Raw genomic sequence first — 57,671 nt, forward strand, 5'->3', positions numbered from 1 at the left:
GCATTCGTCCTCGGCCGCGACATCGACGTGCCCGGCGCCACCGTGGCAGAGGTGCTGCGGGCCACGGACTTCGTGCTACCGGCGGTCGAGATCGTGGATTCCCGGATCGCGAACTGGGATCTCACGATCACCGACACGGTCGCGGACAATGCGTCCAGTGGCGCGGTGGTGCTCGGCGCCACACCGGTGGCGCCGACCGGACTCGATCTAGCCCGGACCGGGATGGTGCTCGAGCGCGACGGCGAGCCGGTCTCCTTCGGAGCCGGGCACGCTTGCCTGGGGTCGCCGGTGGTGGCGGTGACCTGGCTGGCGCGCGAATTCGCCCGACGCGGACAACCACTGCGAGCCGGTGACGTGATCTTGTCGGGCGCTTTGGGGCCCATGGTCCCGATCACCGCCCCGGGCACGTTCCGGCTCCGACTCGACGGAATCGGTGAGGTCGACGCCGTCATCGAGGAAGGACAGCCATGAGCAGGGAACAGGCGGGAACAGTCGCGGTCGCCGTGATCGGATCCGGCAACATCGGCACGGACCTGATGATCAAGGTGATGCGTCTGTCACGGTCACTGCGCATGGGCGCGATGGTCGGGATCGACCCGGCGTCGGACGGACTGGCCAGGGCTGCGCGTATGAAGGTGCCGACCACCCACGAGGGCATCGACGGACTCGTGTCGATGCCCGAGTTCGACAAGATCAGGGTGATCTTCGACGCCACCTCGGCGAAGGCGCATCTCCGAAACGCGGAGATCGCACGTGAGCACGGCAAACTGATCATCGACCTGACCCCGGCGGCGATCGGCCCTTTCATCGTGCCGTCTGTCAACCTCGACGAGCACCTCTGCGCGGACAACGTCAACATGGTCACCTGTGGCGGCCAGGCCACAATCCCTATGGTCGCCGCCGTTTCCAGGGTGGCGCCGGTGGCCTACGCGGAGATCGTCGCGTCGATCTCGTCGCGATCGGCCGGTCCGGGAACCCGGGCGAACATCGACGAGTTCACCGAGACGACCAGCGAGGCGATCCGCGTCGTGGGCGGCGCCGAGGTCGGCAAGGCGATCATCGTCCTCAACCCGGCGGAGCCGCCGATTGTCATGCGCGACACCGTGTACTGCCTCGTCGAAAGAACCGACGGTGCAATCGATCTTGACAAGATCGCCGCTTCGGTGGCGCAGATGGCCGAGGCGGTGCAGGAATACGTCCCCGGCTACACGCTCAAGCAGGAAGTGCAGTTCGACGAGTTCACCGACGTCGTGGTACCGGCGCTCGGGCGGGCGATCTCCGGGGTGAAGGTGTCGGTCTTCCTGGAGGTCCTCGGTGCGGGTCACTACCTGCCCGACTACGCGGGCAATCTCGACATCATGACCTCCGCGGCGCTACGTGCCGCCGAGCGGATCGGCGAGCTGAGGGGATGGTTCAGCGCATGAGAATCTACGTTCAAGACGTCACGCTGCGCGACGGCATGCATGCGATGGGGCACATGTACACCCTCGACCAGGTCCGGGCGATCGTCTCCGCACTCGACGCCGCCGGGGTCGCCGCGATCGAGGTCGCACACGGCGACGGGCTCGGCGGATCGAGCGCCACCTACGGTTTCGGCGCGCACTCCGACGAGGCGTGGATTTCCGCTGCCGCAGAGGTGATCACGAACGCCAAGCTCACCACGTTGCTGCTTCCCGGCATCGGCACCATCGAGCACCTTCGCCGTGCCCGCGATCTCGGTGTGCAGAGCGTGCGCATCGCAACCCACTGCACCGAGGCCGACATTAGCGCCCAGCACATCGAATGGGCGCGCGAACACGGCATGGACGTGTCCGGGTTTCTCATGATGAGCCACATGGCCACCCCGACCGAGCTTGCCGAACAGGCGGCGCTCATGGAGTCGTATGGCGCGCACTGTGTGTACGTCACCGACTCCGGCGGGCGGCTGACGGTGAAGGACGTCGCCGAACGGGTGGACGCGTACCGGCAGGTACTTTTCGGCCGGACGGAGATCGGCATCCATGCGCACGAGAACCTGTCGCTGTCGGTGGCCAACAGCGTCACCGCCGTGCAGAACGGCGCCTACCGCGTGGACGTCGCACTCGCCGGTCAGGGGGCCGGCGCGGGCAACTGTCCGGCCGAACCCTTCGTCGCTGTGGCGGACCTACTCGGCTGGGAGCACGGCTGTGACCTGTTCGCGCTGCAGGACGCGGCGGACGACATCGTCCGACTTCTGCGCGCCAGCCCGGTCCAGGTCGACCGCGAAACCCTCACACTTGGCTACGCCGGCGTGTACTCCAGCTTCCTGCTGCACGCCGAACGCGCCGCGCTGCGGTACGGGCTCGACGCCCGCGCGATCCTGCTGGAAGTCGGCCGCCGCAAACTCGTCGGCGGCCAGGAAGACATGATCGTCGACATCGCCCTGGACCTGGTCCGGCAGCGCGATGCTGAACTCGTGGGGAGTGAAACACGATGAACACCAAAACAATCGACGTCACGGCGCTCTCCGCGCGGCTGGACGAGGCGCAGCGTACTGTGACCGACACGACGAGCCTGGCCGCCAGCCACGACATCGGCATCGGCGTCGACGACGCGTACCGGATCCAGAACGCGCTGATCGACCGCCGGCTGGCCCGCGGCGAGTCCCTCGTCGGGGTAAAGCTCGGCTTCACCAGCAGAGCGAAGATGGCCCAGATGGGGGTCTCCGAGGTGATCGTCGGCCGACTCACCGATACCATGCGGATCCCCGACGGCGGCAACGTGGACCTGTCACGGTTTATCCACCCCAAGATCGAGCCGGAGATCGCCTACCGTCTTGCCCGCGACGTTGACTTGGACGATCCGATGGGGGACATCGAGTCCTGTGTGGATGCGGTCGCCCCGGCCATGGAAATCATCGACTCGCGGTACCGGGATTTCCGTTTCACGTACACCGATGTCGTCGCCGACAACACCTCGGCCGCGGGCTACGTGATCGGCCCGTGGCTGGAGCCGCAGGACGTGGCGAACCGCGCGGTGCGCTTGGACGTCGGAGCCGAGACCGTAACCGGCTCGACGGCCGCGATCCTCGGCAATCCGGTACGTGCCCTGCATGCTTTGCTCGACATCAGCTGTCGCCGGAGGATCCCCCTGCGCGCCGGTGAGGTGATCCTCGCCGGCGCGGCAACGGCGGCGATCCCGTTCACTGCAGGCACCGCGCAGTGCGACATTGCCGGACTCGGACGCGTCACGGTGAAGGGAATCGCATGAGCGAGAATGGAAACAGCGCAAAGGTCATCGATCGTCTCGCGATGCCCCGCGGTCGATTCCCCCATGTGAAGGTGGCCGGCGACTTCGCGTACGTCTCCGGGACGAGCTCCCGGCGCCCCGACAACACCTTCGTCGGGGTCGAGGTCGACGAGATGGGCACCACTGACCTCGACATCCGGGTGCAGACCCGAGCCGTGATCGAGAACATGCGCGCCATCCTCGCCGGGGTCGGGGCCGAGCTGTCCGATCTCGTCCAGGTCACCGCGTACCTGGTGTCGATGAACGACTTCGGCGGCTACAACGAGGTCTACGCCGAACTGTTCGACGAGTCCGGGCCCACCCGCACCACCGTCGCCGTGCACCAGCTCCCGCACCCGTATCTACTCATCGAGATGCAGGGCATCGCATATCTGCCCCACCGCCAGACCCACACGACTCCGGAGGCCACGTCATGACCACCATTCCGCCGACCATCGACTTCCAGAAGTGGATCGTCGAAAACGAGCACCTGCTCAAGCCCCCGGTCAACAACCAGACCATGGCCATGGGTACCGACTTCATCGTCCAGGTCGTCGGGGGGCCGAACCAGCGCACCGACTTCCACCTCGATCCGTACGAGGAGTGGTTCTACCAACTCAAAGGCGACATGCACGTCAACGTGATGACCGACAGCGGTCCACACACGGTGCACATCCGGGAGGGCGAGACCTGGCTGCTGCCCGGCAATCTTCCGCACTCGCCGCAACGCCCCGAGGCCGGGTCGATCGGCCTGGTCATCGAGCGCGTCCGCCAGGAGGGAACGCTGGAGAAGTTCCAGTGGTACTGCATGAACTGTGACGCCCCGATCCACGAGGTAGAGCTCCAGGTCCGCGACATCGTGGCCGACCTACCGCCCGTCTTCACCCGGTTCTACGAGAGTGTGGAGGCCCGCACCTGCGGGAACTGCGGAACACTCCACCCCGGCAAGGGGTGAGACGTGTCCGGAATGATCGATATCCACACCCACTACGTGCCGAACGGCTGGCCGGATCTGACCGCGGACGCCGGACCCGATGCGCCCTGGCTTCGGGTCGAGACCGAGTCGGACGCGATGATCATGATGGGCACCCGGGAGTTCCGCCGCATCCAGGCGGACTGCTGGGACGCCGAGACCCGCCTGCGGGACATGGACGCGGACGGGGTGCACACCCAGGTCGTCTCACCCACGCCCGCATTCTTCAACTACGACAGGTCGGGCGACCAAGGTTCGCGGATCGCACGGATCCTCAACGACCTGGCACTGGAGATAGTCGAGCCGGCCACCGACCGACTGATCCCATTCTGTCAGGTTCCGCTGCAGGACACCGACGCCGCCTGCCGGGAACTCGAGCGGTGCCTGGCCAACGGCCACCGCGGTGTCGAGATCGGCAACCACGTCGGCGACCGCGACCTCGACAGCGAAGGCGTCGTCACGTTCCTCCAGCACTGCGCCTCCCTGGACGTTCCGGTGTTCGTGCACCCGTGGGACATGTCGAGTTCGCCGCGGCTGGACCGGTGGATGGCGCAGTGGCTGACCGCGATGCCAGCCGAGACGCACCTGTCGATCCTCTCGTTGATCCTCGGGGGCGTCTTCGACCGGATCGACGAGGGGCTGAAAATCGGATTCGCCCACGGCGGTGGGTCGTTCGCATTCTGGCTGGGGAGGATGGAGAACGCCTGGCATAGCCGCAACGACGTGATCGGGACGTCGGACTTCCCGCCGTCGCACTATCTCGGCCGGTTCTACGTCGACTCCGTGGTATTCGACGAGCGGGCCCTGCGCCTGCTGGTCGACACCATCGGCGCCGAGAGGGTCATGGTGGGCAGCGACTACCCATACCCTCTCGGCGAGCGCCCCGTCGGCGAGGTGGTTCGCAAGAGCGAGTTCCTCGACGAGACTGCGCGACAGCTGATCACGCGATCGAACGCGGAGAGGTTCCTCGGATGCACCACCGAAGGAGTACAGGGATAGCGACAATGCACACCCTGCTGACGAAGGCCACTGGTCGCATATCGGGATGGGCGCATGTGCCCGATGAGGACCATCGTGTCGTCCCTGTGACAAGTCAGATGTAGGGAGGGCGGGAGTTATGCCAAACGTACACATCCCCGCGTCACCGGGACCACGCGTCGCAGAACGCGATGTGATTCTCCGCGTTCGTGGGATTCGATCGGTCGTCCATACCCCCGACGGTGATTTACCGGTGCTCGACGACGTCAACTTCGACCTGCGTATTGGTGAGCGCCTCGGGGTGGTCGGCGGACCGCACTCCGGAAAATCCGCTCTCGCCCGTGCGCTGCTCTGGGCAGCAGAGCCACCCCAGGAGTTGACTTCCGGGACTCTGGAACTCTCTGGCAGACCGCTTCATTCGCTCGGCGAACAGCGGTGGCAGGACGTGCAGTGTCGGCGGGTGGCGCTACTCGACGACTATGTTCGTGGAGTTGACCCAGGTTGGTCGATTGGGCGCCAGATTACCTCGGCTGTCAGTCGCCGCGGTGGCACCACCGAAGCATCTGCTCGACACAGTGCTGTAGAGCTGCTCGACGAAGTGGGGATGCCTAACCCGGCGCGCGTGTACGGGTATCTCGTGAACGAGCTCACCGCCGAGTTACAAATCCGCGCAATGCTCGCGCTGGCGCTCGCACGCGAACCGGCAGTACTTGTTGTGGACGAGCCGCTGGCACACCGAGACCCACTGATGCGCCGACAGATCCTCGGTGCACTACAGCAGGTCTCGGACTCGCGCGGCATGGCGGTAGTGGTGACCGGACGTGATCTTGACGTCTTAGCCTGCCACTGCGACACGCTGCAAGTCCTGCTCGCTGGCAGGACCGTCGAACGGGGTCCAGCCAAGCAGGTGGCCACCAGACCGCGCCACCGATACACGGAGGCACTGCGCCTCGGACACGGGTTCACCGAGAACAACGACAGATCGCACGCAGCCTTCGGGTGCGCATTCGAACCAGAATGTGCGGTAGGACGAGGTCACGCGGAATGCCGACAAGTCACGCCTGGACCCACTGCCTTCTCGTCCCAGTATGGGTCGGTCACGGCAAAATGCCACCACCCGACAGGCAAAGCACCTGCAAGGAACGTGTCGGGCCGCCGCAGGGCGCAGCGCCCGCCGGGCTGATCGAGCTGCGCAGCCGAGCACTCCGCGAACCACACGACCGACCTGCTGGGTCCTATCCCAAATGCCCAAACACTAACAACCAATCGATCGGAAGTGATGACATGACAACACAGTGCGATGCGACTCAGGCTGCGGTATCGCGTATTGGCACGATCCTCCAGGAACGCGGGCTCGACGTAGTGCTGCTACTCGGGCTCGAGAACGTACAGTTCGCCGCAGGGGCACCGCTGCGCTCAGCGAGTGCCCTCGATCGCCCCAACGTGATCCTCGTTGACCGTGACGGAAAGGGCGTAGTCTTCACGAGTCAAGAAACGGTGTCGACAGTGGGGCTAATGGCACCGAGTCTTGAAGTCCTGGGCTACGACGAACGCGGCGCACGGTTCCCCAACGGTATCGTCGACCGCGTCGCGGACTACCTGTCCAGCATGTATGCCAGTACCGCACGACTCGGCTTCGAGGCCGACCGCATGCCCGTGGTCGCGCACGCGATGCTCCACCGGCTACTCCCCGCGGCGGACCTAGTCGAGTTCGATGATGCCCTCCGATTGCTGAGAATGGTCAAGAGCCCTCCCGAGATCGCCACAATTGCGGAGGCGGCAGCCCTCACCGAGCAGGCACTTGCTCGTACCATCGCGGATCTGTCGGCGGGCATGACTGAGCGTGAGGTGGCTGACCGACTCGTTTCCCACATGCAGTCCGCCGGATTCTCGACGGTCGACCCACTAGTCGGCGGCGGACCAAACGCGGCGCGTATCGGCCCGCCCACCGCGCGGCGATTCGAAGACGGGGACTGGGTTCGGTTGGACGTCAAGTCCCGCTACCAGGGATACTTCTACACGGACGCTGGTCGAATGGCCGTAGTCGGCAAACCCGACCAGGCGCAGCAGGATGCCTATGCCCGGCAGTACGAGCTGAACCGGCGTGTCATCGAGTACATGGGCCCGGGCCGCCGATGTGGCGACGTCTATCTCCACGCCCGCCGTGAGTGTGAAAATCTCGGTATCGAGCTGTTCAACTACGGGCACATCGGCATCGGTCACGGGATCGGTGTCGGTGGAACCGAGCGGCCGGTGCTGCACGAACGCGACGACGTGATCCTCGAGCCCGGCATGATCGTCAACATCGAACCCAACACCTACGGGCCAGACCGGGAAATCCTTCATATCGAGGACATGTTGCTGATCACCGACGAGGGCGCGGACCCGATCTCGCACCGCGAAGACTGGACCACACTGCGATCGACCGGGGGCCTACCGTGAGCGGATCCCACGCCCCGAACACGGTCGACCTGGTGGTACGAAACGCCGACTGGGTAGTCACGATGGCGGGGATCGACATCGAGGGCGGCTGGGTGGCCTGCGACGCCGGTGTCATCACGGCGGTCGGGCCGAGTGGACACGAGCCTGTTGCCCGGCGCACCCTCGACGCCCGCGGGGCAATCGTGACGCCCGGTCTGGTGAACGCGCATCACCACCTGTTTCAGAATCTGACCCGCGCCTATGTGCCGGCCTGCGCGAGCGGGCTCGAAGAATGGCTGGGCCACCTACGTCCGATCTGGGCACGCCTGGACGAGGACACGGCCTACTTGTCGGCCTGGATCGGACTGGCCGAGCTGGCGCTCGCCGGATGCACTACCACGGCCGACAACATATACCTGCATCCCAAACCCGGGCTGGTCGAGGCGTCGATCACAGCGGCCACGGAGCTCGGGATGCGGCTCGACCCGTGCCGGGGGTTTGTCGACATTGCCAGGATCCCGGTCGACGGAGCGCAGGACGAGGAAACGATCCTCCGCCGGAGCGAGGAGCTGTTCGTCGCATTCCATGACCCGAGCCCCGCCTCCCGCACACGGATATCGCTCGGTCCGACGGCCCTGGCCGCCACCAGTTCCCGCCTGCTCGAACGCTCGGCCGAGCTGGCCTCTCGGTTCGATGCCCGGCTGCACCTGCATCTGTTCGAGCAACAGGGTGAGGCCGCGGCCTCGCTGCGCGACTTCGGCCGCCGCCCCGTCGACGTGCTCGTCGACGCCGGCTGGTCGGGGCGCGCGTGGATCGCCCACGGCATCTACACCACCGAGGCCGATGTCGCCGCGCTGTCCGCGGCAGGTATTGGCGTGGCGCACTGCCCGAGCTCCAACCTGATGCTCGGTGGCGCCGCTGCCCCGGTGACCGCGCTGCGGCAGGCGGGCTGCGGTGTCGGTCTCGGCACGGACGGTGCCGCGTCCTCCGGCCTAGCGCAGCCGTGGCTCGAGGCCAGGACCGCGTTACTCCTCGCGCGCGAGCACAGCGGGCCCGCTGCGATGACGGCGCGCGAGGCCCTCGCCATGGCGACACTTGGTGGGGCGCACTGTCTCGGCCGCGATGGCGAGGTGGGCGCGCTCGCGCCCGGGCTGCAGGCGGACCTTGCCGTGTGGGATACCGGCGGGATCGGATATGCCGGCGCGGGCACCGACCCGGTCGAGGCCTGGCTGCGGTGCGGACCGCCGACTGTGCGCCACACCGTCGTCGCCGGTCGGCCGATCGTCACTGACGGCGCACTGGCGGTCGACGGACTCGAAGAAAGGCTCGAGTCGCACGCGAAGTATGCACAGTCTTGGCAACAGCACTTGGCCACGACGCCCTAGCGTCGTGGCCAACCAGATGAAGGGAACGGAAAATGAAGGTCGGAGTGGACGGTCGCAAGCTGCCTGGCGCAGCACGCCGCACGGCGGTGGAGAATCTCGACTACGCGGCGGAGCTAGGTATGGACGGTGTCTTCTTCCGGACGGTCCTGGACATCACACCCACACTCGACCGTCAGGTGCTCAAGGAACTTCGGCAGCGCGCCGACGAGCGGGAACTCTACCTCGAGATGGGCCTGGCGAAGGTCAACCCCTACGCGAACGCCGAGGCACCGGAGGTGCGCGAGCTCGGCGACGGTGACTATCGCCTCGGCATGATCCGGATGATGGAGGCGTGCACCGAGATCGGCTGCAACGAACTGTGGGTCGGCACCGCCAACTACAAGCCACGGCTGCCCGGGTACTTCGTCTTCGACCGGTTCCGCACCGACGTTTCGTGGACCGAACAGCTCACGGCCACCGAACGCTTTCTCGGGTCGCTCGCTCCGGTGGCGCGAGACCTCGGTTGCCACCTCAATGTCGAAACACATGAGGAGATAACCTCGTTCGAAGTCGTGAACATTGTCGAGGCCATCGGTCCGGATGCCATCGGCGTGACCTTCGATCCTGCAAATGTGGTGGCCCGCGCCGAGGATCCGCTCGCCGCCGCCCGCCGAGTGGCCCCCTATGTGCGCATGAGCCACGTCCGCGACGTCGCGATGTTCACCACCGACTACGGTATCGGTCGCATGCTGGCACCGTGCGGCGAGGGTGTCATGGACTGGCCGGCGATCCTTGCGGCCCTGGCCGAGTACCGACCCGAACTGCAGCTGTCCATCGAGAACTCGCGGGACCGCACGATCATGCCGATCCACGTGTACGACCCCACGTGGCTCGCGGCGCACCCCGACCTCACCACCGCCGAGCTCGCCGAGATCTTCCGGCTCACAAGGGAATACGAACGGCGTGCCGCCGAGGGAGAACGCCCCTCCGTGACGCACCTGACCGGGACGCCCTGCGACGAGGCCGAGCAGAGCCGGTTCATCACCGAGACCGCAGCCTATCTGCGTGACGTCGCCGAATCCCTCGGTGCGGGTGGAGTGAGGCGGTGAGAACCCGGATCACGGCCCGCTTCGTCGTCGGATACGACGGGACCGACCACCTCGTGTACGAGAACGGCGAAGTTGTCTATGAGGACGACCAGGTCATCCACGTCGGTCACGGATACGACGGCCCTCTCGACGCCGACCGCGACGAGGGCCTGGCGCTCGTCGGCCCCGGCTTCGTCGACCTCAACGCGCTCGGCGACATCGATCACGCGATCTTCGACACCTATCAGGATGCGGAGCTGGCCAAGGGGCTGCGCTGGTCCGCCGATTACCTCGCCCGGCGACACGACGTGTTCACCTCCGATGAGGAGGCCTTCAAGCGGCGCTACGCCTTCGGCCAGCTGCTGCTCAACGGAATCACGACCGCCCTCCCCATCGCCTCGGAGATCTACAAGGGGTGGGCCGAGACCTACGACGAGATGGCCTCCGCGGCCGAGAGCGCCGCCGAAGTGGGGCTACGCGTGTACCTGGGGCCGAGCTTCCGCTCGGCGGTGCCGATCATCGACACGGATGGACGCGGGCGACTGCACCACGACCCCGCACTCGGCGAGCGGGGACTGGACGAAGCGATCCGCTTCGCCCGCGATGTCGACGGCCACCGTGCTGGACTGGTCCGCGGCATGCTCGCACCGTCGCGGATCGAGACCATGGACCTCGCGGCGCTTCGACGCGCACGCGAGGCCAGCGACGACCTCGGCTGCCCGATCAGGCTGCACGCCGGGCAGACCCTGGACGAGGTCGACGTTCTTCAGCACGAACACGGCCTGCGGCCGATCGAACTGCTGGAGAGCATTGGCTTTCTCGGACCGCGAACCCTCATCCCGCACGCGTGGGCGGTGTCGGGGCACAGCCAGATGCCGGCTGCTGCGCATCTAAGCAGCGACCTCGATGTGCTCCGTGACAGCGGCACCACGGTCATCTTCTGTCCGATGGCGGTCGCCCGGTACGCGGTCGTGCTCGAGTCCTTCGACCGGTATCTCAGCCACGGGATCCGGCTGGGGATGGGCACCGACACCGCGCCACCGGACATGATCCGGGCCATGGACACCGGAATGGTGCTCACGAAGGCCATCGAGCGGTCCAAGTCCGCCGGATCGTGCCGGGACCTATATCGGGCGGCCACCGTCGGCGGCGCCGACGCATTGGGTCGGCCGGACCTCGGGCGCCTCGCTCCCGGGACGCAGGCCGACATCACCGTCGTCGACCTGACCGGCACCCGAGTCGGTCCCGTCGACGACCCAATCCGAACCCTCGTCCTCAACTGCAACGGCCGTGACGTGAAAACCGTTGTGGTCGCGGGACGGACGGTCGTCGAGGACGGCGCGCTGCCCGGCGTCGACCCCGAACGCGACCGCGCACGAGCCCAGCACTACCTGGATCGGTACCGGGCGAGCTACACCGATCGCGACTACCTGTCGCGAAGGGAGCACGACCTTTTCCCCCCCACCTTCCGGACCGTCGCGGTGCCGAGATGACCGCCGCGTCGGGGCATCCATCCTCGATCCGCGCCGACCTGCTCCTCGAGCACGGCGTCGTGGTCACCATGGATCCGCAGCGGCGGATTATCGAGGACGGTGCGGTCGCCGTTGTCGGAGACCGCATCGCCGCGATCGGTACCACGACCGACCTGCGGCGCGACTACACGACCGCAGAGACGATCGACTGTGCCGGCCAGATCGTGCTGCCCGGGCTTGTCGACGCCCACGGTCACGGCGGCCACGCACTGCTCAAGACGATCGGCGTGGACACCCTCTCCTGGTGGATGCGCATCGCCACGCGAACCTACTTCGAGCACACCTCGAGCGAGTTCTGGCACGCGGACGGGCAACTCGCCGCCCTCGAACGGCTGAAATTCGGGGTCACCTGCGGAGTCAGCGTCCTCGGATCGCAGCCGCGGTCGGACGTCCCGGAGTTCGGGGCCGCACACGCCCGGGCATACGCGGAGGTCGGCCTCCGCGCGGTGCTTGGCGTAGGGCCGTGCGGCCTGCCCTGGCCCCGCGAAGTCGGCTACTGGGTGGGCGACGAACACCGTCGCACAACCGTGTGCTTGAACGAGATGATGGCGGGTGCCGAGGCAACAGTCCGCGAGTGGCACGGCGGCGCCGACGGCAGGATCCGCGTCTACGTCACCCCCTACACGATGGTGCCGTCCCTGAACCCTGGGGGCCCGACCGCTCCCGACCTGGCCACCGAGCTGACGGCGGAGGATCTCGAGCAGACCGAACGGGTCCGCGACCTCGCAGCTCGGTATTCAACCAGGATTCACACCGACGCGTTCGGCGGGATGATCGAGCTGGCACACCGCCGTGACCCGAACGCGCTGCTCGGGCCGGACGTGCACTTCCAGCACGGGTTCGGACTCTCCCGTCGGGAGGTCGCAATTCTCGCCGAGACGGGGACCGGGGTCACCCACGGTCCCGGCGTCGTGGTCGGTGCGCTCCGCGGGCGGTGCCCGGTCCCCGAGCTCCTCGACGCCGGCGTCACCGTCGCGGTCACCACCGACGGATGCGCACCGATGTCCTCCTTCGACCTGTTCACCGCGATGCGGCAGGCCCAGACGCTCTCCCAGCTCCAGCTGCGCGATGTGTCAGTGCTGCCACCCGGAAAGCTGTTGGAGATGGTGACTATCGATGCCGCACGTGCGCTCGGCTGGGACGACGAGATCGGCTCTTTGGAGCCGGGTAAGGCCGCCGACATGATCGTCGTGGACACCCGGCAGCCGCATCTACAGCCGGTGCACATGCCGGTGCACACGCTGGTGTACAAGGCGAGCGGGCAGGATGTCGGCACGGTGGTGGTGGCCGGTCGTGTCCTGATGCGTGATCGAGTGCTCCAGCAGCTCGACGAGGCGCAACTGGTCGAGCACGCCGTCGACGAGTCTCGCCGGGTGGTCGCGCGCGGCGGCCTCGAACGGTTTATCACGTTGCCGGCCTGGGGAACCTCCAGGCAGGTCTTCGATCACCCGGTTCCCTTCGGACAGTGATGATGATCGCGACGTGAGCCTGAATATTCAGGCACTGATCACCCTCGACCGCCCGGCGAAGATACTCCCTCCGACCGAGAGACACACTGTCTCGCCGGTCGGGCACTGCGTGCCCCAACAACGACGAGAACGAAGTATGAATGCTACCGCCCGACGTCTATCCCGACGGCGGTCACGAGCGGCTAAGAATCCACAGGGCAGACAACCGAACGCGCTCGACGGGGCGCTGACTCACTGGCGCAACTCGCTCCCACAGGAGCACGGTCTCCTCTTCGCGACCGGTACGTGATCGCGCTGGAGGCTGCGGTCGGATTGGTGGCCTCGTGCCCGTTCCGCATGAGGAGGTTCCAGAATGAGGCCCACGCTTGATAGGGGCGCCTCATTGGTGCCACCTGTCGCCGACCCGGTATGCCCACAGGGTATGGCAAAGCCAAGATTCAGCATTGGTGCGCCATGTCACAATTGGCAAGACTTAGGGGAGCAACACACCGCCGCCCCACGAGACGGACCACCATCGTTGTGGCGGCGGTGCCAACGAAATATTCGATCTTACGACCCACCGATAGGTCACACATGAACGAGAGCTCTCCCCAGAAAACCGGCGCCCCAATCGACAAGGGCGCCCGCCGAGTCGCACTCGCAACACTGTCCGGCACCGTCCTCGAGGGATACGACTTCTTCATCTACGGGACGACAGCGGCACTGATCTTCAACTCGCAGTTCTTCCCCTCACTCAGCCCCACAGTGGGCACCCTCGCCGCATTCAGCACTTTCGCCGTCGGGTTCGCCGCCCGCCCGATCGGCGGACTCGTCTTCGGACACTTCGGCGACCGGATCGGACGCAAGTCGACCCTCGTGGTCTCCCTGCTCATGATGGGCATCGCGTCCACCCTGATCGGTGTAGTTCCCAACTACGCGGCAATCGGAATCTGGGCACCGACCCTGTTGGTCATACTTCGATTCATTCAGGGCGTGGCCCTTGGCGGCGAGACCACAGGTGCGACGCTGATGTCCATGGAGCACGCCCCGCAGGGGCGGAAGAACCTGTTCGCCGGCTTCCCTCAGATGGGCACGCCCGCCGGCCTTGTCCTCGCCAACCTGACCATTCTCGCCACGACCACCCTGATGTCCGACGAAGCCTTCACGTCCTGGGGCTGGCGCATCCCGTTCCTGCTCAGCATGGTTCTTGTCCTGCTCGGCCTCATCGTCAGACTCCGGATCACTGAATCCCCCTCCTTCGCCAATGTCGTCGACAACGACGAGGTAGTGAAGTTCCCCCTCGCCGAATCGCTGAAGGTCGGATTCCCCCGACTCACCGTCACCCTGCTCGCCGCAATCGCCAGCGGCGCCATTGGCTACGTGTTCATGGTATTCAGTCTGTCCTACGGGACGCAGCGTCTCGGATACGACCGCCAGTTCCTCGTCCTGTGCGTGACCCTGGCAGCGACCGTATGGTGCACCCTGATCCCGTTCTGGACCACCGTGGCAGATCGCTACGGCCGGCGATCAATGTTCATCGCCGGATCGATCGCACTGCTCGTTTCCGGCGTCGCCTTCCTGCCGCTTATCAACACCGGCAACAAGGCACTTGCGGTCTGCGCCTTCGTCTTGATGGGGCTGGTCATGCCGATAACCCACAGCGTCCAGGGCGCGATCATCGCGGACACGTTTCCCGCCCACGTGCGCTATTCCGGATCCTCGCTGATCCTGCAGACCGGATCCATACTCGGTGGCGGCCTGGCGCCAATGATCGCACTTGTGTTGCTCGACGCGAGCGGCTCATCCGCTGGTGTCACGGCGTATGTCATCGCGATCGGTTCCGTCAGCCTGATCTCCGCCATCGTGATGTTCCGGATGGTTCCAGAGGAGGAAGTGAAGGCGGGAACGGATCCAGCAATAGTTACGGCGCAGGTCTAGCGGAAGTCGACGGTGAGACCACCGGCCGCTTCGGGCGGTGGTCTCGTCGTGCGTACCGCGTGACGATTACGACGGATTGTTGTCTCGCGAGGTCCGGTCGGCCGACGGCTCAAGGTTCGAGATGTCGGCAGCGTGATGCCCACGCTATGTCTGTGTCCACTGGCCAGTAGCGAGACGACGATGATGCTCACACAGGCATCGTGGTCGTCGCTGAACATCTCGCGAGGCAATGACGATGTGAGACATATGATGCCGATCTGCTGTTTAGGCTTACGAGTCGGTGTAGTGGCGACTCTGTACGGTCACTGTCCGCATCCTCCACCTCCGCAGCGGGTTGATGACGCACTGCAGAAGCACTGGATGAGGCTCTTGGGGGTCAGTTCCGAACGCACTGACCCTCAGAAGGTAAGCCCCGCCGCCATGAGCATCGAAAACACTTCCCAGAAATGCTGAAATGCCATGAACTCCCAAGAATATCGTCGTTGGCGTCAGCGACGCCGCGCTGCTTGGATTGCGATAAACCGCAAGCGTAAACACCCTGACAGCGAGGCGGAGCTCCTAATCGAGTTCGCCAGCATCTGGGCGCCATATGGGGGTGCGACCGAGGAAGAGATCCTGGTCAACTTCGGTATGACGAAGCACCGGTTCATCGAGCGTCTGTGGCTGGTCATAGCTGAATCGAACTGCGATCTAGAAGAGATACGCAATCTAGAGCACGCGTACCCGAGTCACTGGTGGGCTAATGGATCGTGATCATTACGCAGTGTGGCAGGCCATCGCCAGCCAAATGGCTAGCGATACAACAGTCCCCACTTATTTCGGCGGTTTCGATAACCTCGTTGACATAGTCAACTGCCGGTCAGGGACCGGGCGATCGGCAACCTCAGAACTAGCTGGCTCTCCCTTCGGACATCCCGCTTTCTGCTTCTGCGTCTATCCGTCTAGGTTCCGACCTACCGCATCGCCGTGTGTCAACGGCATCTGAAACTGACCCCTTTCCGGAAGGCGGGGGCAGGCCATACCGTGTTTTCACGTCCCGTCGACCAAATCGTGCAGCCATCTGTTGATCAGCTCGTGCAGAAGAGCGCTGCACACACCGAAGACCACCTGCTCTTGGTGCAGCCGACTTCCGAAACTGACAAGGTTCGCCGTGGAGCGCCGTCCTCGGGTATGCCGGTCTAGCGGGCTAAATGAACCCCGGAAGCCGAGAAGGGCGTACAGCCGATTCTCGTAGATGGCGCCCGCTGACTTGAGGCGGTGCCACACTGATTGGTGACCGACGATGCAACTGCCAGCTCTGAACGCGGAGGAGTCAGCGATGCTGGAGGTAATCGAACGGGGTACTCGCAACGGGAGTGGTCCATCGTTGCTCTTCGTACACGGAGCGTGGCACGCGGCTTGGTGTTGGGATGAGCACTTCCTCGACTTCTTCGCGAGCAGAGGCCACCACACACTCGCGGTGAGCTTGCGCGGTCATGGCGGAAGTCCCAGCTCGAAGCCGCTTCGCTGGGTGAAAATCGCAGATTACGTCGACGATGTGGCCGCGGTCGCGGATGAACTTCCGTCAAGGCCAGTGGTCATCGGCCACTCCATGGGTGGATTCATCGTGCAAAAGTATCTGGAATCCCACAGTGCTCCGGCCGGCGTCCTGCTTGCGTCCGCCCCTTCGAGCGGGATCTGGCGTTCTTCGCTGAGAGCGACGCGCCGGCACCCGCGAGCGGTCCTCGCAGAAACGCTCACACTAAGTCCGCATCGTCTCGTCGGGACCGTGGAACTGGCTCGTGACCATATGTTTTCAGCGCAGATGCCGGATGCCGACGTCGAGCGTTACTTTGCCCGGTTGCAGGAGGAGAGTCACCGGGCGTTTCTCGACATGCTCGCACTCAATCTACCGAAACCGAAGCGGGTGTCGGCTCCGATGCTCGTGCTCGGCGCCGACCAGGATCATGCCTCCTCCCTCAAGGAGGTGCGAGCAACAGCGCGCGCTTACGGCACCGACGCCGAGATCTTCCCGAACATGGCTCACCACATGCTTCTTGAGCCGGGATGGGAGAAGGTCGCTGAACGAATCGACGCCTGGCTCCGGAAATTGCAGTCTGAGGCCCTGAAATCGCCCGAGTGAAACAAGCGAGTCAATCCAGAGGCCGGTGTGGCGATGGCCAAAACGGACCTTGGTGACCGCAGATTGGCGCTCAGCCCACTCCGCTCCCTCGACCAGGCTTGGTAAAAGCTGCCGGAGCCCAACGACCGTGACCGACAGGCTCACGCGGGGCTTCTCGACATCGCCTTGCCCCACCCCGGACCGGGTACCCGAGTCGATGCCGCGGTACGCCTGTCGCCACGTGTATCACGCCAACGCCGACACCGCCTCGCACACATATCCGGACATCGGCAACGCAGGATCGGGCACACCGCGCTTCGCCATCGAGAACCACAAGTGGGGTCCTCGAATCCATCGATTTCCTACATCGGGCGGTACGCCACCTGGACCCGCCGGGACGTATCGCCATCCTGGCCTCTGACCGCTTCGGATCTCGTTGGGATCCACGTCGGTCTATTCCTGCCGAACACGATGATGCATTCCGGCTAAAAACATTTAGCCACGGATTTCTTGCAGGTGGGGGCGGGATATGCCGTGCCGAGGCAGCCACCGCGGTAACAGCACCGTGACCGATCATTCCGTCGCTGATGCCATTCCCGGCGCGTCCTGCGCCCGAAGCGGCGCGGCCCGGCGCTTTCAGTGGTGTTCGTGTTCGTCGATGCCGGGGGTACGGGCGGTGCTCGTGCGGTCTGTGGTGGTCTCTGGATGCTGCTCGGCGCGCAGTTGCGCGTTGTCGGCTTCCAGGCGGCGGTTGTCGCGTTCGAGTTCGCTGGTGCGGTGCTCGAGGTCGAGAACCCGGCCGATTCCAACGAGGTTGACGCCCGCGTCGATGAGTTCGGCGATGCGTTTGAGCCGGGCCAAGTCGTAGTCGCTGTAGCGACGGGTGCCGCCGATCGTGCGGCCGGGGGTGATCAACCCGTAGTCCTCGTATAGGCGCAGCGCGGCGACCCCGAACCCGGACAGCTCGGCGGCCACCGAAATGCCGTAAACACCGCGCAGCGACGGTGATTCGGAATCGTACCGCTCGAATTCTTCGGGCACTTTTGCTCCGATCAGGAATTTTCTCGCGCAACCTCTTGTCATAGTCTACGACAGGTGCTATACCAAACCTACAGCATCTGCTGGAGTTTACCTGGTGGAATGAAGAGGGTTTCAGGAGGTGGACATGATGTTGATGCGTACGGATCCGTTCCGCGACCTCGACCGTCTGACACAGCAGATCCTCGGCACCGCGGCCCGCCCGGCGGTGATGCCGATGGACGCCCGGCGTGAGGACGACCGGTTCGTGGTGGAGTTTGATCTGCCCGGCGTGAATGCCGACTCACTGGATCTGGACGTCGACAAGAACACGCTCACGGTGCGCGCCGAACGATCCGCGCTCGACGAGAACCGAGAGATGGTTGCCGCCGAGCGGCCGCGCGGGGTGTTCAGCCGACAGCTGTTCCTGGGGGAGAACCTCGATGCGGACAAGATCGAGGCGAACTACGACGCCGGGGTGCTGCGGTTGACGATTCCGGTCGCGGAGAAGGCCAAGCCCCGCAAGATCGAGATCAGTAGTGGGCATTCGGAGAAGAAGGCGGTCACCGCCTGAGGCGCGGTCGACAGGGAGACCGTCAACGCTCGACCGAGATGACACGGCTCGGGAGGGGGTGAACAGGACATGACATCGGCGAACATGGTCACCGAGGTGAACACCACCGTCATCCCGGAGCGCAGCGAACACGAAGTGGTGTGGCCGTGGCACGAGCTCGACTACGCAGTGCTCGAGGCCGATTCGGACCGCATCCTCGCCGACGCGCTCACACCGCAGGCCGTGGTCCTGCTCACTCGGTTGGCGACTGCGACGGCCGGTCCGCCGCGGCCATCCTCTCCCGCTTCGATGGGGTGGACGGTGTCAGCTCCTCCGGTCCCGGAGATCCGGGCAACGCAGCGCTCGCCACCGACACCCGGAAAGACCATCCCCAAGAGGGTGTTTCGTATGTGATGTAGTTCGGAAAAGGGGTGATAAATCAGACGAGTGCACCAGCTCACGGGGTTCGACCGCTGCCGCCTCCTTCACCTGTCGATGCTTCGCGCGCGGCGCGGCGAACCCCGGGCACACCGCCCGGCACCGCCGATCAACGAAAAGGACCACACGACGGCGCCGACCGCGCACCCGACACGATCCGTGGTGGTTGTGTCGGGTCGACCGGGGCGCACGGCCATCAGTGGCAGACGGTGTTCGTCGGCTGTTCCGGGCGGGGCAGTGCCCACCCGTCACATTCACGAGAATCAGGAAAAGCGGGGCGGGCCTTTCGTGCGGGTCGGGCTCGCCCCGCTCTGGTGGTTCCGGCACCCCGACGCCCGGGACCACCTTTTCTCCGGCGCATCGCAGGGAAGAAACGAGATGGCGGCCGCCAATCGGGACCCGTATCAGGTGCTGGGACTGTCCTCGTCGGCGTCCAAGGCCGAGATCGCCAGTGCCTTCCGGCGGTTGCTGTGTGAACACCACCCCGACACCCGCTCACCCAACCGGTGATGGTGACAAACTTCTCAGCTCCGCAAGTTGCGGCTTTCGTCCAGCTCATCCGGTCCGAGCTGCCGGCTCCGCTGATCTACACCCTGTATGCGCCGTCCGTGCCGCGCTTCCTCGAGCAAGCCGGTCAGGCTGCAGAGGGACTTCTCTGGGCCACCGTCACCGGCCTCTACGGTGACCGATTCGGTCGGCACTTCGGGGAGCGGTTCAACCGGCGGTTCGGCGAGCGACCAGGGCTCTCGAGCGCCGGGATTCATTACGACATGGTGCATCTGTTGGCACTGGCATGGTCGAGATGTGCCTCACCGAGGGATTTCAGGGAGGTCAATTCCCGGCTTCGGGAAACCGTTCATCGTGGGGTGAATGGTGCGTACTACCTCGGAAATCGTGGGCAAACCAATGTCTCGTATCTGGATGGGGCTTCGGATGCTTCTGTTGCTCAAGCTCATCTGGTCTTTCAAGTCCAGGATGGAGAGCACCGGATAATTGCGCCACCCTCGTTGTCCGAGTCGACATTTCGGGCCTAGCCCTCCAAGCTCACAATGTCTCACACGGCGGTGCGAAGTTCCGGTTACATCTGAAGGCCGCTAACGGTGAGATCATCGCGGCGAGCCAGGGTTACACCTCGAGGGCGGCGGCTGAGGCCGGGATCGCGTCGATCAAGGACGGTCGGTCATCCGTAAGCGCCTCAGAGTCGATTTTGGATGGCGACGAGTGCGTCGCCGCATTGAGTCCTTGGAACCGATCCCGACCGCGCGCCAGTGTCTATCGTGTCGTTGGGCGCGTGAAGTAGGCGGTGTGTATGCGGCGCGCGATGCTGGGATCGCAGTCGGACTGGTTGATCGTCTGTCGAAGTGCGTCCAAGAAGCGGGCGGTAGTCATCCCGAACTGGACCATGACTTCGTCTGCGGGCGGGCCTCCGTATGGGATCCAGCTCTGCGCGAGGCGAATCAGGTGGTTTGATTCCTGTGGAAGGTGGGAGGAGTGTCTTTCCGCGCGGATCCTGTCACGCAGCCGCTGACGGCGAGCGAGGTGGTGCAGCGTTGGGTGCTCATCGGTCGGGGGTTGTCGGGCAGGCTCCAACATGGGGTCAGAATGACAGTTGCGGTTGGTGCTCGGTTCATACATGGAAACAGCTGCCTTCCGGAGTATGTCATTCGAAGTGTGCGGGATTGGTCCTGAAGTGCCGGCGGAGGTCGTCCCTGGAGTCGGGTGACCTGCTCGGAGTGACGATCGGCCCGGACGACAATCCATCGGGTGGCGGGGGGTGAGTCTCGTACTGCTGTTCCTCGGGTCCTGCGAGGATCGATGATCCGTGCACGTGCTCGGCGCGGGCGCGTTCGGGAATGTGTTTGTGGTGGAATCGAATCGCGGTGAGTAGGCGGCGACGGTAGTCATCGACCTCGATGTGGAAGAGATCCCCGATCCTGTCCGGGGCCGCCGATCGGTGCCCACAAGAGGGCCAGGTCGAGAATGTCGTCGTCGGGATGTGTCACCGTCGGTGGCATGGGTTTTCTCCCAGCCATTGCGGGGTGTGCTCTTTGGTAGTAGCCCGTGTTCCACGGGCCGAGCTGGGCGGGCGACCGCCGTCGTACAGGTGCAGATGTCGGCGCCCGCCCAGCCCCCATTCATGGAAGCGTGATGCCGCGCCGAGCATGGGACGGCGGTTTCACAGTGGAAATGCCTTGGTCGGGAAGGAGTTGTGCCAGATTTCGGCGAGCGTGCCGTCGGCGATCAGGTGCTGGATCGCGCCATTGAGTGCGGCGCGCAGCGCATTCGAATCCTTGCGCACCGCAATGCCGTATGGGTTGCGTGTGGGTGCGATGAAGGCGACACGCAGCGTGCCGGTGGCTTCGAGTGCGGGCAGGACGATCTCGTCGTCGACGAACGCGTCGATGGTGCCGTCGGCGGCGGCGTCGGCCATCTCGTGGAAGGCGTCGTCACCGGAGCCGAATTCGACGACCTCGGCACCGGCGAACGAGGCGGCGAGTGCAATGTTGGTGGTTCCGGTGATGGCTCCGACTTTGCGGCCGACGAGGTCGGCGGCCGAGTGGATGGGACTGTTTGTTCGGACGACGACGCCTTCGTTGAACCGTCCGTAGGGGGTGGTGAAGTCGACGACCTCTTCGCGGTCGGGGGTGATGGCCTGGTTGCACAAGATCGCGTCGCATCGCAGTTCGGTCAGTGTCGGCACGAAATCGGACCACCGGCGTACGTCGACCCACTGCAGGTCGAGGCCCAGGTGGTTGGCCAGTGTACGACCGAGGTCGGGTTCGTAGCCGAATCGCACCCCGTCGACGACCGAGGTCATGGGGGGAGCGGCGATGTCCGTGGAGCACAGGACGAGAGTTCCGGATTGAATGAGTTCGAGATCGCTCACGGTTAGGGTCCTTCTAAAGGTGATACCGGCATGGAGGATCGGACCCCGCCCTCCGGCGGGGTCCGAAATGGCGTGTTACGGGGTGTAACGCAGGTAGGTGTCGAAGTCCCAGTTGGTGATTGCTCCGGTTCGCCGGTTGCATTCGTCGCGTTTGCAGGCGGTGAAGGTGTCGTAGAGCGCGCTGGGCAGAATGGAGCGGACCGCCTTGTCGTCCTCGAGGGCGTCCAAGGCTTCGGTCAAGGTCAGCGGCGGCGGCGCGAACGTCGAGGAAGCATCGTCAGAGGTTCCGGCGTAGGCGTTGCCGAGTTCGGGTTTGCCGGGATCGAGGTTGCGGCGGATGCCGTCGGCCATCGCGCCGATCAGCGCGGCGTGGGACAGGTAGGGGTTGACGGCCGCATCGGGGGAGCGGACTTCGACGCGTCCGGGCAACACGCGGTAGCTGGTGGTGCGGTTGTCATATCCCCAGTTGGTGACCGCCGGCGCGAACAGGCCGACATCCCAGAAGCGGGCGTAGGAGTTTGCCGTCGACGCGAGCAGTGCGGTCATTCCGCGGGTGTGCTCGAGTAGGCCACCGAGCGCGTGCCGGCCGAGTTCGGTGAGGTCGTCATCGTCGGCGAAGACGTTGTCCTCGCCGCGCCACAGGCTCGCGTGATGGTGGCAGCCGTTGGCCATGATGCCTGGGACCGGCTTGGGCATGAAGGTAGCCAGAACACCGAACTCCTTCGCCACCGCCATACAGATCTGCCGGTAGGTGATCAGCCGGTCTGCTGTTGCGAGGGCGTTGTCGTATTGGAAGTTGCACTCGAGCTGACCGGGGTCCTCGTAGTCGGACTGGATCATCTCGAAACCCAATTCCTGGGCATACTGCGTGATGCGCTTGAGGATCGGCATCATTTCCGCGATGTGTTCGAGGTGATAAGAGGGGCCCACCCAGTCGGGGAAGAAGGAGGCGGAGCGGTCGATGGCATCCGGGCCGGAAAACCAGCTCATCTCCGGCTCGCACCCGGTCCTAAGTTCGAGCCCCGTCTCTTCACGGAAGGCGGCAATGACGCGCTTGAGGTTGCCGCGGGCGTCGGCCTCCTCCGGTTCACCCGGCCCGACCTCCTCACGCAGCGAGCGGAAGTGGTCGCAGAAGACCCGTGCGACACTCGGATCCCACGGCAGGATTTGCACCGTGGCCAGGTCGGGCACCAGGAGACCTTCCCGGGTGCTGATGCCGCCCGGTCCCAGCAGCTCACCGGCCAGACTCGCCTGCAGGCCGCCGGCCGCCGCGTAGCCGAAGGGCACACCCTTGCGGGCGGCGGTGCCGAGAAAATACTTCACGGGCATGACCTTGCTGAGGACGCGGCCCTGAACGCTCACATACTGGCAGTGAATGTGTGTGACATCGCGCTCGTCGAACAGTCGCCGACACCGTTCCAGCTCGGGCTCGCGGGCGGGATCGCTGAGCGCCAGCTCCAGTGGGGTCGCGTGTTCGCGGGTGGTGGGCATACTTGGCCTCCGGGGTCTCAAGATATTGTGCGGCGCCGCGCTCGATCAAGCGAGGCTTCCGGTCGAAGCTGCGTGCGGCGCACGGGGGAACCCAGGGCTCGAACCCTGAGTGATAAATATAACATCAGGCATTAGATGTTATCCGCTTGTTCGGCCATCCGCAAGCTTGATTTCAGATCTGTTGAGGTAACCAGCCGGTCTGGACGCATGTCCCGGCGCGGCCGCGATCGGCGCGCCGGGACATCACGTCTCACCGGTCAGCCGTGCTTGATCCAGACGTGCTTGACCTGGGTGAACTCATCGATACCGTAGCTCGAACCCTCGCTGCCGTAACCGGAATCCTTGACCCCGCCGTGCGGCATCTCGGGAAGCATCGACAAGTGGTCGTTCATCCACACGGTGCCGAACTCGAGGCGCGGGGCACTGCGCATCGCCCGGCCGAGGTCGCCGGTCCACAGGGATGCGGCCAAGCCGAAGGGAGTGCCGTTCGCCCACTCCACCGCCTGGGCGTCGTTGTCGAAGGACTGCACGGTCACGACCGGCCCGAATATCTCCTCCTGCACGACCGGATCGCCTTGCTCGACGCCGGTGATCAGTGTGGGCGCAACAAAATTGCTGTCGGAGTACGCCGGGGCCTGTCCGGTGAGGATTTTCGCGTTCTGGGCGTTCTGGACATAGCTGACGACTCGGTCGCGGTGCCCGCGATAGGCGAGGGGTCCCATTTCGATGTGCTCGCCCTCGTCGGGTGCCCCCACGCGGACGGATTCGAACGCGGGCACCAGGCGATCGAGGAGATCGTCGTAACACGACTTCTCGACCAGCAGTCGCGGCGCCGCCAGGCAGACCTGGCCGGAGTTGACCGTGGCGGCGTGACGAATTCCCGCCACGGCGGCGTCGAGATCGGCATCGGCGAACACGATGGCAGGGCAGTTGCCACCCAATTCGAGATGCACCCGCTTGAGGGTCTGCGCCGCCGCGGTGGCCACCGCCTTCCCCGTGGTGACCGCACCGGTGACCGATATCATCCGGACCGCGGGGTGCTGAGCGAGCGTGGAGCCGACCGGATCGCCCTGCCCGGTGATGACATTGAGGACTCCGGGCGGCAGGATCGGAGTCGCGAGTTCGGCCAATGCCAGCGTCGTGAGCGGGGTCTGCTCGGCGGGTTTGAGCACGCACGCGTTGCCCGCGGCCAGTGCGGCACCGACTTTCCAGATCGCGCCCATCAGGGGGAAGTTCCACGCCGTGATCAGGCCGACGACACCGATGGGCTCGCGGCGCACGATCGAGGTGGTACCGCGGCGGAACCCGTTGGACGCCAGACCCTCTCCGGTGCGTACCGCGCCGGCGAAGAAACGAAGACCGTCGATCGCCTCGTCGACCTCGCCGCGCGCCAGCAGGATGGGCTTACCCACGTTCGCGGATTCGAGATCGGCCAGCTCGCTCTTGTGCTCCGCCATGGCATCGGCCAAGCGGAAGAGCGACTCCGATCGCTCCCGCGGCGTCGTCTCGCGCCATGTCTGCCAACCGGATTCGGCGGCGCGGACCGCGGCGTTGACGTCGGAGCGTGAGCTCACCGCCGCCTCGCCGATCACCTTCCCGGTGGCCGGATCCGTGATCGGCGCACGCGCGCCGTCGGCGGGGTCGACCCATCGACCGCCGATGAAGTTCTGACTGCGCACCATCGTCATGCTCTCGCTCCTCCGTTGACATCCATAAATCAAACCTATAATGTCAGAGGTTAGAAGGCAAGATTCGGTTTTGAGTGAGAGTGGAGGTAGTCGAGTTGAGCGCAAATCCCGTGCAAGCCATCGATTCCGACCCGAGCAGACACTTGTGGATGCATTTCAGCAACATGGGAGCGTACGCGCAGGGGGCCGAAGTCCCGGTCATCGTCCGCGGCGAGGGCTGCTACGTGTGGGACAAGCACGGGAACCGGTACCTCGACGGCCTGAGCTCGCTCTACTGCGTGAACGTCGGTCACGGCCGCGCCGAACTGGCTGAGGCCGCCGCCAAGCAGGCGACCGAGCTGGCCTTCTTCCCGACCTGGGGCTTCGCCCATCCCCGCGCGATCGAGCTCGCGACCAAGATCGCCGACCTGGCACCCGCGGACCTGAACCGGGTGTTCTTCGTCGGCGGTGGCGGTGAAGCCGTGGACTCCGCCTTCAAGCTCGCCCGGCAGTATCACAAGATTCGGGGAAATGCCGGCAAGTACAAGGTGATCTCCCGCAACACCGCCTATCACGGCACCACCCTGGGCGCGTTGGCGGCCACCGCGTTGTCGCCGGCACGAGTGCCCTTCGAGCCGTTGCCCATTGGCGGAAGCCACGTAACGAACACAAACGTGTACCGGCTCGACCCGCATACGGTGGATGCACTCGCCGAGGCGATCCGGGAACGGATCGAATTCGAGGGACCCGACACGGTCGCAGCAGTGATCCTCGAACCCGTTCAGAACTCGGGGGGCTGCTTCGTCCCGCCCGAGGGCTACTTCCAGCGCGTCCGGGAGATCTGCGATCAGTACGACGTCCTGCTGATCTCGGACGAAGTCATCTGCGCGTTCGGGCGGCTGGGGGAGTGGTTCGGCGCCCAGCGCTTCGACTACGTGCCCGACATCATCACCACCGCGAAGGGCCTCACCTCGGCCTACGCGCCCATGGGGGCGGTCATCGCCTCCGACCGCGTCATCGAGCCGTTCCTCGCCGACAACAACGTGTTCATGCACGGCGTCACCTTCGGTGGTCACCCGGTCGCCTCGGCGGTCGCGCTGGCGAACATCGAGCTGATGGAGAGCGAGAAGATGCTCGAGAACGTGCGCGCCAACGAACCGGTGTTGCGCGGAATGCTCGAGTCGCTCCGAGATATCCCCCTCGTCGGGGACGTGCGCGGCGCGGGCTATTTCTGGGCGATCGAACTGGTCAAGGACACGGCGACAAAGCAACGCTTCTCGCCGGCCGAGGGCCGCACGCTGTTGGCCTTCCTTGCCCCCGAACTCTACAAACGGGGTCTTATCTGCCGGGCGGACATGCGCGGGGATCTCGTCATCCAACTCGCGCCGCCGCTCATCGCCGGCCCCGAACACTTCGCCGAGATCGAGACCATCCTGCGGTCGGTGCTCGTCGATGCCGCGGCACTCTCGTTGCCGACCGAATGACCCCCAGGAGAAACCCGATGACCAGCACGATCGACACCACCGGTCTGCCCGCCTACCAGATGTACGTCGACGGGCACTGGGTCGCCGCAGACTCCGGCGCCACCTACGCCACCGTCAACCCGTACACCCAGGAGCCCTGGTCGACGGCCCCCGACGCAGGCGCCGCCGACGTCGACCGGGCCGTGGCCGCCGCCCGCACGGCCCTGTCGACCGGATCGTGGTCGACCGCGACCGGCGCCGAGCGAGCACGGCTGATGCGTAAACTCGCGGACCTGCTCGAGCGGGATGCCGCCGCACTCGGAGCCGTCGAGACCACGGACAACGGCAAACTGCTGCGCGAGATGACCGGCCAGATGGCCTATCTCCCACAGTGGTACCGGTACTACGCCGGGATCGCCGAGACGCTCGGCGGCGACACCCTGCCGTCGGATCGCCCGAACTTCTTCATCTACACCCGTCGCGAGCCGGTCGGGGTGGTCGGTGCGATTCTGCCCTGGAACTCACCCCTGATGCTGCTGGCGTGGAAGCTTGCGCCCGCCCTCGCCGCCGGCTGCACCCTCGTCGTCAAACCCTCGGACTACACCCCGGCCTCCACCCTCGAATTCGCCCAGCGCATGAACGAGGCGGGCTTCCCCCCGGGTGTCTTCAACGTCCTGACCGGCACCGGACCGGAGGTCGGCAAGGCACTCGCCAGCCACAACGGCATCGACAAGATCGCGTTCACCGGTTCCACCACGGTCGGTGTCGAGGTCGGCCGCGCGGCGCTGCAGAACATGACGCGGGTGCTGCTCGAGCTCGGCGGAAAGTCCGCCCAATTGGTGTTCGCTGACGCGGATCTGGAGGCCGCCGCCAACGGTGTGATCGCCGGCATCTTCGCGGCCACCGGGCAGACCTGCCTGGCCGGATCGCGCCTGCTGGTCCACGAGTCCGTCCACGACGAGCTGGTCGAGCTGATCGTGCGCCGGGCAAAGACCATCGTGCTGGGAGATCCGACGGATCCGGCCACCGAGATGGGACCGGTGGCGAACGAGACGCAGCTTGCCTCGGTGCTCGGGATGATCGAGAAGGCGGTCGCCGACGGGGCCACCGTCGCCACCGGTGGTGGTCAATCCGCCGGCCTCGGTGGACTGTTCGTCGAACCCACCGTCCTCACCGACATTCGGCCGGACATGACCATCGCACAGGAGGAGGTCTTCGGCCCGGTGCTCGCGGTGACGCGATTCTCGACAGAGGAGGAAGCTCTCGAGCTGGCCAACGGCACCAAGTACGGGCTCGCCGCCGGAGTGTGGACCCGTGACCTGCAGCGCGCACACCGCGTCGCCGCCGCGGTGATCGCCGGCACGGTGTGGATCAACGCCTACCGGGTGGCCGGACCTGGCGTGCCGTTCGGTGGATTCAAGATGAGTGGCTGGGGGCGGGAGAACGGACCCGAGGCGGTCCTCGAATACACCGAAACCAAGGCGGTCTGGGTGGAACTGACCGGCGCCACCCGCGACCCCTTCACGATCGGCTGAGGTGACCACGATGCACTCCTCGAACAATTCCGGGCGTGTGAAGGTCGGCATCGTCGTCGGCGTCGAACACGGGGACTTCGGTATGTGGAAGAACGTGCCCACCGCGATGCTGCCGACCACCTATGTCGAGGCCGTCCGGCGCACCGGGGGGACTGCGTTGCTGTTCCCGGCCGATGACGAGGTGGCCGAAAACCCTGACCAAGTCCTCGATCTCGTCGACGCGGTCATCCTCGCCGGGGGCCGTGACATCGGCCCGGCGACCTACAGCCAATCCCCGCACACCGCGACGGCCGAGCCCGACGTGGTGCGCGATCGCGCCGAGCTTGCAGTGGCTCGCCGGGCCCTCGAACTCGACGTCCCGATCCTGGGCATCTGCCGTGGAATGCAGATGCTCAACCTCGCTTTCGGCGGAACGCTGGACCAGCACGTGCCCGACTCGCTCGCCCACGACGATCACGCTGCCCACGACGGTGTGTTCGGCAAGCACGAGGTCATCTTTGTTCCGGACACGGTCGCCGCGGGCGCCTACCAATCCGACACCGCGACCGTGCACTCGGCACACCACCAGGGGGTCGGTCGACTCGGCGACGGGTTGACGGTCAGTGCGCGCTCAGTACCGGATGGGGTGATCGAGGCCATCGAGTCCCCCGAGCACGCGTTCGCGCTCGGTGTGCTGTGGCATCCCGAACAGGACCCGACGAGCCCTCTGTTCCGGGCGTTCCTCGACCGTGTCGACGGTCGGGTACGCCAGCACAGCGACTCCTGACCCGCCGGGCAGATCCGGCAGGCCCCGACTGTACCCATCGCAATACCGCTGCCCACCACTCAGGGAAGAGAGATCCGACAATGAAAGTCACCGTAGACACCGCTGTGTGCGCCGACCACGGACAGTGCATCTTCAGCGCGCCGCAGGTATTTCAGTTCGACGACGACGGGAAGCTGGTCTGGGAGTCGGCGCCGGACGAGTCGCTGCGCGCGTCCGTCGAAGAAGCCGCGGACGTGTGCCCCGTTCAGACAATTCGTGTGGACGATTAACCGATGTCGCCACGGATTGTCGTCGTCGGCGGATCCCTCGGCGGGCTGCGTGCCGCTGAGCAACTGCGCGTAAGCGGCTGGTCGGGTGAGCTGGCGGTCGTCGGCGCCGAAGTGCACCTGCCCTACAATCGTCCGCCGCTGTCGAAGAACGTTCTGGTCGCCTCCGACGCCCGTGCTCTCGGCGCGGCCGAGCTGGTCAACTACCCGGGTGTCGCCCTGCGGCGGCGCGCGCACGTCGAGGATGTGTCCTGGGTGACGGGCACCGAGGTAACCGGGGCCGTGTTGGCGGATCACGTCCTGCACACCGGCGACGGGCGCACACTCAGCTATGACGGTCTGGTCGTTGCGACCGGACTGCGACCCCGCCGGTTGTCGATCGACGGTTTCGGCTCTCACCGGCACGTACTACGCACCCTCGACGATGCGATCGCACTGCGCGATCAGCTGACGGCGGCAACTTCTGTGGTGGTCGTCGGCGGCGGCTTCATTGGTTGCGAGGTCGCCGCGAGTGCCCGCCGCGCCGGATGTCAGGTCACGGTCGTCGAGCCGTTCGCCGCACCGATGCTCCGCCCGCTCGGCACCGACCTCGCCCGCACCCTGCAGGCCTTCCACGAAGAGCAGGGTGTGACCTTCGAACTGGGCAGGTCCGTCTCGGCCCTGGGCGGCCGGTCATCGGATCCTGAGGTGCTCGGTACGGTCATCCTCGACGACGGCACCGAACTCGCAGCCGACCTCCTCGTCGAGGCAGTCGGATCACGGCCCAACGTCGAATGGCTCGCCGGGAACGGCTTGGACCTGTCCGACGGCGTCCTCTGCGACAACATGATGCGCGTCGAAGGCCGCGACGATGTGGTGGCGGTCGGCGATGTTGCTCGCTTCCCGAACCCCCGATTCGACAGCACCCCGCGCCGTGTCGAACACTGGTCCATCCCGGCCGATACCGCGCAGCGCGCCGCTGCCACCTTGATCCGAGGGCTGAGCCCCGATGCAAACGGCGACGGGGATCCGGCGCCGTTCGCGCCGCTGCCGACCTTCTGGAGCGACCAATTCGACGTCCGGATACAGGGATTCGGGCGCACCGACCACGCAGACCGCATCGAGGTCTTGGAAGGTGGATTCACCCCGGGATGGGCATCGGCGGGTGTCGTGGTCGGTTACTTCAGAGAATCCACGATGACCGGCGTCGTCATCGCCGGCGGCACGCCGGCGCAACGGATGCGGCATAAAGCCCTTCTCGAGGACGTGGGCTGAGCCTCATGCCCGCCGCAGATCCCGGGTACACCTCCGCCCACGACGACGCATCGCGTCCGTCTCGGCCCGCAGTCACCGACCGCGGTGGTCGGCGCCGACCCGCGGGTCTATGTCGTCCTTTTTCGCGCCGCGCCGAAGGTCCGCTGCACTTGCGGCACCACGCGTTTCACCAACCACGAACGACCGAAGTGAGGGTCCTGTGAAGGTCAGCATTCCCAAAGAAATCAAGAACCATGAGTACCGCGTGGCCATCACCCCGGCCGGCGTGCATGAATTGGTCGCGTCCGGGCACGAGGTGTTCGTGGAGGAGGCAGCCGGTGTCGGATCGTCGATCCCGGACGAGGACTACCTCGCCGCGGGCGCGAAGATCCTCTCCTCTGCCGACGATGTGTGGGACACCGGTGACCTTATTCTGAAGGTCAAAGAACCCATCGAAGCCGAATATCACCGGATGCGCGAGGGGCAGATCCTGTTCACCTACCTCCATCTGGCCGCAGACAAGCCACTGACCGAAGAGCTGCAGAAACGTCAGGTCACCGGCATCGCCTACGAAACGGTGCAGACCCCGAACGGGACCCTGCCGCTCCTGGCACCGATGAGCGAGGTCGCCGGTCGACTGGCCCCGCAAGCCGGTGCGTACCACCTCATGCGGGCCGGTGGCGGTCGCGGCGTGCTGCTCGGCGGGGTGCCCGGTGTACCGGCGGCCAAGGTCGTCGTGATCGGTGCCGGTGTCTCGGGGATGAACGCCGCGGCGATCGCATTGGGCCTGCAGGCGGAGGTCTCGCTCCTGGACCGGAACGTCGACGCGCTGCGCGCCGCGGACCGCGCCTACCAAGGGCGCCTGCGCACGGTGGCCTCCAACGCCTATGCGATCGAAGACGCGGTCCTCGACGCCGACCTGGTGATCGGCGCGGTGCTGGTGCCCGGCGCCAAGGCCCCGATGTTGATCTCCAACGAGTTGGTCAGCCGGATGAAGCCTGGATCGGTGCTGGTGGACATCTCCATCGACCAGGGTGGGTGCTTCGAGGACTCACGCGCCACCACGCACGCCCAGCCCACCTACGAAGTGCACAACTCGATCTTCTACTGCGTGGCGAACATGCCCGGCGCCGTGCCGCACACCTCCACCCATGCCCTGACCAACGTCACACTGCCCTACGCCCTCGCCCTGGCGAACAAGGGGTGGGAGCAGGCGTTGGGCGAGGACCAGTCCCTGGCACGGGGCCTGAACACCCACGCCGGGCTGGTAACCAACGCACCTGTCGCGGAAGCGCATGGACTCGAGTCGGCTCACGCCGTCACCGTCTGACGAATCCACACTCTCCCCTTGATCCAAAGACGGTCCGCGGGCCGCCGAGCGATCCGTGCCACGCACCAGACCCTGTTGGAAGGTAGGCGCGTGGCACGGTCCGTTCGGCGGCCCTTTCGGCATTTTCATCACAGGAACCGGCCTAGAACGGGTGCAGCGCAATGTGGGCCCTACCAGGAGTGTAGGTGGGCGATAGGACGGCCCCGGCACGCCATTCGAAGTCCGCGGGACTCTCAGATCGCCACCTCGAGAATTAACACTACAACCTCTAGTATATGAAGTTATGAGGTGTTAGGTTGTGATCGCGCTCATAGTTGATGAAGGAGAGAGTGTCGATGAACGAAGTATTTGACGTAGTTGTCGTGGGGGCCGGATTCGCCGGCATTACCGCCGCCCGAGATCTGACCGCGGAGGGGAAGTCGGTCGTCGTTCTCGAGGGACGCGATCGCATCGGTGGCCGTACCTACACCGATGGCAAGATCGGGCGGCCGGTGGAACTCGGCGGCGCCTACGTGCACTGGACACAGCCGAACCTGTGGCGGGAGATGCAGCGCCACGGTCTCGAACTGACGACACCCGTGCCGATCGACCGCGTCCACTGGCTGGCCGACGGCGCACTGCACTCGGGCACCGAGGCGGAATTCGACGCCCTCGCGGGCCCGGGCATGGAGCGGTTCGTCGAGGACGCCCGTGAGCATTTCCCATTCCCTTACGATGTCCACGCGACGGACATCGGGGAGATCGACCTGGAGACCTTCACCGATCGGATGAAGCGGCTCGATCTCGAACCGGCAGAACGTGACATGCTCGACGGCATCCTCTCCTACACGGTCGCCGCACCGGACCAGCAGGCGGTATCGCAGATTCTCCGTTGGGCCGCACTGTATTTCGGCGACTGGCGTGTTCTCTGGGAGTCGGGTGCCTACTGGCGTATCGCGACCGGAACCAAGAGCCTGATCGAGGCGATTGCCGCCGAATCCTCCGCCGATATCCGGCTGTCGACTCCGGTGTCGGCAATCGCGAACGACGGCGACGAAGTAGTCGTCACCACCCGAGCGGGGGAGACCATCCGCGCCAAGTCCGTCGTCGTGACCGTCCCGGTCAACGCCCTCAACACGATCGAGTTCTCGCCCGCGTTGAGCGAGGGCAGCCAGCGCCTCGCTGACGAGGGACATCCGATGCGCAACCGCAAGATGTGGGTCCGGGTAAAGGGTGAGATCGAGGCGTTCACCGCCTACGCCCCGCTGGGTGCCAACCCCATCACCATCGCCATGACCGAATACCGCCTCGACGGTGACACCTTGATCGTGTGCTTCTGTCCCGACGCCACCGCGATCGACCCCGACGACAAGGACGCCGTCCAGGACGCTTTGCGCGCGTACGTGCCCGACCTCGAGGTCGTCGACACCGACGGACACGACTGGCTGGACGACGAATTCTCGCAGGGCACCTGGATGATGATGCGTCCCGGACAGCTGTCATCGGCAGTCCCGGACATTCAGAAGCCGCACGGCCACGTCTACTTCGCCGGCAGCGACATCGCACCCTCGTTCGTCGGGTGGATCGAGGGCGCTCTCGAAAGCGGCGCCCTCGCCGCCCGGAACGTGGTCCGCGATCAGGCGGCCGGCGCCCAGCGGGCCTGAGAGCCCCTGTCTTTTCCGGCGACTCGGCAGCCAGTGCGCCGGAAGTCCGGACGGCGAGGTCGTCGATCGTCGGGTGTCAACGCGCCGCAGCGGTGACGGCACGTAAGGATCGCCGCGGCCGTCAATCCAGGCGGGGGCATTGGCCCCGAGCGGGCGGCTCCGATCACCGCCGTAATCCCACACTCGTCCATTATTTTTCCCCGGGTTGGCCGTGCGTGAACACGGCCAACCGGGGCACAGAAGGGAATTCCCGTGCGCCCCGGCTTGCACAACTTCGTCAAGGACATGGATAAGGCATGGGCGGCCGATCAGCCCCACCAGGCTATAGCCGCGCATTTCGCGGAAGACGGCGTCCTGCACGACATGACCTCACCCGGCCCGGCCACCGGCCGAGCCGCGATCGCCGAAGCGATGAGCGCCTTCACGAACGCCTTCTCCTCGATGGAGTTCCACAGTTCCGTCGTCGCCGACGATGGTGAGACGGCCACCGTCGAATGGACCGTGACCGGAGTCCATACCGGGGACCTCGACGGAATCGCACCGACCGGCAACCGCATCGAGGTACGCGGCGTCAACCTGCTCAAATGCAACCTCGACGGACAGTTGCTCGAAGAACGCTCGTACTGGGACTCGGGGACGCTGCTACGTCAGCTCGGAGTCTTCGACAACTGACCGGAAAGAACACACAGCGGCGCCCGGGGACCTCTCAGGGCGCCGTTGCTGTACGCACTGTCGCTCACTGACCCCACCCCGCAACCCACACTCGCACGCCCCTCCCCGCCCCCTTCACAATGGAGACCCCGATGATGATGACACGACTCATTGCGGTGACAGCCTTTGCCATTACGGCAGCGGTCGCCATCACCAGCACCGCCAGTGCCGTCCCGGAACAGGCCGACACCACCCATGCATCAGCCCTCGAGACGGAGATCCTTCCCGGTATCCACTACACCGCGAGCATCGTCGACAAGTCCGTTGTCCTGACGACCGATGCTGGCTCGCTGACCACCCAAGGCAACCAGTTCCAGGTACTCGATGGCGCCGGGAATCTGGTAGCAGGCTTCCCGCTGACCTACTACCGGGACGGGAAAGAATGGCCGGTCGCCGCTCAGATCGACGGCAGGAGCGCCACCCTCACACCCAGCACCGAACCCGCTACCGCCACGCCGCGGAAGGATGCAGCGCTCCCACTGCAACCGACCGCCCTGGATGTTCGGTCACCGGAATTCAGCGCTGCCATCATCAACTTCGGTACCGAAGTTGCGCTCGGCGTCGGGATGGGCAGCCTGATCGGAACGGCGATCGGTGCCGGGATCGGATGTATTGCCGGAGGAGCGCTGGTCGGATCCGCGGTCGCCGTGCCGACAGTCGGCACCCTCGCGGTCCCCGGATTTCTCGGAGGATGCCTGGTGACCGGAGCCGCCGCAGGCGCCATCGGAGCCGTCGCTGGAACCATCATCGTGGGTGGGCCCGTCGCCGTTGCGAGCGCACTTCAGTTCTACGACGCCATCAACGCCCCCGCCGCCGAACCCCTGGCAGGCTGACGACGTCCGCTACAGACGCACTTTCACGCAGCACGTCGGCTACGGTCAGCCATCGACACCGTCGGGGAGCCGGTCGTGCGCGTGAAGACGGTGGTAAAGCCGCAGTGGTCGCACCTCGGTAGCTCACTTGCCACGAAGGTCACGGACGGCGCTGTCTGGACAATGTGAGGTTTCTGGGTCGTAGCTTCCGCGTGCTCGAAGCCAACCGAGGGTCGGACGACGAGTGCCGCGCCCGACTCGGTCGGTACTCGGCTGATCGCCCGAACGTTACGTCGTGCCGATCGACTACTCGCAGCTCGACCACGGCGTGGTGCCGGGCGGTCACGCTCCTTACGCGGAGCGTCCGACGAGCGCCATCACACGGTCGACCAGGGAGTCGTTACGTGCCGCACTGGCGATGACGAGTGTTTGCAGGTGCGGGGCGTCGACGAGAGGCCGGTAGGTGATCCCCGGAACAGCCCCCTCCCGGATCTCCCGCGGAACCAGACACACACAGTGGGCGGCGGCTACCAGGCCCAGCATCCCCATCAGGCTGTCGGCTCGGCCGCCGTCCCTGGGCTCGAAACCTACAGCGCGGCAACCGGAGTAGATCAACTCGCTGAGGCCCGGTATCGCGGTCGAGGACGGCAGCGCGAAATCCTGATGCCGTAGCGCAGCAAGGGCGATGTTGTCCCGGGACGCGAGAAGATGCTCGGCAGGAAGTGCGCATACCAACGGTTCGTCGTGCAGGAGCCGGATATCGAGATCGTCTGGGTCGGACAGTGGAGCTCGCACCATGGCTAAGTCCAGCCGTCTGCTGCGCACCATATCGGCGAGTTCGGCGGAGGTGCGTTGGTAGAGGTGGATGCGCAGTCCCGGCAAGTTGTCATGGACCAAGCCGATCAGGGCGGGGACGGAGATGTACGAGGCCCCGCTGATGAATCCGAGGCGCAGTGTTCCCTCCGCTCCTTGCGCGATCCGCCTGGCGCGTTCGGTCGCGGAACTCTGCGCGTCCAGGAGGTGGCGTGCGTCGAGAGCGAACGCCTCCCCGGCGGGGGTGAGTTGCACCTGGCGGGTGCTTCGTTCCAGCAGTGGGACGCCGATGGTCTTCTCGAGCCGTTTGATCGCCTGCGTGAGGGGTGGCTGACTCATGGACAGGCGCTCGGCAGCGCGGGTGAAATGGCGTTCTTCGGCGACCACAACGAACTGCTCGAGTAGCCGTCGCGAAAAATCCATATCCTCCATCATATTAATGATGCCACAATTAGTATTGGATATCGATCGGTATTGGGGCTTTCATTGTGGTGTGAAGCACGACAACACCGGTTCGATCGGATCGAGCGCATCCATTCCCCCTGGGCGGGAACCATCCACCCATCCCGTTCCGGCAGGCGGTCCCCTGCAAGGGCTCCGCGTGATCGAACTGGCCACGGTCATCATGGGCCCCTACGCCGGTCAGCAATTCGGTGACCTCGGTGCGGACGTGATCAAGGTCGAGGCCCCCGGCGGGGATCCGACCCGGCAGTTCGACCCGAAACGGCATCCGGGAATGGGTGGACCCACCCTCAATCTCAACCGCAACAAGCGAAGTGTCACACTCGATCTCAAGGATGCCTCCGATCGAGATTCGCTACTCGCGTTGCTCGAGACCGCCGATGTCTTCATCACCAACGTCCGTCCCGGCGCCCTCGCGCGGCTGTCGCTGGGATGGGAGGACGTCGCCGCGGTCAACCCACACCTGGTGTACGCCACCGCACAAGGTTTTCGGTCCGACTCGGTGATGCGCGACAACGCGGCCTACGACGACATCATCCAGGCCGCCACCGGCCTGGTGTGGCTCAACGAGCAAGTCTCCGGCGAGCCGAACTTCATCCCGTCGGTGGTGGCCGACAAGGTGTGCGGGCTGATGATGGTGCAATCGGTGCTCGCAGCCCTTCATTACCGGGACCGTACCGGGCGCGGACAGCACGTCGAAATTCCGATGGCGGACACCATGATCGCTTTCAATCTCGTCGAACACCTCGCCGGAGCAACACTGCATCCGTCCGACGACAGCGATTACGGCTATCGGCGGGTGCTCAGCCGGGAACGCAAGGCCTGCCGAACAGCCGATGGGTGGATGTGCATCCTGCCCTACAACGACGCGAACTGGCGGGACTTCTTCGAGTTCGCCGGCGACCCCGAGGCAGCGGCAGATCCTCGGTTCACCACCATGGCCGGTCGAGTAGCGCACGCCGATGCCCTGTACGCCAGAATGCGCTCCCTGACAGCACAGTTCAGCACCGCCGAGTGGCAGCGCCTGTGCGACGACGCGAGCATTCCGGCGCATCCGGTCTACAGCCTCGCCGACAGCGCGTCCAGCCGCTACGCGCAGGACGGCGGTCTGCTGACCACCGCCGACCACCCCACCGAGGGCCCCTACCAGCTGATCGGGCACCCGGTCCGGTACTCCGAGACACCGGCGCAACTGCGCCGGCACTGCCCCGCCCAGGGGCAGCACACCGAATCGATCCTCGATGACCTCGACCATCGGCAGCGGAGCCGCGCGTGACCGCCCGCGTAGCCACTCGACCCCCCGACCCGTTGCACCGCGAATGGAGACGCACTGTTATGACCTTCTCCGGAGGTGACCTTCTCGTCACCATCGACAACCACATCGGGCGCATCACCCTCAACCGGCCCGCGAAGAAGAATTCCTTCACCGTCGACATGCTCGAGGACTGGGCGCAGGCGCTGCGCGAATTCCAGCGTGACGAGCGGGTGCGGGTGGTCGTGGTCCGCGGCACGGGTGAGGCCTTCTGCGCCGGAGCCGATCTCGCCGACATCGGCGAGATCGATAGAACACCGTTGACCAACCGGAAGCTGATGACCGACACGGTCCACCAGGTGGCTCGCGCGGTCGAGGACTTGACCAAACCCCTGATCGCCGGTGTGAGCGGCCCCGCCGTCGGTGCCGGGATGGATATGGCTCTGATGTGTGACTACCGGATCGCCTCGGCTGCGGCGCGGTTCTCCGAGGGGTACATCCGCGTCGGCCTGGTGCCCGGTGACGGCGGCTGCTTCTACCTCCCGCGGCTGATCGGCCGTCCCCGCGCGCTGCGGCTGCTGTGGACCGGCGAGTTCGTCGCCGCCGAACAGGCCCTTGACTGGAATCTCGTCGACGAAGTTTGCGCCGCCGACGAATTCGACGCCCGACTCGAGGACTTCGCCACCCAGATCGCCCGGCAGCCCCCCGCGGCGGTCCAGATGATCAAGAACGCGGTCCGCCAATCCGATACCGGCGATCTGCGGTCGGCGCTCGATCTCATCGCCTCACACCAGGCGGTGGCGATGACCACTGCCGATTCGATCGAGGCGCTCGACGCGTACACCACCCGACGGACCCCCGTTTTCGAGGGACGATGACAAGCCAGGACATGATGACTACACGAGAACAATCGCTGCGTGCGGCGGTGCGCGAACTGTGCGCCGAGTGGGACTACGAACCCCGATGTGACGCCTGGGGCGGCGAGGCCGATCCCGAGTTCAGCCGGGAACTCGGGCGGCGCGGACTACTCGCGCTGACCTGGCCGAAGGACCTCGGCGGGGCCGCGGAATCGAGCCTCACCCGACTCGCGGTCACCGAGGAATTGCTCCGGGCCGGCGCCCCGGTTTCCTACCACTGGGCCGGCGAACGGCAGATCGGCCCGACCCTGATCCGTCACGGCAACCGGGCGCTCCAGGACGAATTTTGTCCCCGCCTGGCCAGGGCCGAGATCAGCTTCGCGCTCGGGATGAGCGAACCGGACGCCGGCTCCGACCTGGCCGCGGTCCGCACCACGGCCACCCGCACCGACGAGGGCTGGGTCATCAACGGCCGCAAAGTCTGGACGAGCGGCGCCCACTTCGCCGACTACCTCTACGTCCTGGCCCGCACCTCCAAGAGTGAGGACCGGCACGCCGGCCTGAGTGAGTTCGTGGTCGACACCGCCGCGCCCGGGGTGCACGTGCAACCGATCATCGGCATGGACGGCGGACATCACTTCAACGAAGTCGTCTTCGACGAGGTGCACGTGCCCGACCGGTGGCTGATCGGCACCGAGGGACACGGCTGGCAACAAGTCATCTCGCAACTCGCGTTCGAGCGCGGTGGCCCCGAACGGTTCCTGTCGATGTATCCGCTGCTGAGCGCGGTCCTCGACGCCGAGGTACTCGACGACACCGACCGCGCCGCACTGCGCGTGTTGACTGCGCAGCTGACAGTGCTGCGCTCACTCGCGCGGAACATCGCGGCCGCCTTGGATGCCGGGCGCAGCCCGGTCGCGGAGGCCGCCACCAGTAAGTACCTCGGAAACCGGCTCGAGTTGGCCACGCTTGACTTCGTCCGGCCTTTGCTGGCCCGAACTGATGAGCGGGTATCAGCTCTGTTCGACGCGGCCGTGATCGCCTCCCCGAAGTCGGGGCTGCGCGGCGGCGCCGCCCCGGTCATGCTGTCCATCGTCACGAAGGAAATGCGATGAGTACGACGATTCTCACCGACGAAGCCGCGCAGCTGGCGGCGACCGTCGCCGATGTTGTGGCCACCTGGGAACTCCCGGTCGCGGGCGGCCTCGTCTCGGAGGCCGAACACTTCCACGATCAGTGGAAGGTCGCCGAGGAATTGGGATGGACCACGATCCTCGACGACGTCGACTGCACCAGCTTCGAGGGGCTGGCCGAGTCGGTCGAATTCATCGACGCCGCCGCCGCGGTCACCCGCACCCTCGCCGGCGCCGGCGCCGTCCTTCCCGTCCGTCAGACCCTGGTTGCGCGCGCCGTCGCCTCCCAATCCATAGCCACCGGGCCGATCGTTGTCAGCGCGCACTCGTTCGGGGTCTGGGACCCGATCGCGACCGTTTTCGTCGGTGCCGACGGCACCACCCAGGGCCGGGCGGCTCAGGGACCGGTGGCCCGCGACGTTGCGGCCCGCCCGCTGCGCCGAGCCGACCACCCGGAAGGCCTCGGGGATCGACCCGACGGTGTGCTGGCCCAGTTTCTGCTCCTCCAGGAAATCGCGGGCGCAGCACACGGCGCGATCGAGGAGGCCCGCGCCTACGTCACCAGCCGGGTGCAGTTCGGCCGACCCCTGATCAAGCTTCCCGCGGTGGCCCAAGAACTGGGAAGGCTGACGATCGCGCAGCTGCAACTCGACGAGGCGATCGCCGAGTTTGCTCGCCGCCTGCACACTGCATCAGCTGATCGGATCCGCTTCGCTGCCACCGCCGCCCGGGCGCTCGCCTGCGATGTCGCCTCCGACGTCGCCGCCCAGGCCCACCAACTGCACGGTGCCCTCGGCTTGACCGCGGACGCCACGCTCCGGCACCGCACCCTGCTGCTGTGGGCCGACAGGGACGAGGGCCTGCCCCAGCGCAGCTGGGGCGTGAACACCCTCCCGAACTGCGAGGTCGACCTGTGGTCGCTGAGCCAGCCGGAGCACACGCACCGACTCTGATGGCCGTGACACCCTTCCGGACCTTCTTCCGGTATCCAGGCAGGCCGAGGGAGCGGCACCCGGGATGCCCTGGGGCATCCCGAACAGGCGTGGAGGATGTGGTGCGCCGGTCACCAGAAGGGTGGCGCACTCAGTCGCCCCCGGGCCCGGGCGTGCGTGTTTCGTTGTCCACGCGCGCCTGGGCTTCGGAGGATCCGGCAATCGGCAAAGGGGCGAGAGACCCTGAAACAGGGTTGCGCGCAGGCACACTCTCGCGCGCAACCGACTGAGATCGGGTTAACTACCGGCGCTTGCTGCGGCGCGGGTAAATCCCAAAATCGCTTCCGCGCTGCTAGTCATGTGCTCGGCCATCAGGCGGCGCGCCCGCTCGCCGTCTCCGGCTTCGATCGCCGCGAAGATCTTGCGGTGCTGGTCGTTGGAGGTATGCCGGGCCTGCGGGCCCACTCGGAACGCCCCCATCAGTGGGGTCAATTCGGCCTGCACCTCCGTCTCTGCCCGCGCCAGTCGCTGCGACCGCGTGCAGGACGCGATGGTGACGTGAAAGGTGGCGTCACACTTGCGAAATTCCTCGAATGCCTCTGCAGCGTCCATTCGTTCGATTAGTTCCCGCATCCCGGCGAGGTCCTCGGCCGTCGCGCGTTCGGCGGCGAGGGCCGCGCTCTCCCCGCCGATGGCGACGCGGTAATCGGTGAGGTCGGTGATGTACTCGTCGGTGATCGTCGCGATCCGCTTCTGCGCCTCGCGCTCGGGAACCGTCAGTGCCAGCTGTTTGACATAGGTGCCGCCCTGGCGACCGCGTCGGGTCTCGACGTAGCCGGCTTCGCGCATCACCGCCAGCGCTTCGCGCAACGTCATCGCGGAAATCCCTAGCTGGTCGGCCAGTTCCGACTCGGAGGGAAGTCGCGCTCCGACATCGAAGATGCCCAGGCCGATGGCATCGCCGAGCCGGCGAACGGTCTGCGCGACCAGCCCCTCACCGCCGATCGGGGACAGGATGACACTGCGAACGAGCAGGGACGCCGGTGAGGGGGTCCGGGAATCGGACGCCGAGTCATTTGTATCCATTATCTTCACATCATATAGGTCTAGAGAAGGCAAAGTCGAACACTTGCAACTCTAACATCTAATGTTAGAGTTAAAACATGAGTATCGAATCTGCCACCGACGGCAATCTGCTGAAGATCACCGACCCGGGTTTCTCTGCGATGGGCGAGGAGATCCGTGCGGCCAGGGAGCAAAACTGGTATGCCCGAACCACTTACGGTATCGCTGTCCTACGTCACGGTGAGGTGGGCGCTCTGCTGAAGGATCGCCGCCTCCGGCAGGGAAGCTGGTCGTGGCCCGCACAGAACGGCATCACCGACGGTGTGCTCTCGGACTGGTGGAAGAACTCCCTGGTCGGCATGGAGGGTGAGGAGCATGCCCGCATCCGCAAGCTGGTCAACCCCGCGTTCTCCCACTCGGTCATCGCGACGATGACCGAGAGTTTCCGCGAACTCGCCCACGATGTCATCGACCAGTTCGCCGACTCCGGCGCATGCGAATTCATGACGGACTTCGCCGAACCGTACTCTTCTCGCGCCCTGTGCCGGCTGCTCGCCCTACCCGAAGGGGACTGGCGCGAGCTCACGCAGCTCTCGTCCGACATGGGGCTGGCCTTCGGCCCCGAGATCGCCGAGCAGCGCGCCACGATCGAAGCCGCAATCCTCGCGCTCTATGCCCGCGCCGACGAACTCGTCGCCCAGCGCCGCCGCCAGCCCACCGACGACTTCGTCTCGCAACTGGTTATCGCAACGGACGAGAACGGGGACCGGCTGAGCGATCAGGAACTTCGGGAGCTGATCACCAGCCTGATCTTCGGCGGCATGGACACCACCCGCAGTCAACTCGGACTGATGATGCAGGCCTTCGTCGAGCATCCCGATCAATGGGCGCTGCTCGCCGACCAGCCGGAACTCGCCGCCCAGGCCGTCGAGGAAGTCATTCGCTTCAACCCGACGATCCACTGGACCACCCGACTGGCCATCGAGGACTTCTCCTTCCAGGATGTCGACATCCCGGAGGGAACGGTGCTCCACCTCATGTCCTACTCCTCCGGCACCGACCCCCTCGCAGTCGGAGACGCAAGCTTCGACATCACGGCCAAGCGCGCCCCCCACTTCGGTTTCGGGGGAGGGCGGCATCACTGCCTCGGGCACTTCGTCGCCCGCCTCGACATCCGCGAAGCGCTGCAAGCCCTTTCGCAGCGCCTCACGCAGCCGCGATTCTCCGCGCCGCCCAGTAATCGGCCGCCGACCGGGAACACCGGCCCGATCGAGCTTCCCGTGAGCTTCGTTCCGGCACGCCCGAACTGACGGCAGTGGTGACCGGCACGCCGTCTCGCGGGCAGGTGGCACGGCGGTGCCCTGCGCGGGCGAGGGCGCGTGGGAAACCTACCGCTCATACTTTTAACATAAAACCTCTTGTGTTAGCGGTATCACAGCAGTAGCGTTCTCGCTCATCGATCGGAGTGCGCGTCATCACACCCGGTCAGTCACCCTCACCGAAGGAGCTCACATGACCGAGCGAGAATCCACCGTCCACAGAAATGGACGGAACTGTCTGAGGACGGCGTGCCTCGGCACGGCGACGAAGGCGGCGTGAAATGACCAACCCATCCACGCCCACAACCGGCGCCGACCTCACCGAGCAGGCGCATCTCGAGACGGGACGGTTGGGCAGGACCTCCCTGGTCTCACTGTCGCTGGCGTCCTTCTTCCCCGCAGTCGGCATCGCCTTGGTGCCCCTGCTCGTGTTCAGCACCGCCGGCACCAATGCATGGCAGGCATCACTACTGTCCACGATCGCCGTCATCTGCGTCGGGCGAGCAGTCACCGCCTTCGCCCGGCGATACGTCGCCACCGGATCGCTGTACTCCTACATCGGAGAGGTATTCGGCCCCTGGGCCCGATACCTGACCGCGGCCGCCCTACTCGCCGGGTTCATCGCCGCGATCGGAGCACTTGCCGCCGTCGTCGGGATCTTCGCCGGTAGCTTCCTGCTCTCACACGGGGTCGACAACGCCCTGTCCTTCGGGCCGCAACTGGCAATCTTCCTCGTCGCTCTCGCCCTCGCCGCCGCGATCGCCTACCGCGGTCTCGACACCTCGGTCTGGATCGCGGTGACCCTGGCCGTGTTGTCGTTCCCCCTCGTCCTGGTCATCACCATCGCCAGCGCCGCCAAGACCGGACTCGATCTCGCCGATCAGTTCAGCCTCAGCGAGTTCAGCCTCAGCGGAACGCTCCAGGGCATGGCCGTCGGAGCTGCCTTCCTGGTCGGCTTCGAATCCTGTACCGCACTCGCCGCGGAGACCCGCAACCCCCGCCGTAACGTGCCTCTCGCGGTCATGTCCGTCCCGGTTCTCCTCGGCGGCCTCTTTCCCCTGGTCACGATTCTCCAGGTCCCGGGGCTGCAGGCGGCGTCCGCCGAACTGGAGGCCGGAATGTCGGCTCCCGCGGCGCTGGCACTGCATGCCGGTCTCGGCTCCGGGGTCGCCACCGCCAGCGATCTGGTCCTCGCGGTCGCTACCTTCGCCGCACTGATCGGCTTCATCAACTATGGTGCGCGTTTCGCCATGACCCTCGCCGATGACGGTCTCCTGCCCGCTCCGCTGGGGAGGATCCATCCTCGCCACCACAGCCCCTTCGTCAGCATCGCGGTGATGTCCGTCGCCGGGTTCGTCCTCGTCGCCGCCCTGGTCTTTACCGCGGGAGATGTGGTGTCGGCGTACTACACCGTCGCTCCTCTAGTCGTGTACCTGTGGGTGCTCCCATACGTCCTGATCACCGTCGGCGCCATCGTCCTCACCGTGCGGGCGCATGAGTACCGGCCGTTGCTGATCGGCGCGTCCGTCTTCGGCGCAGTGGCGACAGCATGGATGTACATCAACGGGGTGATCAACCCACCACCAGCGCCGGCGAACGCCATGTCCTGGATCGTGCTGATCGTCCTCGCCGTCCTCCTCGCCATTTTTGCGATCACCAAGCGCAGACAAGCGCCGAGCACCGCGGTGGAAGTCTCTCCGCAACCGGTCGCCCAGGTCGAGGAGGTCTGACGAGTTCGAATCTGAAAAACGTGGTGGCTGGAAGGACACATCCTTCCAGCCACTTCACCGCGCCTCAACCGTTGAACACAGCGGCCTCGACCACGCCCCGCGTGGCTCCCGACCGCGGAGCCCGCACAACGACACCTCCGAGAAAGAAACACCATGAACAAACACATTCCGTCGTGGCACGACGTCGAGGTGAAGGCCCTGTCCGAGCTCGCGGTCGGGTTCTTCGAACGCGAGGTGGTCGCGCACAACGAGAAGTGGGACGCCCAGCACCGCATCGACCGTGCGGTGTGGCTCGAGGCAGGCAAGCTCGGGTTGCTGTGCTGCTCGATCCCGGAGGAGTACGGCGGCGGCGGGGGCACGTTCGCCCACGACCTCGCCGTCTTCGAGGCCCAGGGCTACGCCGGTGACCTCGCGCTCGGCATCTCCGTGCATTCCGGCATCGTCGCGCACTACCTCAACGAGTACGGCACCGAGGAACAGAAGAAGACCTGGCTGCCGGGGATGGCGACCGGGGAGATCCTCGGTGCCATCGGCATGACCGAGCCCGGCGCCGGCTCGGACCTCAAGGCGATCAAGACCACCGCCATCCGCGACGGCGACGACTACATCGTCAACGGGTCGAAGACGTTCATCACCAACGGCGCGTCCGCCGACCTGATCGTGCTGGCGGTCAAGACCGACCCGAAGGCCGGCGCAAAGGGGGTGGCGCTGCTGATCGTGGATCTGCGGGACTGCCCGGGTTTCGCCGTCGGGCGGGTGCTGGACAAGGTCGGTCAGCACGGCGCCGACACGTCGGAGTTGTCGTTCACCGACGTGCGGGTGCCGGTGGCGAATCTGCTCGGCGAGGAGGGGCAGGGTTTCGGGCAGTTGATGGCGCAGTTGGTGCAGGAGCGGTTGATCATCGGGGCGCAGGCGTCCGGGGCGATGACTCGTGCGGTGGAGGACACCGTCGCGTACACGAAGTCGCGGCAGGCGTTCGGGCACAGTCTGTTCGAGTTCCAGAACACGGCGTTCGAGCTCGCCGAGTGTCAGACCATCGCCCGCACGTGTGCGGTGTTCCTGGACCATTGCATCGAGGCGCACCTGCGTGGGGAACTGGACCCGTCCGAGGCGGCGATGGTCAAGTACTGGCTCACCGAGCAGCAGTGCGCGGTGATCGACCGGTGCGTGCAGTTGCACGGCGGGTACGGGTACATGCGCGAGTACCTGATCGCCCGGATGTACGAGGACGCCCGCGTCCAGAAGATCTACGCGGGCGCCAACGAGGTGATGAAGGGAATCATCGCGAAGTCGCTGTAGCCGACGCGGGCTCACGCGACACGTCGTACGCCGCCTCGGCGAACCGGCCGAGCCGCTGCCGCATCCGGTCGTCCACTGGTCTCTGTTTGTCTCGCGGCCCCTGGTTGCGTCAAGGAAGGTCCTCCACCATGCACATCGCAGGCAGTGTGTTTCTCACGGAATACTCGATTGGTCCCGCTCAGCTGGCTACGGCAATGGAGGAGCGAGGCTACGAGTCGTTGTTCTTGCCCGAGCACACCCACATCCCCGTCAGTCGACTGACCCCGTACCCGGGCGGCGGCGAAATGCCCTCGAAATATGCTCACACCTACGACCCGTTCGTCGCCCTCACCGCAGCAGCGATGGTCACCACGACACTCCGGCTCGCCACCGGGATAAGCCTCATCGCCGAGCGTGATCCCATAACGACCGCGAAGGTCGTCGCCTCCTTGGATTTCATTTCCGGCGGACGCACACTGCTCGGTGTGGGAGCAGGCTGGAACCGGGAGGAAATGAGGCACCACGGCACCGACCCCCGACACCGGTGGGCAGTGCTGCGTGAACGAGTCCAGGCGATGAAAGCGATGTGGACTCATGAGGAAGCGGAATATCACGGCGACTATGTGGATTTCGATGCATCATGGAGCTGGCCGAAACCCGCCCAACCAGGCGGTCCGAAGATTCTCCTGGGAGGAAATGGGCCAGGAATCTTGAACCGAGTAGTCGACTACGCTGACTCCTGGATGCCCATCAGCGGGCCTACGCTGGCAACCAACGTCTCCGAACTCGGCAGGCTGGCCGAGCTGGGCGGACGTTCGGATATCGGTGTGACTGTGGTGCATACCGGACCCCCTGAACCCCGAGCGTTCGACAGCTATGCGCAGCTGGGAGTCGACCGAGTTGTTCTCCTCTTACCGACTGCATGTGAGACTGAGACGTTGAAGAAGCTCGACGAGTGGTCCGCCTACGCAGCAGAATTCACTGCCTAGTTCCCGCTCGCCCGGATGGACCTCTTCGGGTCGGGGCCCATCGATGCGCCTTGCCCAGGACATCGCCCCGCGAAGTGCGGGAGCGGGAGCGGGAGCGGGAGCAGTTTACGTGCACGACGCGTCACGGCCGACGCGCTTGCCGAAGCTGTTAATTTAATGCCCGTTGGGACTCCATACTTGTTCTAGCACAAGGGGGCTACGAGGATTGTCGCTCTTCTACAACCCAGGCAGCGACCTGTGCCCGCGAGGTGAATCCGAGTTTGGTGAGTATGTGTTCGACATGTCCTTGCGCGGTGCGTTGGGAGATCACGAGACGGGCAGCGATCGCCTTGTTGGTCAATCCCTCGGCGACCAGTTCCGCAACCTGCTGTTCGCGTTTCGTCAGGGTGTCCGAACCTGGGGACACCGGCTTGTGAGGGCGCTCGCCGAGCGCGTAGTTGACCGCGGAATCGAGATCCAAAGCCCTGCCGTGCTTCCGCACCTCTTCGAAGACGTGGTCTGTCAGCGCCAGACGGGCGGCCCTCTCACACGCTTCGTGATACACGAGCAGGTTCGGTACAAGCACAGAAGGGCTCCCGGCAACGCCACCGAGCGTCTCCGCGGCTCCCATCAACGTGCCGGCACGTGTCGGGTTACTGCCTCCAGCCACCCAGGCGAACGCTTCGAAGCAATTTGCACACCCGACCGGGTCGTCGACGAGTCGAGCAAGTCGCAATCCCTGTTCGAGCAGGTCGATTGCTCGGCCCTGAGCACCCAATCGCCATTGAGCGACGGCCATCGCCCACAACGCGTACGACCGGTAAACGGATTCACCGTGAACTTCCGCAATCGCGAGGACTTCCTCGTAGCATTCGATCGCCCGGTCGGGTTCGGTGTCGAGCAGCTGATACGCCAGTCCCAGCAGGGTCAGAGACTCGATCTGTAGCGCGAGATCGCTCTCCGCTTGGCGGAACACCGACAGTGCCCGCTCCAGACCTGACACCGCGCGCGATAGATCGCCGCTGAACAACCCGACGATGCCGTCCGCGTGGTCCACGATCGCGTGCGCTATCGGGTCGTCAATCTGATCGGCGAGGGCGCGCGCCTGCTCGACAAGCTCGGCACCTCGCTCATGGTCCCGCTGCTGTTCGGCCATGAGGCAGTCGACGCCCAGCGCTCTGACGGTGGCGGTGGTCGGAAGTTCGCCCCGGCGTGAGAGGAATTCGTCGAGCCAGCGTCTCGCCTCGCTGAGCAGGCCGCGTGACCCCCAGAATTGCGCCAGGGGTGTGGCAATCTGCAAACCGGCGTCGGCGTCGTCGTCGGCGAGGCAGAAGTCCATTGCGTCCCGCAGATTCGGCTGCTCACTGTCGAATCGTGCGATCCACTCGAGCTGCCGGGGGCTGATGAACTCGTCCTCGGCGCGGCGGGCCAGCTGGCGGAACCAATCTCGGTGCCGCCGACGCAGAGCATGATAGTCGCCGTTTTCCTGTGCCTTCTCTCGCCCGTAGGCACGCAAGGTCTCGAGCAATCTGAAGCGGACCGCGGTGCCGTGCTCTTCGCGGATCAGGACTGACTTGTCGACGAGGGATGCCACTGAGTCCAGCAGGTCCTCGGTCTGCACATTGTCCCCACACACGTATTCGGCAGCATCGAGATCGAAGCCGCCGATGAACACCGACAGACGAGCCCACGTCAGTTGTTCGCGCGGGGAGCACAGGTCGTAACTCCAATCGACACACAACCGGAGCGTCTGCTGGCGCGACGGCGCGCCTCGGCTCCCGCGGGTCAACAGTGCATAGCGATTGGAAAGTCTCTGCAGGATCTGTTCGGGCGACATCGCCCGCAACCGCGCCGCCGCCAGCTCAATCGGCAACGGCAACCCGTCCAGCCGGTGGCAGATCCGAGTCACCGCGGATTTGTTGGCATCGGTCAACGTGAATGTCGATACCGCCGAGGTCGCGCGTTCGGTGAATAGCGACACGGCGTCGTAACGGGGAAGACCCTGAAGTGACGGCTCGCGCTCGGGGTCGGGGACGGTAAGCGGGGGAACCCGCAGTATTGCCTCTCCAGCTACGGTCAGAGGCTCACGGCTTGTCGCGAGGATGCGCAGATTCGGGTTATGTTGCAGCAGCGCTGTGGCGAGGTCGGCGACGGCGTCGACCGCTTGCTCGCAATTATCGAGAATCAAAAACAGTTCTCGCGAAGACAAAAAGTCCAGCAGAATCTCCCGGAGCGACCGGTCAGTTTGGTCCCGCACACCGAGAGTGGCGGCCACCACGTCGATCAAACGGGACGGAGTGCGGACTTCGTCGAGCTCGACGAGCCATGCTCCGTCTGCGAACTCGCGGCGGATACTCGTGGCAAGGCGTAGTGCGAGACGTGTTTTCCCCACCCCGCCGATCCCGACCAGTGTCAGCAGACGTGACGATGCCAGCAGATTCTTTGCTTCGGTGATTTCGTGCCTGCGACCGACGAAACTGGACAATTCCAGGGGGAGGTTCCCCCGCTCATGGCGGGAAGGACTCGCTGGGAACTGTTCATGTGATAGCGGTTCGGGTTCCAGCATGGCTCGGGCATGCAGAGCCGTATCGTCTACAGGTAGTCCGCGGCTGCGTTGAATTTCGCGTAGGCGCTCGGCCAATGCGGCGGCAGAGGGTTGCCGATCCTCGGGGTGACCGGACATTGCCTGCTCGATGACGGTAGCAACATCATCTGCGAGGCCTTGATCTCGCAGGTCCGGGGCCGATTCGGTTGTGATGCGGATGAATTGGGCTACCAAGTGTTCACCGCTGCGGCGTTCAAATGCGGCGTGGCCGGTGACAGCGCAAAACAGGGTGGCTCCGAGTCCGTAGATGTCGGAAGCGGGGCTTGGGGCCGCGCCGCCGAGGACCTCGGGTGCAGTGAACGCGGGCGAACCGGTGACGATGCCCGTAGCAGTTTCGAACCCGCCGGTGATATGCGCGATTCCGAAATCCGAGAGCGCCGGCTCGCCGTAGTCGGTGAGGAGGATGTTCGCTGGTTTGACGTCGCGGTGGACGATGCCCTGGCCGTGGGCCGCTTCCAGCGCGCCAGCCAGCTTCACTCCGAGCCGCAGCGCTTCGGCCACAGGCAATGGACCGTGCCGCCTGATCCGTTCGTCCAGGGAGCCCTGCGGGTGGTACGGCATCACGATGAACGGTTCGCCGCTCTCGGCGACGCCGACCTGGAGGACATTGACAATGTTCGGGTGGCCGGTCAGACGGCCCATGGCGCGTTGTTCGCGAAAGAAGCGCTCCCGGTTCTCCTCCGCAAGATCGTTTGTGAGCACCTTCACTGCAACGGTGCGGTCGAGAGAGGTTTGTGTGCACTGGTACACAACGCCGAAGCCACCACGACCGATCTCCCGGGCGTCGTCGAATCCGTCAGCACTCAGCGCCGATGCGACCGACGGGGTCACATCGCGGTGGGTCTCGAACGGATCGATATCGGACATCGTCCAGATCGATTCATCACGTCCGCGATACGTTCGATAAAATCCGCACGGTTAGCCTCTCGACGACGTGCTTCCCAGGATATCGCTGTCCGCGGCTCTGGGCGGGGCGGGCTACGGCTCGAGTCGAACGCCTGTAGTGGACGGATTGCGCGGTGCCAGGGGACTAGCACAATCTCTCGAATGGGCTGACCGTCGCGGCCCGCTATGGGAGATATGTGATCAATGCGGCCGGCAAGTACCGAAGTGCCTCACTATTGTGCACGGCCCCCGAGGGGGCGTTTCCGCAGACACTAGCCGTTCGAAACTGACGCCGTGGAGGTCAGTACTTGGGAGGAGATTCCGAGCGCCCGTGCCCCGCTGCTGTCGAACCCCTTTTCGGGGGTGCGATTCCACGCGATGACGTCGAGCCCGGCTCTACGAAAGGCAAGCGCGAGCGCTGATCCCATGAATCCGCATCCGAGTCCGCAAACCCCGACCACGACGGTCAAAGTCAGAGCACCGTCGACTTGTGTAGCCCACTTCTGCCCAGAAAGTGTCAAAAGTGGGCTGCACTGATGCGCGAACTGCCTGGTCGTCGTGCAGGCGTCATCTGAAACTGACACACCAGCCGCAGGTTCTGTCAGTTTCAGAAGTCGACCGCACTGTCGTCGGGAACTGCCGCACTGTCGCGCCGTGTTGTCGGCACGCCAGGACCGCAATCGATACCCCGCAAACTTCCACAACATCGGAAGTGCGCCGGTATAACTCGGTCGTTGCGGATAGCTGACCTCGTCCAAGCTCTAGGGCGGCCATGAGTCGTAGATACACGGCGCGGCGTGTCCTCTTGCTTGGTGCAGAGAAGCTCGGTCCACTCGAAGGGTGACGCCCTCGATCCGGTAATCGCCAAGGTCACCCGCGGTCAGCCGTACCGGCACGTAATGGGTTTCGAGGCAGGTGAACGCCGCCGGGCGGAGAAGGACGCCGGATACAACACCGACCTGCGCACGGGCGAGTACCCGCTGATCGAGTGGGGTTGGTTCCGCGACGATGCGATTGCGTACACCGAGTCCGTGATCGGCACCGGGGTCGGTAAGTCCGCGTGCACATTTTGCCTTATGTGGAATACGAGCCTGCTCGAACAAAGACGCGTTGACTTCGGGTTTTCCGCGAATTGCTGCGATAACTGAAATCATCGTGCCCGAGTGCGCACAAACCATGAGTGACACGGAGTCAGTCGGTGCGCCAACCTAGATGTCCTAGGCGTCCCCGGTCAGCCCTGTACTGGACCGGGTGGGCGGACCTTGAACGCGTGCATTGGATACGACGCGGACCCCACCGACGCCGCCTCGCCCATCTGTAGAGGGTGGCCTGCTCCGATCCCGCGCGCCAGCATTCGTACGGATCTTGTCCATACCTCAACGCCAGAGAGGTTGACAGCGAATGTCGACAAAGTTATGTTGATATTCGACATAAATAAGTGATGGCGGTCACGCCATAGTGGGTTTTGGAAAGGGCGGTCCGAATGTCGTTCACCCGAGAGCAGGTTGTCGACCGGCTACGCGCGGAAGTCAGCCAACAGCGCCCGATCGTCGGTGCAGGGGCGGGCACCGGTATCTCGGCGAAGTTCATCGAGCGCGGCGGGGCCGATGTCATCATCGTCTACAACTCTGGACGCTTCCGCATGGCAGGTCACAGTTCGATGTGCGGGCTCCTTCCTCTCGGCGATGCCAATGCGATCGTTCTGGAGATGGGCGAGCGTGAGGTTCTCCCGGTTGTGCGCAACACGCCAGTCATTGCGGGTGTGAACGGGACTGATCCGACTCGCGACATGCACCGCCTGCTCGATCAGGTTGCGGCCGCGGGCTTCTCCGGCGTGAACAATTTCCCGACAGTGGGCCTGTTCGACGGTCGCATCCGGGAGGAACTAGAGGCATCGGGTCTGGGCTTCCAGCGTGAGGTCGAGATGATCGAGATCGCCCACCAGTTGGGTCTGTTCACCATCGTGTATGTCTTCACCCCGCAGGAAGCTGCGGCCATGGCAGCGGTCGGAGCCGACGCGGTGATCGCCCACATGGGGCTGACTGTGGGTGGCAGCATCGGGATATCGACCGACGGCGCATTCTCCCTCGAAGACGCCTGCGACCGGGTGCAGGCGATCGGGGAGGCGGCACTCGCGGCAAACGACGACGTCATCGTTCTGTGCCACGGCGGGCCCATCGCCACACCGTCGGACGCCGAGTACGTGATGAAGCGATCGAACGCCGTGGGCTTCGTGGGCGCCTCCAGCATGGAACGACTTCCGGTCGAGGAAGCCCTGACGCAGACAACCGAGGCGTTCAAGGCAACCACGACTGCCTGAGGCAGGAACTGATCCCTGGCCCACTCACCACATCGAAGAAGGACCACCATGCCCGCCCACCTGCAAGACAATTTCAACTGGACCGATGTCGGCGACAAGCTCGCCAACACCGTCACGCTGGTCGTCGGAGGCGCCCGCGGAACGGGCAGGACGACCGCCGACAACCTCCTGCAACTGGGTGCCCGAGTCGCCATCTCGGATTTGAACAAAGAACGTGTCGATGCTGTCGCCGAGGAATTCAAGCACTACGGTGACCGTTTTCTCGGCGTTGCCGGTGACGCCACCCGGCCCGAGGATGCCGAGCGCGTGGCCGCCCAGACCGTCGAGACATTCGGCGCATTGCACAATGTCGTGTACTCGGCCGGCGCCTACCGTGCCCAACGTCCCACCCTCGAAATCGGCAGTGACGAATGGGACCTCATCATCGATTCGAATCTCAAGGGCGCCTTCGTCAGCTACCAGGCGACGATCCCACACATCGCCAAATCCGGCGGCGGCGCACTGGTGAGTATCTCGTCCCTAGCCGGGCGCACGTCGAGCCCGTTCCTCGGGTGCCATTACTCGGCCGCCAAAGCGGGCATTCTCGGGCTGACCAGGCACATCGCCAAAGAGTTCGGGCCGCAGAACATCCGGGCGAATTCCATCTGCCCCGGAGGGATCGTCGGGGTACGCATGAACGATCTGCTCACGGATCTGAACCGCGAATCAGATCTGGTGGAGCTGGCAAAGCAGACTCCGTTGGGTCGCAACGTGTACGAGCAGGACGTCGTCGGGGCCACGCTGTTCCTGCTGTCCGACCTGTCTCGGTTCATCACTGGAGCCACCCTGGACGTCAACGGCGGCATCCTCACCCTCTGAACAGGACAACACCGTGACCACAACAGTCGCCCTGATAGCGGCACTCGATACCAAAGCGGACGACGCCGGCTATCTAGCCGATCGTTTGCGTGAGCATGGGGTGCGGGTGCATCTCATCGATGTAGGAGTGCTCGACAAACCCCTTCTTCAAGCGGATAGCACCCGCGAGGAGGTGGCCGCCGCCGCCGGAATGGATCTGGGCGCACTCAGGCGGCGGCACGATCGTTCGGCGGCTGTCGACGCCATGGGGATCGGCGCCCGACGAATCGTCGAAGATCTGGTCGCCGACCAGAAGATCGCGGGTGTCTTCGCCCTCGGCGGCGGCGCGGGCACCACCATCGGATCGACCGTGATGCGGGATCTGCCGCTGGGCTTTCCCAAGGCGATCTTGTCCACGGTTGCTTCGGGGAACACCGCGAACTACGTCGGCACCTCGGACATTGTGATGTTCCCGTCGATTGTGGACATCGCCGGTCTCAACCGGATCAGCACAATGACCTACACCCAAGCCGCTGACGCGTTCGCGGGCATGGTCAACGGTCTCAGCACCAGACCAGAGACCTCTCCCCTTCGGGACCGGCCCCTCGTCGCCGCCTCGATGTTCGGTGTCACCACCCAGGCTGTCATGCGCGCCAAGAGAATTCTCGAGAGCGCGGGATACGAGGTTGTTGTCTTCCACGCCACAGGCGCCGGCGGCCGGGCGATGGAACGCCTGATCTCGGAGGGCTACTTCGATGCGGTGCTCGACCTCACCACCACCGAGTGGTCCGACGAGATCGTCGGCGGCATCCTGTCCGCCGGACCCACCCGCCTCGAAAGCGCCGCCCTGCACGGCGTACCCCAAGTGGTGTCGCTCGGTGCCACAGACATGGTGAACTTCGGAGCACCGGACACAATCCCGGACGGCTTCTCGAACCGTCTGCTCTACCACCACAACGCCGAGAACACACTCATGCGTGTCACCAGCGATGAGGCACGACAGATCGGCGCAGCAATCGGCAGCAAACTCAGCCTCGCCACCGGCCCCTGCACACTGCTGATTCCCCTGCGCGGTACCTCGGCCCTCGACGCCGAAGGCGAACCCTTCGACCGTCCCGAGGCACGCCAGCATCTGTTCGACGCCGTGCAGTCGTCCCTGTCCGGTTCAGCGGTGACTGTGATCGAAATCGACCACCACATAAACGACGAGGCCTTCGCGAACTCTGCTGCCCGTCTACTCCTCGACTACCTCAGCCACGTCCCCCACACAGCCCAAGCGAGCACCCATGTCTGAGAACGAAAAGCTCCGCGTTGCACTGATCGGCCCCGGCCGTATCGCCTCAGCGCACCTACCCGCCATTGTCTCCGCCAGCGACGTTGCCACGCTTGTCGCGGTCGCAGGCCTGCCGCACGAGAAAGAACGCACCCAGGACCTGGCCACCCGATATGGCGCCGAGCGTGCCATCCACGATGCCGAAGCGGTCATCCTCGCCGACGATATCGACGCGGTCGTCCTGACCGTGCCCAACCATGTGCACGCACCACTGACCAGGGCACTGGTCGAAAACGGCAAGCACGTGCTCATCGAGAAGCCGCTCGCCACCTCATTAGCAGACGCCGACAGCATGATCGACGCCGCCAAGTCACATTACCGAGTGCTCATGGTCGCCCACTGCCGACGCTTTTTCGAGGGAGCGCAGACCGCAAAGAAGCGGGTATCCGACCTCGGTCGGCCCCTGACCCTGACTCATACCCTCGGCGTCTTCGCCGAGCACGTGGCAACGGAGTGGTGGAAGTCCGCCTCCGACGCCGGCGGTCTCGCACTGGGACTCAACGGCCCGCACGTCATCGACACCATGCTCTGGCTCATCAACAACCGCCCCACCCGGGTGTACGCCCAAACTCGGCGCCTGCGCGATCTGTGGGAGGGTGAAGACGAGGCCATGCTGATGGTCGAATTCGAGGACGGCAGTCTCGCCTCAGGCTACATCTCGCTCAACACCCGGGTTCCTGTGAACGACAGACTCATCAACGGACCACAGGGCAGCATGCGCCTCATCGACGACCGAAACCTCTGGGTGAACGACATCCCCACTGTCGAGGAGAAAGTCGTTCCGTACATCAACGGCGACTCCTCATTCGACAACCAATTCCGGGAGTTCGTCGACGCGATTCGTACCGGCAGGACCCCGCAGTCCTCGGCAGCGGAAGCACGAACAGTGGTCGCCCTCATGGAAGCCGCGCACGCATCCCAAGTTACCGGGCAACCCGTCGACCTCGACGCCTATCTCACGACCAGAACCTAAGGGAAACACCCATGTCCAGCAACAGTACGACCGCGAACCAGGCACCTCCGACGTCACGTCGAGGGCTCGCCCGCGTCGTCGCCTCCAGCACCACCGGCATGGCGCTGGAAGCCTATGACTTCCTGCTGTACGGCTCAGCCGCTGCCCTCGTATTCAACAAACTGTTCTTCCCGGCCGAAGACCCGATCGTGGGCACCTTGCTCGCCTTCCTCAGCTACGCCCTCGGTTTCTTCGCACGCCCTGTCGGCGGACTCGTATTCGGCCACTTCGGTGACCGCATCGGACGCAAGCCGCTGCTGATCATCAGCCTGGTCCTGATGGGCGGCGCCACCTTCGCGATCGGACTCTTACCGACCTATGCAGCCATCGGTGTGTGGGCCGCCGTTGCCCTCAGCGCACTTCGGCTCATCCAGGGCTTCGCCCTCGGAGGGGAGTGGGGCGGGGCGATGCTCCTCGTCGCGGAGCGGGTTCCCGCACGACGGCGCGGCGCGTGGACCAGCCTGCCCGAGGCGGGCATCCCGCTGGGCAACCTGATCGCCACCGGAGTGCTCGCCGTGCTCGCCGCCACCCTCGATGACGACGCGTTCCTCGACTGGGGCTGGCGGATCCCCTTCCTGTTGTCCGCCGTGCTGCTGGTCGTGGGCTATTGGATCCGGTCGAAGGTCGAGGATGCACCATTGTTCGTGGAGGCACACCAACGAGCCGAGACCGCCGGGGCAGTGGAAGCCCCCGCGAAGACGGTTCTGCGGGAGCACCGCCGCGAGCTCGCAGCCTGCGCGAGTGCACGTCTCACCGAAAACATCGTGTATTACGTCCTGACCGCATTCATCCTCGTGTACGCCGTTGAGAGGGCCGGCGTCGACAAGAGTGTCGTGTTGAATGCTCTCGTCCTCGCCAATGTCATCCAACTCTTCGCGACCCCCTTCTTCGGTGCACTCTCGGACAAATTCGGTCGCCGACCCGTGCTGCTCGGCGGAGCGATTGGCACCGCCGGCTGGATCTGGGTCTTCTTCTGGCTCCTCGACACCGGGAACTCGACCCTCGTTTTCGTGGCCATGGTCGGCGGGCTCATCTTCCACTCCGCGCTCTACGGGCCCCAGGCAGCGTTCTTCGCCGAACAGTTCCCCACCAGGATCCGCTACACGGGCATGTCGATCAGCGCTCAGGTCACGACCGTGATCGGCGGCGCCATCGCACCGTTGATCGCCATCGCACTGCTGGGCGCCTTCGACTCGTCGATCCCGGTGGCCATCTACGTCGTCACCGCCGCAGTGATCACCATCATCGGCGTCGGACTGGCGAAGGAAACGCACCGCAGGGACCTCGCGACAATGCGCGACACAGCCAGCTGACCCGGTAGGTACGAACACTAACGACGCCCCGAATCAGCAACTCCGACGCAAGCGCGGCGCCGACGATAGTGCGTCTCATTCCGGGAGTGCACGAAAGCCAACAACAGATCATGGACAACCGCACAAGCAGAGAGGAATCGTTATGTCAGGACGACTCGAAGGAAAAGTGGCACTCATCTCCGGCGCGGCACGCGGTCAGGGCAGGTCCCACGCTGTCCGCATGGCCGAAGAAGGTGCCGATATCCTCGCATTCGACGTGTGCCGGCAACTCGACACCGTGCAGTACCCGCTTGCCAGTTCCGAGGATTTGAAGGAAACGCAACGACTCGTGGAAACGCTGGGACGACGTATCCTGACCGCCGAAATCGATGTGCGCGACGCCGACACCACTGCGCAGTTCGTCGATGCCGGTGTCGCCGAGTTCGGCCGACTCGACATCGTCTGTGCCAACGCGGCCTTCACCTGCTTGGTCCCCAACACCTGGTCTATCACCGAGCAAGAGTGGGACGAAATGATCGCCGTCAACCTCACTGGAGTCTGGAAGACCGTCAAAGCAGCCATCCCTGCGATGATCACGGCGGGCAACGGAGGATCCATTGCCATCACCAGCTCATCCGCAGGTACCAAGGGCATGATCAACCTCGCACATTACGTCT

At 65.1% G+C, this 57,671-nt stretch carries 51 protein-coding genes and 1 pseudogene (2 of these 52 running past the window's edge); 44 read left to right on the forward strand and 8 right to left on the reverse strand.

The features are described 5' to 3' along the window. The 15 genes from OYT95_RS41030 to OYT95_RS41105 form a co-directional block, all read left to right on the forward strand. Positions 1-471, forward strand: partial view of a 2-keto-4-pentenoate hydratase gene (locus OYT95_RS41030; RefSeq protein WP_268793241.1) — the 3' portion only. It extends 324 nt beyond the left edge of the window; only the last 471 of its 795 coding nucleotides appear in the window; the start codon falls outside the window, past its left edge; it ends in the stop codon at positions 469-471. Continuing rightward, a complete protein-coding gene (locus tag OYT95_RS41035; RefSeq protein WP_268793242.1) occupies positions 468-1,424 on the forward strand; it encodes an acetaldehyde dehydrogenase (acetylating) in 957 nt (318 codons plus the stop codon). Before OYT95_RS41030 ends, OYT95_RS41035 begins: the two co-directional genes overlap by 4 nt. Then, positions 1,421-2,455 carry a 4-hydroxy-2-oxovalerate aldolase gene (dmpG, locus tag OYT95_RS41040; protein ID WP_268793243.1) on the forward strand — a complete coding sequence of 345 codons (1,035 nt, stop codon included), beginning with the start codon at positions 1,421-1,423 and terminating at the stop codon, positions 2,453-2,455. Before OYT95_RS41035 ends, dmpG begins: the two co-directional genes overlap by 4 nt. Next, positions 2,452-3,228 carry a 2-keto-4-pentenoate hydratase gene (locus tag OYT95_RS41045; protein WP_268792348.1) on the forward strand — a complete coding sequence of 259 codons (777 nt, stop codon included), beginning with the start codon at positions 2,452-2,454 and terminating at the stop codon, positions 3,226-3,228. The genes dmpG and OYT95_RS41045 overlap by 4 nt, the downstream gene beginning before the upstream one ends. After that, positions 3,225-3,683 (forward strand): RidA family protein, encoded by a 459-nt coding sequence (locus OYT95_RS41050; protein ID WP_268792349.1) that lies wholly within the window; start codon positions 3,225-3,227, stop codon positions 3,681-3,683. Before OYT95_RS41045 ends, OYT95_RS41050 begins: the two co-directional genes overlap by 4 nt. Then, positions 3,680-4,201: a 3-hydroxyanthranilate 3,4-dioxygenase gene (locus OYT95_RS41055; RefSeq protein ID WP_268792350.1), complete on the forward strand. Its 522-nt coding sequence runs from the start codon at positions 3,680-3,682 to the stop codon at positions 4,199-4,201. Before OYT95_RS41050 ends, OYT95_RS41055 begins: the two co-directional genes overlap by 4 nt. A gap of 3 nt (positions 4,202-4,204) precedes the next feature. After that, entirely contained in the window at positions 4,205-5,218 is a 1,014-nt protein-coding gene (locus OYT95_RS41060) for an amidohydrolase family protein (RefSeq protein WP_268792351.1), read from the forward strand. A 232-nt stretch (positions 5,219-5,450) separates the two neighbouring features. Beyond that, positions 5,451-6,380, forward strand: a complete 930-nt coding sequence (locus OYT95_RS41065) for an ATP-binding cassette domain-containing protein (protein ID WP_268792352.1) — start codon at positions 5,451-5,453, stop codon at positions 6,378-6,380. Positions 6,381-6,481: 101 nt separating this feature from the next. Continuing rightward, positions 6,482-7,639: a M24 family metallopeptidase gene (locus tag OYT95_RS41070; protein ID WP_268792353.1), complete on the forward strand. Its 1,158-nt coding sequence runs from the start codon at positions 6,482-6,484 to the stop codon at positions 7,637-7,639. After that, on the forward strand, positions 7,636-9,003 hold the full coding sequence (locus tag OYT95_RS41075; protein ID WP_268792354.1) for an amidohydrolase family protein: 1,368 nt from the start codon (positions 7,636-7,638) through the stop codon (positions 9,001-9,003). The genes OYT95_RS41070 and OYT95_RS41075 overlap by 4 nt, the downstream gene beginning before the upstream one ends. 32 nt (positions 9,004-9,035) lie before the next feature. Beyond that, positions 9,036-10,091 (forward strand): sugar phosphate isomerase/epimerase family protein, encoded by a 1,056-nt coding sequence (locus OYT95_RS41080; protein ID WP_268792355.1) that lies wholly within the window; start codon positions 9,036-9,038, stop codon positions 10,089-10,091. Then, positions 10,088-11,563 (forward strand): chlorohydrolase family protein, encoded by a 1,476-nt coding sequence (locus tag OYT95_RS41085; RefSeq protein ID WP_268792356.1) that lies wholly within the window; start codon positions 10,088-10,090, stop codon positions 11,561-11,563. Before OYT95_RS41080 ends, OYT95_RS41085 begins: the two co-directional genes overlap by 4 nt. Next, entirely contained in the window at positions 11,560-13,071 is a 1,512-nt protein-coding gene (locus tag OYT95_RS41090) for an amidohydrolase family protein (protein ID WP_268792357.1), read from the forward strand. The genes OYT95_RS41085 and OYT95_RS41090 overlap by 4 nt, the downstream gene beginning before the upstream one ends. Positions 13,072-13,644: 573 nt before the next feature. Continuing rightward, on the forward strand, positions 13,645-14,988 hold the full coding sequence (locus OYT95_RS41095; RefSeq protein WP_268792358.1) for an MFS transporter: 1,344 nt from the start codon (positions 13,645-13,647) through the stop codon (positions 14,986-14,988). 1,318 nt (positions 14,989-16,306) lie between these two features. After that, positions 16,307-17,110 carry an alpha/beta hydrolase gene (locus OYT95_RS41105; protein ID WP_268792360.1) on the forward strand — a complete coding sequence of 268 codons (804 nt, stop codon included), beginning with the start codon at positions 16,307-16,309 and terminating at the stop codon, positions 17,108-17,110. A 615-nt stretch (positions 17,111-17,725) separates the two neighbouring features. On the opposite strand, the gene OYT95_RS41110 is transcribed toward OYT95_RS41105, so the two are convergent. Then, positions 17,726-18,130: a MerR family transcriptional regulator gene (locus tag OYT95_RS41110; RefSeq protein WP_268792361.1), complete on the reverse strand. Its 405-nt coding sequence runs from the start codon at positions 18,128-18,130 to the stop codon at positions 17,726-17,728. A gap of 127 nt (positions 18,131-18,257) precedes the next feature. On the opposite strand from OYT95_RS41110, the gene OYT95_RS41115 reads away from it, so the two are divergent. The 5 genes and pseudogenes from OYT95_RS41115 to OYT95_RS41135 all read left to right on the forward strand — a co-directional run. Then, the gene (locus OYT95_RS41115) at positions 18,258-18,680 is read left to right on the forward strand and encodes an Hsp20/alpha crystallin family protein (protein ID WP_268793285.1); all 423 of its coding nucleotides are present in this window, start codon (positions 18,258-18,260) and stop codon (positions 18,678-18,680) included. Positions 18,681-18,749: 69 nt separating this feature from the next. Next, complete coding sequence (locus OYT95_RS41120) at positions 18,750-19,073, forward strand: hypothetical protein (protein ID WP_268792362.1); 324 nt, start codon at positions 18,750-18,752, stop codon at positions 19,071-19,073. A gap of 261 nt (positions 19,074-19,334) precedes the next feature. After that, on the forward strand, positions 19,335-19,607 hold the full coding sequence (locus OYT95_RS41125; RefSeq protein WP_268792363.1) for a DnaJ domain-containing protein: 273 nt from the start codon (positions 19,335-19,337) through the stop codon (positions 19,605-19,607). Next, complete coding sequence (locus tag OYT95_RS41130; RefSeq protein WP_268793301.1) at positions 19,607-20,131, forward strand: hypothetical protein; 525 nt, start codon at positions 19,607-19,609, stop codon at positions 20,129-20,131. Before OYT95_RS41125 ends, OYT95_RS41130 begins: the two co-directional genes overlap by 1 nt. Further along, a pseudogene (locus tag OYT95_RS41135) lies at positions 20,119-20,298 on the forward strand (YegP family protein); the annotation flags it as partial. The gene OYT95_RS41130 and the pseudogene OYT95_RS41135, both read left to right, overlap by 13 nt. A 975-nt stretch (positions 20,299-21,273) precedes the next feature. Here the strand turns inward: OYT95_RS41135 and OYT95_RS41140 are convergent. The 3 genes from OYT95_RS41140 to OYT95_RS41150 form a co-directional block, all read right to left on the reverse strand. Continuing rightward, on the reverse strand, positions 21,274-21,984 hold the full coding sequence (locus OYT95_RS41140; RefSeq protein ID WP_268792364.1) for a substrate-binding periplasmic protein: 711 nt from the start codon (positions 21,982-21,984) through the stop codon (positions 21,274-21,276). A 75-nt stretch (positions 21,985-22,059) separates the two neighbouring features. Further along, on the reverse strand, positions 22,060-23,475 hold the full coding sequence (locus tag OYT95_RS41145; protein WP_268792365.1) for a glutamine synthetase family protein: 1,416 nt from the start codon (positions 23,473-23,475) through the stop codon (positions 22,060-22,062). Positions 23,476-23,732: 257 nt separating this feature from the next. Next, complete coding sequence (locus OYT95_RS41150) at positions 23,733-25,163, reverse strand: aldehyde dehydrogenase family protein (RefSeq protein ID WP_268792366.1); 1,431 nt, start codon at positions 25,161-25,163, stop codon at positions 23,733-23,735. 80 nt (positions 25,164-25,243) lie between these two features. Here OYT95_RS41150 and OYT95_RS41155 point away from each other — a divergent pair, with 80 nt between their 5' ends. From OYT95_RS41155 to OYT95_RS41195, 9 genes are all read left to right on the forward strand, one after another. After that, positions 25,244-26,626 (forward strand): aspartate aminotransferase family protein, encoded by a 1,383-nt coding sequence (locus OYT95_RS41155; protein WP_268793286.1) that lies wholly within the window; start codon positions 25,244-25,246, stop codon positions 26,624-26,626. A 17-nt stretch (positions 26,627-26,643) separates the two neighbouring features. After that, complete coding sequence (locus tag OYT95_RS41160; protein WP_268792367.1) at positions 26,644-28,140, forward strand: aldehyde dehydrogenase; 1,497 nt, start codon at positions 26,644-26,646, stop codon at positions 28,138-28,140. A 10-nt stretch (positions 28,141-28,150) separates the two neighbouring features. Continuing rightward, positions 28,151-28,906 (forward strand): gamma-glutamyl-gamma-aminobutyrate hydrolase family protein, encoded by a 756-nt coding sequence (locus OYT95_RS41165; protein WP_268792368.1) that lies wholly within the window; start codon positions 28,151-28,153, stop codon positions 28,904-28,906. An 80-nt stretch (positions 28,907-28,986) separates the two neighbouring features. Further along, positions 28,987-29,175 (forward strand): ferredoxin, encoded by a 189-nt coding sequence (locus OYT95_RS41170; protein ID WP_268792369.1) that lies wholly within the window; start codon positions 28,987-28,989, stop codon positions 29,173-29,175. Between the two features lie 3 nt (positions 29,176-29,178). Continuing rightward, positions 29,179-30,426 (forward strand): NAD(P)/FAD-dependent oxidoreductase, encoded by a 1,248-nt coding sequence (locus OYT95_RS41175; RefSeq protein WP_268792370.1) that lies wholly within the window; start codon positions 29,179-29,181, stop codon positions 30,424-30,426. A gap of 199 nt (positions 30,427-30,625) precedes the next feature. Continuing rightward, positions 30,626-31,735 (forward strand): alanine dehydrogenase, encoded by a 1,110-nt coding sequence (ald, locus tag OYT95_RS41180; RefSeq protein ID WP_268792371.1) that lies wholly within the window; start codon positions 30,626-30,628, stop codon positions 31,733-31,735. A gap of 335 nt (positions 31,736-32,070) precedes the next feature. Beyond that, positions 32,071-33,378, forward strand: a complete 1,308-nt coding sequence (locus tag OYT95_RS41185) for a flavin monoamine oxidase family protein (RefSeq protein ID WP_268792372.1) — start codon at positions 32,071-32,073, stop codon at positions 33,376-33,378. Positions 33,379-33,663: 285 nt separating this feature from the next. Continuing rightward, entirely contained in the window at positions 33,664-34,050 is a 387-nt protein-coding gene (locus tag OYT95_RS41190) for an ester cyclase (RefSeq protein ID WP_268792373.1), read from the forward strand. A gap of 131 nt (positions 34,051-34,181) precedes the next feature. Continuing rightward, the gene (locus tag OYT95_RS41195; RefSeq protein ID WP_268792374.1) at positions 34,182-34,922 is read left to right on the forward strand and encodes a hypothetical protein; all 741 of its coding nucleotides are present in this window, start codon (positions 34,182-34,184) and stop codon (positions 34,920-34,922) included. Positions 34,923-35,252: 330 nt separating this feature from the next. Here the strand turns inward: OYT95_RS41195 and OYT95_RS41200 are convergent, their stop codons facing one another. Beyond that, the gene (locus OYT95_RS41200) at positions 35,253-36,137 is read right to left on the reverse strand and encodes a LysR family transcriptional regulator (protein WP_268792375.1); all 885 of its coding nucleotides are present in this window, start codon (positions 36,135-36,137) and stop codon (positions 35,253-35,255) included. Positions 36,138-36,207: 70 nt separating this feature from the next. On the opposite strand from OYT95_RS41200, the gene OYT95_RS41205 reads away from it, so the two are divergent. The 4 genes from OYT95_RS41205 to OYT95_RS41220 are packed head-to-tail and all read left to right on the forward strand — an operon-like array spanning position 36,208 to position 40,371. After that, positions 36,208-37,452: a CaiB/BaiF CoA transferase family protein gene (locus OYT95_RS41205; protein WP_268792376.1), complete on the forward strand. Its 1,245-nt coding sequence runs from the start codon at positions 36,208-36,210 to the stop codon at positions 37,450-37,452. Positions 37,453-37,511: 59 nt separating this feature from the next. After that, on the forward strand, positions 37,512-38,306 hold the full coding sequence (locus OYT95_RS41210) for an enoyl-CoA hydratase/isomerase family protein (RefSeq protein ID WP_268792377.1): 795 nt from the start codon (positions 37,512-37,514) through the stop codon (positions 38,304-38,306). A gap of 11 nt (positions 38,307-38,317) precedes the next feature. Next, positions 38,318-39,400, forward strand: a complete 1,083-nt coding sequence (locus tag OYT95_RS41215; protein WP_268792378.1) for an acyl-CoA dehydrogenase family protein — start codon at positions 38,318-38,320, stop codon at positions 39,398-39,400. After that, positions 39,397-40,371, forward strand: a complete 975-nt coding sequence (locus tag OYT95_RS41220; protein ID WP_268792379.1) for an acyl-CoA dehydrogenase family protein — start codon at positions 39,397-39,399, stop codon at positions 40,369-40,371. The genes OYT95_RS41215 and OYT95_RS41220 overlap by 4 nt, the downstream gene beginning before the upstream one ends. Positions 40,372-40,647: 276 nt before the next feature. On the opposite strand, the gene OYT95_RS41225 is transcribed toward OYT95_RS41220, so the two are convergent. Beyond that, positions 40,648-41,436, reverse strand: a complete 789-nt coding sequence (locus tag OYT95_RS41225) for a FadR/GntR family transcriptional regulator (RefSeq protein WP_268792380.1) — start codon at positions 41,434-41,436, stop codon at positions 40,648-40,650. Positions 41,437-41,513: 77 nt separating this feature from the next. Here OYT95_RS41225 and OYT95_RS41230 point away from each other — a divergent pair, with 77 nt between their 5' ends. The 4 genes from OYT95_RS41230 to OYT95_RS41245 all read left to right on the forward strand — a co-directional run bounded on the left by OYT95_RS41230 (position 41,514) and on the right by OYT95_RS41245 (position 46,731). Next, on the forward strand, positions 41,514-42,725 hold the full coding sequence (locus OYT95_RS41230; protein ID WP_268792381.1) for a cytochrome P450: 1,212 nt from the start codon (positions 41,514-41,516) through the stop codon (positions 42,723-42,725). A 290-nt stretch (positions 42,726-43,015) separates the two neighbouring features. Further along, a complete protein-coding gene (locus OYT95_RS41235; protein WP_268792382.1) occupies positions 43,016-44,464 on the forward strand; it encodes an APC family permease in 1,449 nt (482 codons plus the stop codon). A gap of 153 nt (positions 44,465-44,617) precedes the next feature. Next, positions 44,618-45,763: an acyl-CoA dehydrogenase family protein gene (locus OYT95_RS41240; RefSeq protein ID WP_268792383.1), complete on the forward strand. Its 1,146-nt coding sequence runs from the start codon at positions 44,618-44,620 to the stop codon at positions 45,761-45,763. 128 nt (positions 45,764-45,891) lie between these two features. Next, positions 45,892-46,731 carry an LLM class F420-dependent oxidoreductase gene (locus OYT95_RS41245; RefSeq protein ID WP_268792384.1) on the forward strand — a complete coding sequence of 280 codons (840 nt, stop codon included), beginning with the start codon at positions 45,892-45,894 and terminating at the stop codon, positions 46,729-46,731. 196 nt (positions 46,732-46,927) lie between these two features. On the opposite strand, the gene OYT95_RS41250 is transcribed toward OYT95_RS41245, so the two are convergent. Beyond that, positions 46,928-50,182, reverse strand: coding sequence for a protein kinase domain-containing protein (locus OYT95_RS41250; RefSeq protein ID WP_268792385.1), 3,255 nt, complete (start codon positions 50,180-50,182; stop codon positions 46,928-46,930). A 290-nt stretch (positions 50,183-50,472) separates the two neighbouring features. Then, a complete protein-coding gene (locus OYT95_RS41255) occupies positions 50,473-50,907 on the reverse strand; it encodes an NAD(P)-binding domain-containing protein (protein ID WP_268793287.1) in 435 nt (144 codons plus the stop codon). A 192-nt stretch (positions 50,908-51,099) separates the two neighbouring features. Here OYT95_RS41255 and OYT95_RS41260 point away from each other — a divergent pair, with 192 nt between their 5' ends. From OYT95_RS41260 to OYT95_RS41290, 7 genes are all read left to right on the forward strand, one after another. Beyond that, the gene (locus tag OYT95_RS41260) at positions 51,100-51,348 is read left to right on the forward strand and encodes a hypothetical protein (RefSeq protein WP_268792386.1); all 249 of its coding nucleotides are present in this window, start codon (positions 51,100-51,102) and stop codon (positions 51,346-51,348) included. 335 nt (positions 51,349-51,683) lie between these two features. Continuing rightward, positions 51,684-52,520: a phosphoenolpyruvate hydrolase family protein gene (locus OYT95_RS41265; RefSeq protein ID WP_268792387.1), complete on the forward strand. Its 837-nt coding sequence runs from the start codon at positions 51,684-51,686 to the stop codon at positions 52,518-52,520. A 48-nt stretch (positions 52,521-52,568) separates the two neighbouring features. Next, on the forward strand, positions 52,569-53,378 hold the full coding sequence (locus OYT95_RS41270) for an SDR family NAD(P)-dependent oxidoreductase (RefSeq protein ID WP_268792388.1): 810 nt from the start codon (positions 52,569-52,571) through the stop codon (positions 53,376-53,378). Positions 53,379-53,391: 13 nt separating this feature from the next. Beyond that, entirely contained in the window at positions 53,392-54,651 is a 1,260-nt protein-coding gene (locus tag OYT95_RS41275; protein ID WP_268792389.1) for a Tm-1-like ATP-binding domain-containing protein, read from the forward strand. Beyond that, positions 54,644-55,663 carry a Gfo/Idh/MocA family protein gene (locus OYT95_RS41280; protein WP_268792390.1) on the forward strand — a complete coding sequence of 340 codons (1,020 nt, stop codon included), beginning with the start codon at positions 54,644-54,646 and terminating at the stop codon, positions 55,661-55,663. Before OYT95_RS41275 ends, OYT95_RS41280 begins: the two co-directional genes overlap by 8 nt. An 11-nt stretch (positions 55,664-55,674) precedes the next feature. After that, positions 55,675-57,015 (forward strand): MFS transporter, encoded by a 1,341-nt coding sequence (locus OYT95_RS41285; RefSeq protein WP_268792391.1) that lies wholly within the window; start codon positions 55,675-55,677, stop codon positions 57,013-57,015. Between the two features lie 142 nt (positions 57,016-57,157). Further along, positions 57,158-57,671: the 5' portion of a mycofactocin-coupled SDR family oxidoreductase gene (locus OYT95_RS41290; protein ID WP_268792392.1), read on the forward strand. It continues 299 nt past the right edge of the window; only the first 514 of its 813 coding nucleotides appear in the window; it begins with the start codon at positions 57,158-57,160; its stop codon lies off the right edge, out of view.

Origin of the sequence: Rhodococcus sp. JS3073, from assembly GCF_026810085.1 — a bacterium.
GTDB lineage: Bacteria > Actinomycetota > Actinomycetes > Mycobacteriales > Mycobacteriaceae > Rhodococcus_F > Rhodococcus_F wratislaviensis.

Excerpts from the sequence above, each read along its gene's own strand:
- OYT95_RS41105 (WP_268792360.1), top strand. The coding sequence starts at position 16,307 with ATGCTGGAGGTAATCGAACGGGGTACTCGCAACGGGAGTGGTCCATCG.
- OYT95_RS41250 (WP_268792385.1), bottom strand. The coding sequence starts at position 50,182 with ATGTCCGATATCGATCCGTTCGAGACCCACCGCGATGTGACCCCGTCG.
- OYT95_RS41115 (WP_268793285.1), top strand. The coding sequence starts at position 18,258 with ATGTTGATGCGTACGGATCCGTTCCGCGACCTCGACCGTCTGACACAG.
- OYT95_RS41220 (WP_268792379.1), top strand. The coding sequence starts at position 39,397 with ATGAGTACGACGATTCTCACCGACGAAGCCGCGCAGCTGGCGGCGACC.
- OYT95_RS41170 (WP_268792369.1), top strand. The coding sequence starts at position 28,987 with ATGAAAGTCACCGTAGACACCGCTGTGTGCGCCGACCACGGACAGTGC.
- OYT95_RS41165 (WP_268792368.1), top strand. The coding sequence starts at position 28,151 with ATGCACTCCTCGAACAATTCCGGGCGTGTGAAGGTCGGCATCGTCGTC.
- OYT95_RS41270 (WP_268792388.1), top strand. The coding sequence starts at position 52,569 with ATGCCCGCCCACCTGCAAGACAATTTCAACTGGACCGATGTCGGCGAC.
- dmpG (WP_268793243.1), top strand. The coding sequence starts at position 1,421 with ATGAGAATCTACGTTCAAGACGTCACGCTGCGCGACGGCATGCATGCG.
- OYT95_RS41225 (WP_268792380.1), bottom strand. The coding sequence starts at position 41,436 with ATGGATACAAATGACTCGGCGTCCGATTCCCGGACCCCCTCACCGGCG.
- OYT95_RS41070 (WP_268792353.1), top strand. The coding sequence starts at position 6,482 with ATGACAACACAGTGCGATGCGACTCAGGCTGCGGTATCGCGTATTGGC.
- OYT95_RS41080 (WP_268792355.1), top strand. The coding sequence starts at position 9,036 with ATGAAGGTCGGAGTGGACGGTCGCAAGCTGCCTGGCGCAGCACGCCGC.
- OYT95_RS41090 (WP_268792357.1), top strand. The coding sequence starts at position 11,560 with ATGACCGCCGCGTCGGGGCATCCATCCTCGATCCGCGCCGACCTGCTC.
- OYT95_RS41175 (WP_268792370.1), top strand. The coding sequence starts at position 29,179 with ATGTCGCCACGGATTGTCGTCGTCGGCGGATCCCTCGGCGGGCTGCGT.
- OYT95_RS41035 (WP_268793242.1), top strand. The coding sequence starts at position 468 with ATGAGCAGGGAACAGGCGGGAACAGTCGCGGTCGCCGTGATCGGATCC.
- OYT95_RS41160 (WP_268792367.1), top strand. The coding sequence starts at position 26,644 with ATGACCAGCACGATCGACACCACCGGTCTGCCCGCCTACCAGATGTAC.
- OYT95_RS41130 (WP_268793301.1), top strand. The coding sequence starts at position 19,607 with ATGGTGACAAACTTCTCAGCTCCGCAAGTTGCGGCTTTCGTCCAGCTC.
- OYT95_RS41050 (WP_268792349.1), top strand. The coding sequence starts at position 3,225 with ATGAGCGAGAATGGAAACAGCGCAAAGGTCATCGATCGTCTCGCGATG.
- OYT95_RS41285 (WP_268792391.1), top strand. The coding sequence starts at position 55,675 with ATGTCCAGCAACAGTACGACCGCGAACCAGGCACCTCCGACGTCACGT.
- OYT95_RS41215 (WP_268792378.1), top strand. The coding sequence starts at position 38,318 with ATGATGACTACACGAGAACAATCGCTGCGTGCGGCGGTGCGCGAACTG.
- OYT95_RS41240 (WP_268792383.1), top strand. The coding sequence starts at position 44,618 with ATGAACAAACACATTCCGTCGTGGCACGACGTCGAGGTGAAGGCCCTG.
- OYT95_RS41260 (WP_268792386.1), top strand. The coding sequence starts at position 51,100 with ATGGGTTTCGAGGCAGGTGAACGCCGCCGGGCGGAGAAGGACGCCGGA.
- OYT95_RS41195 (WP_268792374.1), top strand. The coding sequence starts at position 34,182 with ATGATGATGACACGACTCATTGCGGTGACAGCCTTTGCCATTACGGCA.
- OYT95_RS41045 (WP_268792348.1), top strand. The coding sequence starts at position 2,452 with ATGAACACCAAAACAATCGACGTCACGGCGCTCTCCGCGCGGCTGGAC.
- OYT95_RS41235 (WP_268792382.1), top strand. The coding sequence starts at position 43,016 with ATGACCAACCCATCCACGCCCACAACCGGCGCCGACCTCACCGAGCAG.
- OYT95_RS41145 (WP_268792365.1), bottom strand. The coding sequence starts at position 23,475 with ATGCCCACCACCCGCGAACACGCGACCCCACTGGAGCTGGCGCTCAGC.
- OYT95_RS41150 (WP_268792366.1), bottom strand. The coding sequence starts at position 25,163 with ATGACGATGGTGCGCAGTCAGAACTTCATCGGCGGTCGATGGGTCGAC.
- OYT95_RS41210 (WP_268792377.1), top strand. The coding sequence starts at position 37,512 with ATGACCTTCTCCGGAGGTGACCTTCTCGTCACCATCGACAACCACATC.
- OYT95_RS41230 (WP_268792381.1), top strand. The coding sequence starts at position 41,514 with ATGAGTATCGAATCTGCCACCGACGGCAATCTGCTGAAGATCACCGAC.
- OYT95_RS41095 (WP_268792358.1), top strand. The coding sequence starts at position 13,645 with ATGAACGAGAGCTCTCCCCAGAAAACCGGCGCCCCAATCGACAAGGGC.
- OYT95_RS41265 (WP_268792387.1), top strand. The coding sequence starts at position 51,684 with ATGTCGTTCACCCGAGAGCAGGTTGTCGACCGGCTACGCGCGGAAGTC.
- OYT95_RS41255 (WP_268793287.1), bottom strand. The coding sequence starts at position 50,907 with ATGTTGTGGAAGTTTGCGGGGTATCGATTGCGGTCCTGGCGTGCCGAC.
- OYT95_RS41200 (WP_268792375.1), bottom strand. The coding sequence starts at position 36,137 with ATGGATTTTTCGCGACGGCTACTCGAGCAGTTCGTTGTGGTCGCCGAA.
- OYT95_RS41190 (WP_268792373.1), top strand. The coding sequence starts at position 33,664 with ATGGATAAGGCATGGGCGGCCGATCAGCCCCACCAGGCTATAGCCGCG.
- OYT95_RS41120 (WP_268792362.1), top strand. The coding sequence starts at position 18,750 with ATGACATCGGCGAACATGGTCACCGAGGTGAACACCACCGTCATCCCG.
- OYT95_RS41245 (WP_268792384.1), top strand. The coding sequence starts at position 45,892 with ATGCACATCGCAGGCAGTGTGTTTCTCACGGAATACTCGATTGGTCCC.
- OYT95_RS41185 (WP_268792372.1), top strand. The coding sequence starts at position 32,071 with ATGAACGAAGTATTTGACGTAGTTGTCGTGGGGGCCGGATTCGCCGGC.
- OYT95_RS41055 (WP_268792350.1), top strand. The coding sequence starts at position 3,680 with ATGACCACCATTCCGCCGACCATCGACTTCCAGAAGTGGATCGTCGAA.
- OYT95_RS41280 (WP_268792390.1), top strand. The coding sequence starts at position 54,644 with ATGTCTGAGAACGAAAAGCTCCGCGTTGCACTGATCGGCCCCGGCCGT.